This is a genomic window from Lactobacillus sp. MRS-253-APC-2B (genome assembly GCF_012843675.1).
Taxonomy (GTDB): domain Bacteria; phylum Bacillota; class Bacilli; order Lactobacillales; family Lactobacillaceae; genus Limosilactobacillus; species Limosilactobacillus pulli.
Genome location: NZ_JABAFO010000011.1, coordinates 1 through 52854, shown reverse-complemented (window position 1 = coordinate 52854; position 52854 = coordinate 1). Strand labels below are relative to the sequence as shown.

50 protein-coding genes, 5 tRNA genes and 1 CRISPR repeat array are annotated in these 52854 nt (G+C 44.3%); of the genes, 36 read left to right on the top strand and 19 right to left on the bottom strand.

All coding sequences use genetic code 11. The features are described 5' to 3' along the window. Positions 1–2 precede the first annotated feature (2 nt). The 9 genes from HF864_RS06760 to HF864_RS06720 all read left to right on the top strand — a co-directional run bounded on the left by HF864_RS06760 (position 3) and on the right by HF864_RS06720 (position 3969). Positions 3–76, top strand: a tRNA-Met gene (locus tag HF864_RS06760). A gap of 8 nt (positions 77–84) precedes the next feature. After that, positions 85–160, top strand: a tRNA-Asp gene (locus tag HF864_RS06755). Between the two features lie 5 nt (positions 161–165). Continuing rightward, positions 166–238 (top strand) — tRNA-Phe (locus HF864_RS06750). Between the two features lie 7 nt (positions 239–245). Further along, positions 246–326, top strand: a tRNA-Tyr gene (locus HF864_RS06745). 7 nt (positions 327–333) lie between these two features. Continuing rightward, positions 334–408: transfer RNA gene (locus HF864_RS06740), tRNA-His, on the top strand. A gap of 393 nt (positions 409–801) precedes the next feature. Beyond that, positions 802–1803: a PTS sugar transporter subunit IIB gene (locus HF864_RS06735; protein WP_169462227.1), complete on the top strand. Its 1002-nt coding sequence runs from the start codon at positions 802–804 to the stop codon at positions 1801–1803. A 12-nt stretch (positions 1804–1815) separates the two neighbouring features. Further along, the gene (locus HF864_RS06730; RefSeq protein ID WP_169462226.1) at positions 1816–2622 is read left to right on the top strand and encodes a PTS mannose/fructose/sorbose transporter subunit IIC; all 807 of its coding nucleotides are present in this window, start codon (positions 1816–1818) and stop codon (positions 2620–2622) included. A gap of 20 nt (positions 2623–2642) precedes the next feature. After that, positions 2643–3572, top strand: a complete 930-nt coding sequence (locus HF864_RS06725; RefSeq protein WP_169462225.1) for a PTS system mannose/fructose/sorbose family transporter subunit IID — start codon at positions 2643–2645, stop codon at positions 3570–3572. Between the two features lie 10 nt (positions 3573–3582). Further along, positions 3583–3969, top strand: a complete 387-nt coding sequence (locus tag HF864_RS06720) for a DUF956 family protein (RefSeq protein ID WP_169462224.1) — start codon at positions 3583–3585, stop codon at positions 3967–3969. Between the two features lie 176 nt (positions 3970–4145). Here HF864_RS06720 and HF864_RS06715 read toward each other — a convergent pair whose 3' ends face one another. Next, positions 4146–4892, bottom strand: a complete 747-nt coding sequence (locus tag HF864_RS06715; protein WP_169462223.1) for a potassium channel family protein — start codon at positions 4890–4892, stop codon at positions 4146–4148. Positions 4893–5303: 411 nt separating this feature from the next. On the opposite strand from HF864_RS06715, the gene cas3 reads away from it, so the two are divergent. The 8 genes from cas3 to cas2e are packed head-to-tail and all read left to right on the top strand — an operon-like array spanning position 5304 to position 14628. Continuing rightward, positions 5304–8027 carry a CRISPR-associated helicase Cas3' gene (gene cas3, locus HF864_RS06710; protein ID WP_169462222.1) on the top strand — a complete coding sequence of 908 codons (2724 nt, stop codon included), beginning with the start codon at positions 5304–5306 and terminating at the stop codon, positions 8025–8027. Further along, positions 8020–9717 carry a type I-E CRISPR-associated protein Cse1/CasA gene (locus tag HF864_RS06705; RefSeq protein WP_240936891.1) on the top strand — a complete coding sequence of 566 codons (1698 nt, stop codon included), beginning with the start codon at positions 8020–8022 and terminating at the stop codon, positions 9715–9717. Before cas3 ends, HF864_RS06705 begins: the two co-directional genes overlap by 8 nt. Before the next feature lie 7 nt (positions 9718–9724). Beyond that, positions 9725–10318: a type I-E CRISPR-associated protein Cse2/CasB gene (gene casB / locus HF864_RS06700; protein ID WP_169462220.1), complete on the top strand. Its 594-nt coding sequence runs from the start codon at positions 9725–9727 to the stop codon at positions 10316–10318. A 26-nt stretch (positions 10319–10344) separates the two neighbouring features. After that, the gene (gene cas7e, locus HF864_RS06695; RefSeq protein WP_169462219.1) at positions 10345–11427 is read left to right on the top strand and encodes a type I-E CRISPR-associated protein Cas7/Cse4/CasC; all 1083 of its coding nucleotides are present in this window, start codon (positions 10345–10347) and stop codon (positions 11425–11427) included. After that, positions 11408–12115 (top strand): type I-E CRISPR-associated protein Cas5/CasD, encoded by a 708-nt coding sequence (gene cas5e, locus HF864_RS06690; RefSeq protein ID WP_169462218.1) that lies wholly within the window; start codon positions 11408–11410, stop codon positions 12113–12115. Before cas7e ends, cas5e begins: the two co-directional genes overlap by 20 nt. Before the next feature lie 17 nt (positions 12116–12132). Then, the gene (gene cas6e, locus HF864_RS06685) at positions 12133–12774 is read left to right on the top strand and encodes a type I-E CRISPR-associated protein Cas6/Cse3/CasE (protein WP_169462217.1); all 642 of its coding nucleotides are present in this window, start codon (positions 12133–12135) and stop codon (positions 12772–12774) included. Between the two features lie 13 nt (positions 12775–12787). Further along, positions 12788–13729 (top strand): type I-E CRISPR-associated endonuclease Cas1e, encoded by a 942-nt coding sequence (gene cas1e, locus HF864_RS06680; protein WP_169462216.1) that lies wholly within the window; start codon positions 12788–12790, stop codon positions 13727–13729. Continuing rightward, positions 13726–14628 carry a type I-E CRISPR-associated endoribonuclease Cas2e gene (gene cas2e / locus HF864_RS06675; protein WP_169462215.1) on the top strand — a complete coding sequence of 301 codons (903 nt, stop codon included), beginning with the start codon at positions 13726–13728 and terminating at the stop codon, positions 14626–14628. The genes cas1e and cas2e overlap by 4 nt, the downstream gene beginning before the upstream one ends. A gap of 29 nt (positions 14629–14657) precedes the next feature. Next, positions 14658–17117: direct repeats of the CRISPR family, unit length 29 nt; unit sequence GTATTCCCCATGTATGTGGGGGTGATCCT. Between the two features lie 96 nt (positions 17118–17213). Here cas2e and HF864_RS06670 read toward each other — a convergent pair. The 3 genes from HF864_RS06670 to phoU form a co-directional block, all read right to left on the bottom strand. Beyond that, positions 17214–20129, bottom strand: a complete 2916-nt coding sequence (locus HF864_RS06670; RefSeq protein WP_169462214.1) for a YfhO family protein — start codon at positions 20127–20129, stop codon at positions 17214–17216. 289 nt (positions 20130–20418) lie between these two features. Beyond that, a complete protein-coding gene (locus HF864_RS06665; RefSeq protein ID WP_169462213.1) occupies positions 20419–21276 on the bottom strand; it encodes a patatin family protein in 858 nt (285 codons plus the stop codon). Positions 21277–21527: 251 nt separating this feature from the next. Then, positions 21528–22265: a phosphate signaling complex protein PhoU gene (gene phoU / locus HF864_RS06660; RefSeq protein ID WP_169462212.1), complete on the bottom strand. Its 738-nt coding sequence runs from the start codon at positions 22263–22265 to the stop codon at positions 21528–21530. 156 nt (positions 22266–22421) lie between these two features. Between phoU and HF864_RS06655 the strand changes: the two genes are divergently transcribed. The 3 genes from HF864_RS06655 to HF864_RS06645 all read left to right on the top strand — a co-directional run bounded on the left by HF864_RS06655 (position 22422) and on the right by HF864_RS06645 (position 25408). Beyond that, the gene (locus HF864_RS06655; protein WP_169462211.1) at positions 22422–23159 is read left to right on the top strand and encodes a response regulator transcription factor; all 738 of its coding nucleotides are present in this window, start codon (positions 22422–22424) and stop codon (positions 23157–23159) included. Between the two features lie 48 nt (positions 23160–23207). Further along, positions 23208–24011 (top strand): Cof-type HAD-IIB family hydrolase, encoded by an 804-nt coding sequence (locus tag HF864_RS06650; protein WP_169462210.1) that lies wholly within the window; start codon positions 23208–23210, stop codon positions 24009–24011. Positions 24012–24076: 65 nt separating this feature from the next. Continuing rightward, positions 24077–25408, top strand: a complete 1332-nt coding sequence (locus HF864_RS06645; RefSeq protein WP_169462209.1) for a replication-associated recombination protein A — start codon at positions 24077–24079, stop codon at positions 25406–25408. Between the two features lie 79 nt (positions 25409–25487). Here the strand turns inward: HF864_RS06645 and HF864_RS06640 are convergent, their stop codons facing one another. Continuing rightward, the gene (locus HF864_RS06640) at positions 25488–26243 is read right to left on the bottom strand and encodes an SDR family NAD(P)-dependent oxidoreductase (RefSeq protein ID WP_169462208.1); all 756 of its coding nucleotides are present in this window, start codon (positions 26241–26243) and stop codon (positions 25488–25490) included. A gap of 337 nt (positions 26244–26580) precedes the next feature. On the opposite strand from HF864_RS06640, the gene HF864_RS06635 reads away from it, so the two are divergent. Then, entirely contained in the window at positions 26581–26799 is a 219-nt protein-coding gene (locus HF864_RS06635; RefSeq protein WP_006501002.1) for a hypothetical protein, read from the top strand. Positions 26800–27506: 707 nt separating this feature from the next. Here the strand turns inward: HF864_RS06635 and HF864_RS06630 are convergent. Together HF864_RS06630 and HF864_RS06625 are read right to left on the bottom strand one after the other, a co-directional pair. Then, positions 27507–28985, bottom strand: a complete 1479-nt coding sequence (locus HF864_RS06630) for an amidase (protein ID WP_169462207.1) — start codon at positions 28983–28985, stop codon at positions 27507–27509. Between the two features lie 22 nt (positions 28986–29007). Beyond that, the gene (locus tag HF864_RS06625) at positions 29008–29907 is read right to left on the bottom strand and encodes a LysR family transcriptional regulator (RefSeq protein WP_169462206.1); all 900 of its coding nucleotides are present in this window, start codon (positions 29905–29907) and stop codon (positions 29008–29010) included. Between the two features lie 150 nt (positions 29908–30057). Here HF864_RS06625 and HF864_RS06620 point away from each other — a divergent pair, with 150 nt between their 5' ends. Further along, positions 30058–31713 (top strand): malolactic enzyme, encoded by a 1656-nt coding sequence (locus HF864_RS06620; RefSeq protein ID WP_169462205.1) that lies wholly within the window; start codon positions 30058–30060, stop codon positions 31711–31713. 77 nt (positions 31714–31790) lie between these two features. Here HF864_RS06620 and HF864_RS06615 read toward each other — a convergent pair whose 3' ends face one another. Beyond that, complete coding sequence (locus HF864_RS06615) at positions 31791–32264, bottom strand: nucleoside 2-deoxyribosyltransferase (protein ID WP_169462204.1); 474 nt, start codon at positions 32262–32264, stop codon at positions 31791–31793. 172 nt (positions 32265–32436) lie between these two features. On the opposite strand from HF864_RS06615, the gene HF864_RS06610 reads away from it, so the two are divergent. Continuing rightward, the gene (locus tag HF864_RS06610) at positions 32437–33183 is read left to right on the top strand and encodes an SDR family oxidoreductase (protein WP_169462203.1); all 747 of its coding nucleotides are present in this window, start codon (positions 32437–32439) and stop codon (positions 33181–33183) included. 95 nt (positions 33184–33278) lie between these two features. On the opposite strand, the gene HF864_RS06605 is transcribed toward HF864_RS06610, so the two are convergent. Together HF864_RS06605 and HF864_RS06600 are read right to left on the bottom strand one after the other, a co-directional pair. Continuing rightward, on the bottom strand, positions 33279–33902 hold the full coding sequence (locus HF864_RS06605) for a DUF4811 domain-containing protein (RefSeq protein WP_169462202.1): 624 nt from the start codon (positions 33900–33902) through the stop codon (positions 33279–33281). A 15-nt stretch (positions 33903–33917) separates the two neighbouring features. After that, positions 33918–35420, bottom strand: a complete 1503-nt coding sequence (locus HF864_RS06600) for a DHA2 family efflux MFS transporter permease subunit (protein ID WP_169462201.1) — start codon at positions 35418–35420, stop codon at positions 33918–33920. Between the two features lie 160 nt (positions 35421–35580). Here HF864_RS06600 and HF864_RS06595 point away from each other — a divergent pair, with 160 nt between their 5' ends. Together HF864_RS06595 and HF864_RS06590 are read left to right on the top strand one after the other, a co-directional pair. Continuing rightward, positions 35581–36150 carry a TetR/AcrR family transcriptional regulator gene (locus HF864_RS06595; RefSeq protein ID WP_169462200.1) on the top strand — a complete coding sequence of 190 codons (570 nt, stop codon included), beginning with the start codon at positions 35581–35583 and terminating at the stop codon, positions 36148–36150. 27 nt (positions 36151–36177) lie between these two features. Beyond that, positions 36178–36864: a YjjG family noncanonical pyrimidine nucleotidase gene (locus HF864_RS06590; protein WP_169462199.1), complete on the top strand. Its 687-nt coding sequence runs from the start codon at positions 36178–36180 to the stop codon at positions 36862–36864. A 62-nt stretch (positions 36865–36926) separates the two neighbouring features. Here the strand turns inward: HF864_RS06590 and HF864_RS06585 are convergent, their stop codons facing one another. Then, on the bottom strand, positions 36927–37448 hold the full coding sequence (locus HF864_RS06585) for a YbaK/EbsC family protein (protein ID WP_169462198.1): 522 nt from the start codon (positions 37446–37448) through the stop codon (positions 36927–36929). Between the two features lie 10 nt (positions 37449–37458). Next, on the bottom strand, positions 37459–38505 hold the full coding sequence (locus tag HF864_RS06580) for a beta-eliminating lyase-related protein (protein WP_169462197.1): 1047 nt from the start codon (positions 38503–38505) through the stop codon (positions 37459–37461). 135 nt (positions 38506–38640) lie between these two features. Between HF864_RS06580 and HF864_RS06575 the strand changes: the two genes are divergently transcribed. The 3 genes from HF864_RS06575 (at position 38641) to HF864_RS06565 (ending at position 40865) form a co-directional block, all read left to right on the top strand. Next, positions 38641–39546 (top strand): LysR family transcriptional regulator, encoded by a 906-nt coding sequence (locus HF864_RS06575; RefSeq protein WP_169462196.1) that lies wholly within the window; start codon positions 38641–38643, stop codon positions 39544–39546. Positions 39547–39640: 94 nt separating this feature from the next. Continuing rightward, positions 39641–40354 (top strand): DUF554 domain-containing protein, encoded by a 714-nt coding sequence (locus tag HF864_RS06570; RefSeq protein WP_169462195.1) that lies wholly within the window; start codon positions 39641–39643, stop codon positions 40352–40354. 100 nt (positions 40355–40454) lie between these two features. Next, positions 40455–40865, top strand: coding sequence for a hypothetical protein (locus HF864_RS06565; protein ID WP_169462194.1), 411 nt, complete (start codon positions 40455–40457; stop codon positions 40863–40865). A gap of 98 nt (positions 40866–40963) precedes the next feature. On the opposite strand, the gene nadC is transcribed toward HF864_RS06565, so the two are convergent. Further along, positions 40964–41803, bottom strand: a complete 840-nt coding sequence (gene nadC / locus HF864_RS06560) for a carboxylating nicotinate-nucleotide diphosphorylase (protein WP_205882314.1) — start codon at positions 41801–41803, stop codon at positions 40964–40966. Further along, positions 41793–42986 carry an MFS transporter gene (locus tag HF864_RS06555; RefSeq protein WP_205882313.1) on the bottom strand — a complete coding sequence of 398 codons (1194 nt, stop codon included), beginning with the start codon at positions 42984–42986 and terminating at the stop codon, positions 41793–41795. The genes nadC and HF864_RS06555 overlap by 11 nt, the downstream gene beginning before the upstream one ends. Positions 42987–43420: 434 nt before the next feature. Here HF864_RS06555 and HF864_RS06550 point away from each other — a divergent pair, with 434 nt between their 5' ends. The 3 genes from HF864_RS06550 to HF864_RS06540 all read left to right on the top strand — a co-directional run bounded on the left by HF864_RS06550 (position 43421) and on the right by HF864_RS06540 (position 46171). Further along, positions 43421–44029, top strand: coding sequence for an IS607 family transposase (locus HF864_RS06550; RefSeq protein WP_278781445.1), 609 nt, complete (start codon positions 43421–43423; stop codon positions 44027–44029). Beyond that, positions 44022–45305, top strand: a complete 1284-nt coding sequence (locus HF864_RS06545; RefSeq protein ID WP_169462192.1) for an RNA-guided endonuclease TnpB family protein — start codon at positions 44022–44024, stop codon at positions 45303–45305. Before HF864_RS06550 ends, HF864_RS06545 begins: the two co-directional genes overlap by 8 nt. Positions 45306–45568: 263 nt before the next feature. Continuing rightward, entirely contained in the window at positions 45569–46171 is a 603-nt protein-coding gene (locus HF864_RS06540; protein ID WP_205882312.1) for a DNA-3-methyladenine glycosylase I, read from the top strand. Positions 46172–46292: 121 nt separating this feature from the next. Here the strand turns inward: HF864_RS06540 and HF864_RS06535 are convergent, their stop codons facing one another. Further along, the gene (locus HF864_RS06535; protein ID WP_169462190.1) at positions 46293–46535 is read right to left on the bottom strand and encodes a hypothetical protein; all 243 of its coding nucleotides are present in this window, start codon (positions 46533–46535) and stop codon (positions 46293–46295) included. 40 nt (positions 46536–46575) lie between these two features. Between HF864_RS06535 and HF864_RS06530 the strand changes: the two genes are divergently transcribed. From HF864_RS06530 to HF864_RS06525, 3 genes are read left to right on the top strand one after another with little or no spacing between them, the layout of a single operon-like run. Further along, positions 46576–46794, top strand: a complete 219-nt coding sequence (locus HF864_RS06530) for a hypothetical protein (protein WP_169462189.1) — start codon at positions 46576–46578, stop codon at positions 46792–46794. 22 nt (positions 46795–46816) lie between these two features. Continuing rightward, positions 46817–46945, top strand: coding sequence for a hypothetical protein (locus HF864_RS09545; RefSeq protein WP_277346629.1), 129 nt, complete (start codon positions 46817–46819; stop codon positions 46943–46945). Between the two features lie 57 nt (positions 46946–47002). Further along, positions 47003–47350, top strand: coding sequence for a carboxymuconolactone decarboxylase family protein (locus HF864_RS06525; RefSeq protein ID WP_169462188.1), 348 nt, complete (start codon positions 47003–47005; stop codon positions 47348–47350). A gap of 64 nt (positions 47351–47414) precedes the next feature. On the opposite strand, the gene HF864_RS06520 is transcribed toward HF864_RS06525, so the two are convergent. From HF864_RS06520 to HF864_RS06505, 4 genes are all read right to left on the bottom strand, one after another. Beyond that, on the bottom strand, positions 47415–48149 hold the full coding sequence (locus HF864_RS06520; RefSeq protein ID WP_169462187.1) for a carboxymuconolactone decarboxylase family protein: 735 nt from the start codon (positions 48147–48149) through the stop codon (positions 47415–47417). After that, on the bottom strand, positions 48146–49015 hold the full coding sequence (locus tag HF864_RS06515; protein WP_169462186.1) for an aldo/keto reductase: 870 nt from the start codon (positions 49013–49015) through the stop codon (positions 48146–48148). Before HF864_RS06515 ends, HF864_RS06520 begins: the two co-directional genes overlap by 4 nt. Then, positions 48999–49478 carry a MerR family transcriptional regulator gene (locus HF864_RS06510; RefSeq protein ID WP_169462185.1) on the bottom strand — a complete coding sequence of 160 codons (480 nt, stop codon included), beginning with the start codon at positions 49476–49478 and terminating at the stop codon, positions 48999–49001. The genes HF864_RS06515 and HF864_RS06510 overlap by 17 nt, the downstream gene beginning before the upstream one ends. A 483-nt stretch (positions 49479–49961) precedes the next feature. Further along, positions 49962–51359, bottom strand: a complete 1398-nt coding sequence (locus HF864_RS06505; RefSeq protein WP_169462184.1) for an amino acid permease — start codon at positions 51357–51359, stop codon at positions 49962–49964. A gap of 318 nt (positions 51360–51677) precedes the next feature. On the opposite strand from HF864_RS06505, the gene HF864_RS06500 reads away from it, so the two are divergent. Together HF864_RS06500 and HF864_RS06495 are read left to right on the top strand one after the other, a co-directional pair. Continuing rightward, positions 51678–52001, top strand: a complete 324-nt coding sequence (locus tag HF864_RS06500; protein ID WP_169462183.1) for an ATP-binding cassette domain-containing protein — start codon at positions 51678–51680, stop codon at positions 51999–52001. A gap of 64 nt (positions 52002–52065) precedes the next feature. After that, on the top strand, positions 52066–52479 hold the full coding sequence (locus HF864_RS06495) for a hypothetical protein (protein ID WP_169462182.1): 414 nt from the start codon (positions 52066–52068) through the stop codon (positions 52477–52479). Positions 52480–52854 lie beyond the last annotated feature (375 nt).

Below are 52854 nucleotides of genomic sequence, written 5' to 3'. Positions count from 1 at the left end.
ATCGCGGTGTAGCTCAGCTGGCTAGAGCGTCCGGTTCATACCCGGGAGGTCGAGGGTTCGATCCCCCCTGCCGCGATTATTCTTGGTCCGTTGGTCTAGTTTTGGTTAGGACGCATCCCTGTCACGGATGAGATCACGAGTTCGAGTCTCGTACGGACCGTAAATGGCTCGGTAGCTCAGTTGGTAGAGCAACGGATTGAAGCTCCGTGTGTCGGCGGTTCGATTCCGTCCCGCGCCATTTTTATGGAGGAGTAGCGAAGTGGTTAAACGCGACGGTCTGTAAAACCGTTCCTTCGGGTTCGGCGGTTCGAATCCACCCTCCTCCACTTTATGGCGGTATTGGTGAAGTTTGGTTAACACATCGGTTTGTGGGTCCGACATGCGTGGGTTCGAATCCCACATACCGCCTCTGTTAAAGACCATGTTCAATTAATTTTGAACATGGTCTTTTTGCATACTGTAATGAATAAAACGTTAAAAGATACAATCCTAAAGACTGCAATCGATGGCTTTTTTGAATACAACCGATTGCAGAAAATATTTTTTAAAGATTAATGAGAAACCGTCATCCCTTATTTACTGGGTCTTTAGAGAATCTTAAACTTAATTGGACGTTTGATGAAAGATTGTCAAATTAAGACAGAGATGATAAATTGTATAAGAACGCGCTTACATAGTATAAGCAAGTGGGATTTTGCGATGGGAAGTGATGAATATTTACTTCAGACCAGAGGCTTTTAATAAGCTGTGGTCAAACTGTAGATCAATTGGAATTATTTGATAGTGATACGAGGGATTCATATGGTAGGAATTGTATTAACGAGTCATGGTGGCTTTGCAGACGGGATCAATCAATCGGCTGAGATGATCTTTGGTCAGCAGCAAGACGTGGCACATGTGATTTTAAAACCGGATGAGGGGCCGGATGATATCCATGCCAAGCTTGAAGAAGCTATTAAAGACTTTTCAGATCAAGAACAGGTTTTGTTTTTAGTTGACTTATGGGGTGGTACGCCATTCAATCAAGCCTCCAGCCTGTTTGAACAGCATAAAGATACATGGGCCATCGTAACGGGCATGAACTTGCCAATGGTTATTGAAGCCTTGGCATCGCGGATGACTATGAATTCGGCCAGAGAGATTGCCACCCACATCGTTGAAACGGCCAAAGATGGCATCAAGACCTTGCCAGAAGAGCTGATGCCAAAAACTAAGGCACCAGCTGCGCCAAGCAATGCCAAGCCGGTTGCCAAGGGTGCGATTCCAGAAGGCACCGTCATCGGCGATGGTAAGATTAAATACGTTTTGGCACGGGTTGATTCACGATTGCTGCATGGTCAGGTTGCAACTGGCTGGACCAAGGCAACCAACCCGAACCGCATTATCGTTGTTTCGGATAATGTTGCCAAAGACAAGCTGCGCAAGAACATGATTAAGCAAGCGGCACCAACCGGCGTTCATGCCAATACGGTGCCAATCGCCAAGATGATCAAGGTCGACAAAGATCCGCGCTTCGGCAATACACGAGCCATGCTGCTGTTTGAAACGCCTGAGGATGCTTTACGAGCCATTGAAGGCGGTGTCGGCATTAAAGAGCTCAATATTGGCTCAATGGCTTATTCAGAGGGCAAGGTCAACGTCAACCAGGTTCTGGCCATGAATCAAGAAGATGTTGACACCTTTAAGAAGCTTAAGCAGCTGGGAATCAAGTTCGTGGTCAAGAAGGTACCTTCCAGCAATGCCGAGGATATGGATGCTTTGCTGGAAAAGGCCCAAAAGCTGATCGATGAACAAAAGAATTAAGGGGTTTTGATTATGTCTGCGATTTCAATGATTTTAGTTGTGATTGTGGCATTTTTGGCTGGTATGGAAGGTGTCTTGGATGAATTCCAGTTCCACCAGCCACTGATTGCCTGCACATTGATTGGTTTAGTAACTGGCCATCTGGTTCCATGCGTGATGCTGGGCGGTTCGCTGCAGATGATCGCATTGGGCTGGGCCAACATCGGTGCTGCCGTTGCTCCAGATGCAGCCTTGGCAGCCGTTGCTTCAACGATTATTTTTATTCAAAGTGGTGGTCAGATCAAGCAGATCGGGACTGCAATCGCGGTTGCCATTCCTTTGGCGGTTGCCGGCCTATTCTTAACAATGATCGTACGGACGATTTCCGTTGCAATTATTCACATCATGGACAAAGAAGCCGCCAAAGCAAACTTCCGTGGCGTTGACATGTGGCAGATGCTGGCCGTTAGTCTGCAAGGGCTGCGGATCGCTATTCCAGCTGCTGCCATGCTGTTTGTGCCAGCCAGTGCCGTTCGCGCCTTTTTGGGATCGATGCCTGCTTGGTTGACTGATGGGATGACGATCGGTGGTGGCATGGTGGTTGCCGTTGGTTACGCCATGGTTATCAACATGATTGCCAGTCGTGAGGTTTGGCCATTCTTTATGATTGGTTTTGCTCTGGCGGCAGTTTCTGAGCTTACCTTGATCGCAATTGGTGCCATTGGTCTGGCCTTGACGCTGATGTACCTGTCTTTGGAATCCAAGGGCGGTTCTGGCAACAATGGTGGATCAGGCAGTGATACCGGCGATCCATTGGGTGATATTTTGGATGACTATTAAGATCAAGGGAGCGACTGATTATGGCAGATAAGAAGGAAAACAAGATTAAATTATCCAAGCGTGATCGCTGGGACGTCTGCTGGCGCTCAACGTTCATCCAAGGATCATGGAACTATGAACGTATGCAAAATGGTGGGTATGCTTATGCAATGATTCCTGCCATCAAGAAGCTTTACAAGAACAAAGATGATCAGGCAGCGGCACTGAAACGGCACTTGGAATTCTTCAACACCCACCCATATCTGGCCTCGCCAATTATCGGGGTTACCCTGGCTCTTGAAGAAGACAAGGCCAATGGGGCAGCCGTTGATGACGTTGCCATTTCCGGTGTTAAGGTCGGGATGATGGGACCACTGGCCGGTGTCGGTGACCCAGTGTTCTGGTACACGGCGCGGCCAATTATTGCCGGTCTGGGGGCCTCAATGGCGATCTCAGGCAATGTCGTTGGTCCAATCCTGTTCTTCTTGATCTGGAACGCATTGCGGATTGCCTTTATGTGGTACACGCAGGAATTTGGCTATCATGCCGGTTCTAAGATCACCGATGACGTTTCAGGTGGCTTGCTGCAAAAAGTAACGCGTGGCGCGGCTATGATGGGGATGTTTATCTTAGGGACCCTGATTGAGCGTTGGGTTACGATCAAGTTTACGCCAGTGGTTTCTAAAACCCCATTGCAAAAAGGTGCCTACATTGACTGGAGCAGCCTGCCAAACAACATGCACTCAGTTCAAAAAGTATTGACTGAGTGGAATATGGGTAAAGGACTGTCGCTGACCAGCTACAAGGTTACGACGCTGCAGGATAACCTGGACCAATTGATTCCTGGTCTGGCGGGGCTGCTGTTGACGTTCCTTTGTATGTGGCTACTTAAAAAGCGGGTTTCACCAATCGTCATCATCATTGGCTTGTTTGTCTTAGGTATTTTGGGTCACGTCTGCGGCCTGCTGTAAGGTGAGAAAAATGGTTGAATCAATCAATGCCAAAGTTGAATACGTTACGGACGGGACTTCATTTATGGGACCAGTATCATATGGCAAGATCATGATTGGCGATCGGGGCTTTGAGTTTTACGATGATCGCGACGTGCGCAAGTTTATTCAGATTCCTTGGGATGAGATTGACTTGGTAATTGCCTCGTTGGTATTCGGCGGGCATTGGATTCCACGCTTTACGATTCGAACCCGACATAACGGCGAGTTTATCTTTGCCGCTAAGGATGCCAAAGCAACGCTGCGTGCCGTTCGCAATCACGTCGATCCCAAGCATATGGTCCGCGCCTTGACGTTTACGCAAAAACTCAAGCGTGGCTGGCAAGGAATTCGTGCAAGCCATAAGCAAAAGGGCTGATATGATTGGCAAAAGAGAAAAAGCGTCTCAGGACCGGTTTAATGGTCTTGAGGCGCTTTATGTATATTGGGTCAGGTCCGCGGGGAATTGAAGAGAACTTGCCCTCATTTTATGAAAAAATCAGGCATTGATGATTACCAATACCTGATAGTGTGGACCCTTAATTAATTGCATTGCTATTTGGTGTCGTGATGCTGCTGATCTTTTAACAGCTGTTTGATTTCCATCAGTTCTTGATGCAGCTGCTTATTTTCGGCATGCAGCTTGGCGATTTCTTTTTTTGTGACCTCATGCGGATTGGTTGGTTCAAAATAAGTCGTGATTGTGCTGGTCAAAAGCCCGATAATGCTGACGCCTACGACCATCAGCAAAACCGCGGCAATCCGTCCCCAGAGCGTAGTCGGCGAGACGTCGCCATAGCCCACGGTTGAAACGGTCGTTAAAGCCCACCAGAATGCCGTTGAAAATGACACGCCTTCTGAGATGCTGTACATGCCTGAAGCAATAAACAGAATGCCACAGCTAAGATAAAGGTAATAGATCAGACCATCCGTGTGAAAGAAGCGCTTTAAGCGGACAGTCAAACCGACCAGCCGAAAGAGTCGTAATACGCGCAGTATGTGAAAGACTCGCGCCACTCGAGCAAATCGAAATAAGGTAAAGATCGAATTGGTCGGGATAATAGAAAGCAGATCCCAGATATTATCTTTGAAAAAGCGGAGTTTATCTTTTGAAAGGGCGAGTCGAGTGAAATAATCGATTACCAGAATGGCCCAGATGCCCCGATCAATCCAGACATAAGGCGACTGGCTGAGGTTGATGGCGTGTGCACAGTCAAACAGCAACAGTAAAATCGAAATTAAAGCAATCAGGGCGATAAACAGCTGATAGAGCAGCAGAATTTTGTGTTTGCGAGGATTCATAGTTAATTTTCCCAATAGTATAGTAATTAGTTTTAATAATAATTCGTTTGCAGCAAGGTGACAATAGTTTAGCGCGGATCAATGCTTTAATCTGAGTTGAATTTTATTGATTTGTGATTATAATGAATGATATAAATGTAATATTTACCCATAGTTTATGAGAATGTGGGGGTGATCCCGATATTAATGTTAGGGATACTGCTTTATAGCTAGTTTTCCCCATGTATGTGGGGGTGAGTGAATGCTCTTTATGAAAATTTTTGTTATGGTCAAACGTTATAGCAATGATGGGGGCGATTAAATTTAGAATTGAACAACTAGTAGATTCTGTATTTGAATGATTTTAATTTGATGCTTAAGCAGATATTATTCAAAGCATTTAGTATTTAACTTGAAATTAAAGGTGAAAAAATGGGAGAGCTAACGACAGAAGAACTTTCTTTATGGGGAAAGAAAGCAATTCGCGATGATCAAGAACTTTGGTTGCCATTGGTTATACATTTAATTGATACAAAAAATGTTATTAATTGGCTGTACAATCATTGGCTGACTGATAATCAAAGATCATTGCTAATGATTGAAAATTCAGAAACGATAACACAAAATGTAGTTAAATTTCTGGGATATATCCATGATATCGGAAAGGCAACGACGGCATTTCAAACTAAGCAGTCATATGTTCATAATGACTCGCTTGATGAAGACATTATGGAAAAAATGATTCGAGGTGGGTTCAAAGGCATCGATAAATTATCATTTTCGAAACGCAGTGCATCACCCCATGCCTTGGCCGGTGAAGCATTGTTGGAAACATATGGGGTGAATAAATCTATTGCGGCCATAATAGGTGGTCATCATGGTAAGCCTTTAAGCAATCCAGTGGCAAAAGATACACAGCATAATTCAGAAAACTATTGGCCAGAGACACCAGGAGAAGAACAGAATCGATGGAGAAAGGTTCAAGAGGATCTATTCCAATATGGTCTACATTTATGCGGGTTTCATACATCATCAGAAATTCCTCGGGTCAATAAAATTCAAGCAGTACTTTTAGAGGGCCTATTGATAATGGCTGACTGGTTGGCATCCAGTGAGTATTTGAATGATGATCCATCAAAACCGCTTTTTCCACTTATCGACATTAATGAATCTGCTACTGATGTTAATACTGAACAGCGTTATCAAAATGCCATCAATACATGGCAGATAACTGACGAGTGGAGTGCCGAGTGTGTCTCTGATATTGACGAATATTACGTTCAGCATTGGGGATTTCATCCACGTGAAGTTCAGCTGGCAATGTGTCAGGAAATTAGTAAGGCTCTTGATCCTGGCATGATGATTATTGAAGCGCCTATGGGAATTGGTAAAACTGAAATTGCTTTAACAGTGGCTGAACAGCTGGCTAGTCGATGTGGCTGTAATGGCCTGTTTATGGGGCTGCCAACTCAAGCGACGTCTAATGCAATGTTTGATCGAGTTGAAGATTGGTTGGCGAAGGAAGCTAAGGAACAAGATGCCAATCTTTCAATAAAGTTGATGCATGGGAAAGCCAAGTTTAATCAAAGAAACCAAGCAATACCAAAGGCAGAAAATGTACAAGGTTCGGGAGCAGTGGTTGTCAATGAGTGGTTTAGTGGCAAAAAATCAATTCTTGAGGAGTTTACTGTTGGAACAATTGACAATTTGCTGCAGATGGGATTGAAACAACGACATCTTTTTTTAAAGCACCTTGGATTGAGCGGAAAAGTAGTCGTTATCGATGAAGTTCATGGCTACGATGTTTACATGTCTTCGTATCTAGCAAAAGTTCTGCAATGGTTAGGTGCATACAATGTTCCGGTAATTGCCCTTTCTGCTACTTTACCAAAGGAAAAAAGAAATGAGCTTTTGAAAAGTTATGCGAAAGGTAAATTTGGTAGTGACCAATTTGAAGCAGAGCCTGGTTGGGAAAACAATGAGGCATACCCATTACTAAGTATGTTAGATGGCAAACGCCTAAAACAAGTAACGAATTTTGTATCACAAAAATCTAAATGCGTACAAGTTGAAAGAATCAATGTTGAAAATGATAAGCTGGTTGATATCGTAAATGCCAAGATAAAAGATGGTGGCGTAGCCGGAATTATTGTTAATACGGTTAAAAGAGCACAGGAAATTGCTGACTTAATGCCAAAAGACGTTTTAACGATTGTCTTGCATTCTGCGTTTTTGGCACCATATCGTCAAAAAATTGAAGAAAAGCTTCAAAGCATGATTGGGAAAAATGCTGCTCGGCCATCAAGACTGGTTGTGATTGGTACGCAGGTTTTAGAACAATCGCTAGACATCGATTTCGACGTTTTATTTACTGATATCGCACCAATGGATTTGATTTTGCAAAGGGTTGGTCGATTGCATCGTCATAATATTAAGCGCCCTAAAGGTTTACAAACCCCTCAATTATATATTTTAGGGATTAATGACTATGGCGACTATGGAAAAAGTAATGAGTACATCTACGAAAAGTATTTGTTAATGAAAACAGATCATTTTTTAAAAGAAAAAATAGCATTACCGGGTGATATTTCCAAATTAGTTCAGCAAGTCTATGACACAGCGACTGACAGCGAAGTTTCTGGCCTAATAGAAGCTAAGGCAAAATTTGATAAAGATCAAAAAATTTCTGAGAATAAAGCAAAAGTATTTCAAATTGCTAAGCCCAAGCTTAAAGGGACAATTCATAAATGGCTTGATTGGGATCTCCCAGATGATAGGCAAGGCGAGATTAAAGCCCAGGCAGCGGTTCGTGATATTCAAGAGACTTTAGAAGTTATTTTACTTAAAGAAACTGATCATCAATTTTACCTATTAGATGGAAGAAAATTGACCGAAGTTGATGATAAGACTATCTCTGATCAAGTTATCCGCTTGCCGGGTGTTATTACTCCAGAGTGGAAACTAGATGAGATCATTAAAAAGCTTGAAGATACTACATCTGAAAACTTGCCGCAATGGCAGCAGAGTATTTGGCTGCACGATTCTTTGGCCTTGATTTTAGGATCAAAACAAACGACTGATTTTTTTGACTTTAGGTTAAGCTATTCATCTGATAAGGGTTTATGCTATGAAAGATTGGAGGAGAAGCATGGCTGAAGAAAGTTTTAATCTGCTGACCAGTCCTTGGATAAAGGTAATTGGACTTGATTCTGATGAAGAAAAACAGATTTCTTTAGAGGATCTCTTTCAAAATGCACAAAATTATCGTCGGTTAGCAGGCGAGATGCGGTCGCAGGATTTGGCAATTTTACGTTTTCTATTAGCAATCTTAACAACGGTTTATACAAGGTTTGATGCGAATGATAATCCGTATGAATGGCTAGAACTCGATTCGCAAAGCTGGCGCCCAATTGATAATTCATTAGAAGATGATAATGATGATATCCAAGAAGATTTATTAGCAACGTGGGAAGACCTTTTTCAACAAGGACGTTTTTCAGATATCGTTGTAAAGTATTTGGAAAAGTATGCAGCACGTTTTGATGTGTTTGGTGAGCAGCCGTTTTATCAAGTAACGGCTGAGGTTTATGATGATCTCACCAGTAAAAAAATTGCATCGGGGAAAGGTACTGTTGCAATTAAACAGATGAATCGATTAATTTCGGAAAGTAATAATTCACCGGATATTTTTTCGCCAAAATCTAGTTCGCAAAAAAACAAAATTGGAACTGCAGAGTTTGTCAGGTGGCTGATTAGCTATCAGAATTTCACGGGAACTACTGACAAGACGAAAATTAAAGATGTTGAGAAGTATTCAGCATCAGCTGGTTGGCTATATGGTTTAGATACCGTTTATGCTCAAGGAAAAACACTTTTTGAAACCTTAATGCTTAATCTTGTCTTGATGTCTGATTTTTCTGGAGAATATGGAAGTATTATTCAAAAACCTAATTGGGAATTTGCAAGTCAAGCAGACTATGTTAAATATTTACTAGAAAAAAAGGCCCCTGACAATATTGCAGGCTTGTATACCAACTGGTCGCGTATGATTTATGTACAATGGGATGAGGAGCCGACTGTCTTTTCAACTTGTCTGCCAAAATTTGATGATGACACAATCAATAATGAAATTGAACCTATGACTACTTGGCGTGTGAAGGATCGTCATCATAATACTAAGCATTTAAGTGATCTGGGTAAGAAAATGTGGCGAAATTTTGGGTTATATGTTCCTACTGAAGCTGATACTCAAAATGCCGATATGAAGCCGGGAATAGTCAACTGGTTGAGTTTATTAAAAGATGAACAGCTGATTCCGGATACCCATTATGTGAATTTGGCAACGGCAAACCTAATCAGTGATGGAAATGCTACTTCTCAAATGCCGGCAGCAGAAATTAGCGATGATCTTTATATCAATGCCGATATTTTATTTGATTTGCATTGGACAACTAAGATTGAAGATGCTATTGAATATACTCAACAAATTATTAAGTACTATTGGGGATTTGCCAATGGGTTGGCTGAATTACGAGGCATTGGCAATAAAAAAGATTTTGCAAACAGATTAAGTGAAGACTTTTATAATCACCTAAATGAACCATTTGCTGATTGGCTGATAGATTTGGATCCGATGCAACCGACGACTCCCCAAATTTTGCGATGGGAAGATAAGATTTTACTTAAACAGGTTGACGAACAAGTCAAGTCAGTTATGGCAACAGCATCGCCCAAAGAAATCATTGGTGATCACAAGGGCAAGGATGACGAATCGATTAAAAATATTTTTATCCTTGTTAATATCCTCCGCGCAAGCATCAATAAGTATCGAAAGAAATTGAGGTAGTGAGTATATGGCAAATGAAATCGCAAAGGTAACTGCGCAGATAATATATAGTCTTTATAATAACGGCGATTTGGATAAGGCGGTTTTGGCAAGTTTGCGGCATGCCGTAACAATTAAAGATCGTCGTGCAGAAAATGTTTGGCCGATTATGTTTTCAAAAATGGCAGCAAGTGATATCAGCAGCGATCCACAAGGCAGAGAAACACGACAAGAAACAGCTATCTACACTGCGCTTAGGTGCTTTGCTATTTATCAGCAAGGCCTTACCCAACTGAGTTACGCAAGTTCTAATCAAGTAAATGCTGAGGATAAAGGGCAGCAACTGTTTGTCGCTTTGGCTGATCTAAGGAAAAATCAAGACAAGCAGGCAGCTCTTGATCGGCGGATACAAAATCTTTTATCTTCAACTAATATTGATAGTGTTGCCAAGAGTGTTACTCAGCTGGTTAGAATTTTAAAATCTGCCGATAGAAATTTATTATTAGATTTTTCGCAGCTGGCGCAAGATCTATTTTTCTTTCAAATGGGTTATGAGTACTCAAGACAGGTTTTCTTAAAATGGGGACGCCAGTATTATTGGCAATCAGTTTCAACTAATTAATACAAAAGATAAGGAAGGAAAAAAACATGACTAAAAATTTATACTTAGATATTCATGTATTACAAACGGTTCCAGCTTCAAATATCAATCGCGATGATTCAGGTGCTCCTAAGACGGCTCTTTATGGCGGAGTTACGCGAGCAAGAGTATCGTCGCAGAGTTGGAAACATGCAATGCGAGAAGCTTTCAAGAAAGATAGCGATGGTGCGGAATGGCTGTTGAGTCATCGGACGAAAAAAGGTGTTCAGCTTTTGGCTGAAAAGCTTGCCGAAAAGGATAATACCCTAGATTTAGATGCCGCAACTAAAAAAGCAATTGAGGTTTTCAAAGCAGCCGGCATCAAAATAAAAAAAGATGAGAATACTACTGGTGCACTGTTTTTGCTTAGTGATGGTCAGATTGATAAATTAGCGGACTATGCTTTACAAAATGATGCTTATGATAAAAAAGAGCTTAAAGAAGTGTTTAGTGACAAAAATTCACTTGATTTAGCACTTTTTGGTCGGATGGTTGCTGATAATCCTGAATTAAACGTAGATGCAGCTTCGCAAGTTGCTCATGCGATTTCAACTCACGAGATCGTGCCCGAATTTGACTATTTTACTGCCTTGGATGACGAACAAGATAGTGCAGGAGCTGCTATGATTGATACATTGGAATTTAATTCCTCAACGCTGTATCGATACGCTAACGTTAATGTTAAAGAACTCTTTCACAATCTAGGTTCTGCGGAATTAACGCTGAAAGGAATTGAGCTATTTATCAAGGAATTTGTTTTGTCAATGCCAACTGGTAAACAAAATAGCTTTGCAAATAAAACAATTCCTCCATATGTAATGGTAACAATTCGAAACGATACGCCGGTTAACTTAGTTTCAGCCTTTGAAGAACCAGTTCGTTCAAATAGTGGTTACATTAAAAAGTCAATTGAAAAACTTGAAAATGAGTATGATGTAACTCAGAGCTTTGTTGAAGAACCAGAGACAACGATTGTTTTGTCCACTAAAGAATCTAGAATTGATAATCAAGTTAAAGACATCTCATCACTACTTACCAACGTTGCAGAATGTTTAGAACGGATGATGAACGATGAAAACATTAGTAATTAGACTAGCTGCGCCTTTGCAGTCGTATGGAGATCCGGCATCTTTTGAAAAAAGAACTACTTTTCGAGCTCCAAGTAAAAGCGCAATTATAGGGATGATTGGTGCCGCCCTCGGTTTTCGCAGGGAAAGTGATGATTACAAATGTTTAAACGATTTAGATTTTGCCGTTCGTGTTGATCAACCTGGCGAAGTGTTAAGTGATTTTCAAATTACCCACTATAGTTTAAAGAAACCAGGAAAACTTTCTCATCGAATATATTTGCAGGATGCGGTTTTTATGGTTGCACTTAGTAGCAAGCAAGACGCTTTGATGGAAGAAATTGAGTATGCATTACGGCATCCAAAATTTCAACTCTATTTTGGGAGGCGATCCAACCCGCCTGCTGGTATTTTAAAAATAAAAATGTGTCCAGATAAAACTGCTATAAACGTCTTAAAAGAGTTGCCATGGCAAGCATCGGTATGGTTTCAAAGAAAGTACAAAAAAGATGCTTTTAATGCACGTATCTATGCTGATGCAAAATTAGTTCCAGACAAACCTAATCACTTAATTAAAGATGGTGTTGGCTCATTTAATCAAAAAAGTCGATATTATGAGTATCGGTCAGTTGCCGAAGATAATGTTTTTTTAGAAAACAGTAATTACGTCCAACGAAAAAATACCGATCATGATATATGGGCATCGATTTAGATTGGAGAAAGATTGCGATGGTATATTTATCAAGAGTAGAAATCGATACCAAAAATCGTCGAAAAATTAAAGACTTAACTAATCTAGGCGCATACCATAATTGGATAGAGCAAAGTTTTCCAGACGAAATTCAAAAAGGTGTCAGAAAAAGACATTTATGGCGTATCGATACGTTAGCCAATCGAAAATACCTACTCGTTGTGAGCGAGGATAAACCAGATTTAACAATATTATCACGGTATGGTGTTGCTAACACGGCAGCTACTAAAGAGTACTTACCATTTATTAACAGTATAAGAAATGGACAACGGTTACGTTTTCGATTAGTAGCTAATCCAGTATTACGGATGGGAGCTGGGAAGAATGGTGAACGTGAACGGACGTTTCCACATATTACAATTGACCAGCAGAAAGAGTGGTTAATTAAAAGATCGGAGCGTGCTGGATTTAGGCTCTCTGAAAATAGTTTTGAGATTAAGGAACGTGATTTTGTACCACTTTATCATAAGGGAAATCGTCCAATAAGGCTTAGCAGGGTTGCTTTTGAAGGAATATTGGAAGTCACTGATCCTATTGCACTTCAAAACACGCTAATTTATGGTCTGGGGCGTGAAAAAGCTTATGGTATGGGAATGCTAACCGTCATTCCTATCAACTAGCTGAGGTAATGGTATGAAAAAAACAGGTGCTGACAAGCCGAAACTGCAAGAGCTAGGCAGAATTGGCGATCGAATAAGTTTTTTATATTTAGAACATGCAGTTGTCAATCGCCAAGATAGTGCGATCAAAGTTGAAGACAGTACTGGCATCATATATATACCAGTTGCAATTATCGGTGTCTTGTTGTTAGGACCGGGTGTCGATGTGACTCATCGTGCCATGGAATTAATTGGTGATTCGGGAGCTGCCGTTTTATGGGTTGGAGAGCATGGGGTTCGTCAATACGCTCATGGACGGGCATTGGGACATTCATCAAAGTTATTAGAACTACAGGCAAAGTTAGTTTCAAACACCAGAACCAGGATTGCAGTTGCTCGCAAGATGTATCAGAAACGGTTTCCAACTGAAGACGTTTCACAGCTTACTATGCAGGAACTTAGGGGTAAAGAGGGTTCCAGAATCAGACGAGTCTACCGAGAATGGTCCAAGAAAACAGGTGTTGAATGGACTAGAAGAGAGTACAATCACGATAATTTTGAATCAAGCACACCGATCAACAAGGCTTTGACTGAAGCTCATCAGGCATTGTATGGGTTGTGCTATAGCGTGGTCGCTGCATTGGGTGCTTCACCTGGGCTTGGCTTTATTCATACAGGTCATGACCTAGCTTTTATCTATGATTTTGCTGATCTGTATAAAGCTGAGTTTTCAATCCCGACTGCTTTTGAAGTAGTTGCCGCATATGGGGACGATAACATAGCCGATCGAACGAGATGGGCAATGAGAGATAGGATTCGTGAAAGTAAACTAATCTTAAAAATGGTTGCCGACTTAAAGGACTTGCTTGGTGATGATGATACTCGCAATGCAGATATTATTAATCTTTGGGATGATAAAGAAGGATTGCAAAAATTTGGTGTTCAATATCATGAATTTGGGGATGATGATTCATGATTGTGATAACCCTTTCAAAAGTTCCAATGTCATTGCGGGGTGATTTGACTAAATGGTGTCAAGAAGTACAAACAGGAGTCTATGTAGGTAATTTTAGTGCTCGTATCAGAGACCTGCTCTGGGAACGTATTACTAAGTCAATTGGAAACGGTGAGGCAACGCTTATCTATAGTACTAATAACGAACTTGGCTATACGTTCAGGACTACACGAAAAGACAAACAAGTTATTAATTTTGATGGGTTACCATTCATCAAGCATTTAAAAAACAGTCCAGGATCAGTCAAACATGGATTTAGTAAAGCTGCAAAGCTTCACAGAGCTAAAAAAGCACAGAAGTCAAGGTTTTCTCAGGCCAACTCAGTTTCGTCTAAACAACGGATAACTAATTTAGTTGCAATCGATTTAGAGACAACGGGTTTAAAACCTGTAAACAGTGAAATCATTTCAATCAGTGCAGTAAAAATGATCAGTGAACAACAGGTAGAAAAATTCAATCGATATATTAAAATAAAATCCGAAGTTCCGCCTAACATTCAAAAATTAACGGGTCTATCCAACCAGTTGCTAGATTCAGAGGGTGAGTCCCTAGAAAAAGCGTTAGATGAATTTCAGAACTTTATTGGTGATTATGCTATAGTTGGCTATAACTTGCTTTTTGATCAAACTTTTCTTAATGCTGCATTTATAAAAGCTAATAAGCAGATCATTTCAAATCGTATGATTGATTTAATGCCAATAGTAAAGAAAGATCAAAAGTTTTTAGATAATTACCGGTTGGCAACGGTTCTTAAAAATTATGAAATTGAGAACGGCCATCCGCATAGATCTGTATCAGATGCAACGGCTACTTTGGACTTAGCACTTAAACTGATCAAAAATGGCAAACTGAGGATTTAGAAAAGGCGTCATATAGGGATCTGTTTACTGTATTCCCCATGTATGTGGGGGTGATCCTAAAAAATGATTATCAGGACGATAAACAATTTCGTATTCCCCATGTATGTGGGGGTGATCCTGGTAGGGCAATCATGAACAGTCTGCTTGGCGGGTATTCCCCATGTATGTGGGGGTGATCCACCACGAAGCTGTTCCAAAGGCGCTACAATGAAGTATTCCCCATGTATGTGGGGGTGATCCTGGTAGTCGATTGATTTATTAATGCTAATCATGGTATTCCCCATGTATGTGGGGGTGATCCTTACAGCGGATGCTTTTTGAAGATCATTCATTTGTATTCCCCATGTATGTGGGGGTGATCCCGATAGTAACTACAAACAAACGCAAGTGGTGCTGTATTCCCCATGTATGTGGGGGTGATCCTGTTTAGTTGCTTGACGATGTTGCGAACGTCCAGTATTCCCCATGTATGTGGGGGTGATCCTGTCATGGTTTTCATAATCGCTTTGAATGTTGAAGTATTCCCCATGTATGTGGGGGTGATCCTAAGCATTGGCAATACGGTAACAATGGCGTTAGGTATTCCCCATGTATGTGGGGGTGATCCTTAGAAATGGTTACACGGCTGACGCCCGTGCCAGTATTCCCCATGTATGTGGGGGTGATCCCCTTCACACCTAAGTTAGTTAAGCGATACTTCTGTATTCCCCATGTATGTGGGGGTGATCCTTGCGGAAGGCAAACCATATCGGGTTTATCTAGGTATTCCCCATGTATGTGGGGGTGATCCCCAATCGTTTTGAAAGGATTTCATTACCCAACAGTATTCCCCATGTATGTGGGGGTGATCCTCGGAAAACCTACACTAGAGATAAAGTCCGACAGTATTCCCCATGTATGTGGGGGTGATCCTGTGCAAAAATTAAGCTCGGCGCTGTGCCGGGCGTATTCCCCATGTATGTGGGGGTGATCCTTACGAATGGTGTTAATTTCGTCTTCATGACCGGTATTCCCCATGTATGTGGGGGTGATCCTCATTTGCCTGGTTGCGATAGATGGTTCCTAGCGTATTCCCCATGTATGTGGGGGTGATCCTTCTTTCCGGTATGGTTCGGGCAAAACTGATAAGTATTCCCCATGTATGTGGGGGTGATCCTGATTTCCGTTCCTTTTCCAAACTCGATTGTCGGTATTCCCCATGTATGTGGGGGTGATCCTGACAAGCAATTGGAAACATTATTAGCCATTTTGTATTCCCCATGTATGTGGGGGTGATCCTATTTAACCTTGATGCCATCGCTAGACCATATCAGTATTCCCCATGTATGTGGGGGTGATCCTTAAGCTCATTTGTGCCAGCTTGTTCTCGATCAGTATTCCCCATGTATGTGGGGGTGATCCTTCCGCGCGCGCGTTGTAGCTTGATGTTACGCGGTATTCCCCATGTATGTGGGCTTGCATTAGCTCAGCTTTGGCTGGGCTTGTATTCCCCATGTATGTGGGGGTGATCCTGACAATGGTTCGTTATCATATCAGCGGAGCAAGTATTCCCCATGTATGTGGGGGTGATCCTTTATCGGGAGTATGAAAATGTGTGAGTTTTGTGTATTCCCCATGTATGTGGGGGTGATCCTATCCAGCTCCCAAGCGCCACCGGTGATCATCTGTATTCCCCATGTATGTGGGGGTGATCCTTAGAGTTGATTTATAAACATAAAAATGAACCTGTATTCCCCATGTATGTGGGGGTGATCCCCAGTGCAAACTTCAATGCAATTGCGTAGTTGCGTATTCCCCATGTATGTGGGGGTGATCCTATAATCGCTTGTCGCGTGCTTTAGCCGTTTTCGTATTCCCCATGTATGTGGGGGTGATCCTGGCAAGCAGATTGTGCAACGAAAAATCTACCCGTATTCCCCATGTATGTGGGGGTGATCCTATCACCTGGTTGGCAAGTCTGATTAATAACTTGTATTCCCCATGTATGTGGGGGTGATCCTGTCCATGTAACTGTCCTCTTCGGCTTGACGCCGTATTCCCCATGTATGTGGGGGTGATCCTTGACAGAATGTTGGTTGGCACCAGTGCATGTTGTATTCCCCATGTATGTGGGGGTGATCCTCCCTTATCATCAGCTCGCAACTGCAGATTTTCGTATTCCCCATGTATGTGGGGGTGATCCTGATAAATTTAAAATTCGGGGAGCTGGAGGAGAGTATTCCCCATGTATGTGGGGGTGATCCTGACCTTGCTAACGAGATTGATAACCGACTTAGGTATTCCCCATGTATGTGGGGGTGATCCCCGTCACCATCTGGATCAGCGCCAGGCTGTTTAGTATTCCCCATGTATGTGGGGGTGATCCTGGCATAAACCGTCCCGTTTGGCGATCGCAGACGTATTCCCCATGTATGTGGGGGTGATCCTTAGCGTAAGTCTGCATGCTTGTAAGCCCAATTTGTATTCCCCATGTATGTAGAGGCAGTCTGCTCAACTGAAACTGATTGATAACTAAAATAGCGCTATATCAAGCTTTGAAGCCTGGTATAGCGCTATTGGTAGTTTTAGACCTGTTGATCAAACCGTTATGCTGAAGCTTTGTTGGCACCGTGACGTTTGATCAGCCAACTGGCAACTGCAGCCAAAAGCATCCAGATCAAACCAACCAGACTAATCTTGCAGCCCAGTGCCAAACCTGGTACGTGGTAGTGCAGGACAACGCGATGAGTTCCCGCAGACAGGCGCAGACCGACAAAAGCTTGGTTGGTCCGCAGCAAGGCAGTCTTTTTACCATCAACGGTCGCCGTCCAACCGGTTGAATAGGGAATCGAAGAAGTCAGAATACCGACCCGCGAAGTCGTAATCGTTCCTGAAAGCTGATTGCGTTTGAATTTGACGTTTTTAAGCGCGTGTTTTTGAATCTGACGCACTTCTTGATTGTATTTGGTTCCCAGCTTTTCGGCAACTACTTGATACTGCCACTGATAGATCCCCAGCTTAGAAGGCTTGAGGGTTAAAGAAGATGGCATTCCCTTAGCAAAGTAGCCAATGTTCATCGTGCCGTTTTTAACCAGCTTGAAAAACGACAGCTTGCTTTGCTTAGGCTGTTCTAAGGCCTCCGTACCCAGACTACTGGAAATCTTAATCGCATAGCTCATATCTGGTGAACCGTTCAGAATATGGTAGCGCCAGAATTTGTACTGGTTAAAGCGATAGTTGACGATATCTCCAGGGTTTGTCGACTGCTGTTCTTCGTGCTTTTGCTCATAGGCGATCTGTTGTTTCATTGAAAATGGCTGATACTTAATGGAAGCAAATTCAACATGCAGTTCACTGCCTTTGAGCTGTTTTTTGAATGCCTTGCTGGTCAACTGCGGCAGCTGCAGTTGGTAGGTTTCCAGACTGTCAGTATATTTAAGACCAGTTGCTTTGATTTTGTTTAAGCGGTTTGAAACCAGTTGCGACTTAAGTTTGATGACATTGCCTTTCAAATTGGCAGTCTTCATTCCATTGGTGGCGCCGTTGTTTTTTGAGCTAATCGTTACCCCGCTGGCCAAGGCACGTTCCTTAGCAGTAGGCGAAAGCTTTTGGTAGGCTTTTTTGCTGATGTAGGAATCTTGCCAATAGAGCAGTGGGAACGCGTTATTGGTCTGGTAACGGTTGGTCGTCGTTGGGATCAGCTGCGTTTTATCGGTTGGATTGCTTGGCTGACCCACGTCATAGTTGATCTTGGGTTCGGTAGTGGCACTTAAGAAGTAGCCGCCAGGAATCTTGTTGGCATTGCTGCTGTTGCTCTGCACGAACAGATACTTGACGCCCAAGAAGTTGTTTAAAACGGTTCGATCATCAACCTGGCGCAATGGTACGTTGGCTTCATATTGGGTATTTTGCAACGAGGTGCTGAACTGACCCAGGTATTTATTTTGCAGTGAATAGTACGAATCGATGTTATGCATACCAGAAGTCAGATCATTATCCAAAAGCCCGCCAGAAGTAATCTGATTGTTGGAGATCGTGGACACCCGGAAAAACGAGCCATCGTTTAAGCCTTGTTCCAATCCGCCATAGCGATTCTTGGCAATTGACTGATATTGGCCGCGAACCAGCGTACTGTTGGCAAAATTACCGTTATAAGGCGTGCCGACGTACAAAGCGTTGCATGCGGCATTGGCGAGAATGATCGCAACCAGCCAGCGATCGGGATGCGGCGTGCCATGCAGATTCATGATCCAGATCATCAAAAGTGACATGATCAAAAAGATGATTGGCATGAACATGGTCGTGTCGTTTTGGAAAATATAGGTTACTACCAAGACCAAAAGATAGATGCCTGTCGCGCAGGTTAAGATCCAAAGCGTGTGCCGATCAAGCTGCGTAGCATTTTGTAAAAGCAGGCAGACCGACATTGCAATTGGTAAATAGATCAAAAGCGTCCAACGGTTTGATGCGGCCATCATACCATTGAAAAATGCCCCAACTGCCGGAATCAGCAGCATAACCAATGCCATTGCCAGACTGATCGACAACAGTGGAAACTGGCGCGCCCGCGTGTAAAGATAAACGATGGCGATAAAAGCGATGCTGACCAGTCCCAGTGCCGACCAGAACATAAACGTCCACTGGTCACCATTGATCAATTGCTTGGGCAAAAACAAATAGTAGTAGAGTGGATAATGCTTCAGCCCATTGGCAAATTCAGCCCCAGCTCGCGTAGAGTTCATGACGGCCATAATCTCAGGTACCAACAAACAAGCTGCACACAAAATACTGGTGATTGTGGCAAAAGCCAGCTTAGCCAGCGTTTTACCATAGTTTAGCGTCCGCCGGTAATTTGTAGCCACACGCAGCACCAGATAGATAAAGGTCCCAATCCCCAACACATAAGCTAGGTAATAGTTGTTGACCAGCATCCACCAAAAGGCAAGCGCTAATGGCCAAGCCGAGCCGCCTTGTAAAACACGTTCAAGCTCAACGACTAAAATCGGGAACAGAATAAACGTTGTCATAAAAAACGGCTGCGCGATGCTGGCATAGAGTAAGTATGAATTGACCATGTAGACCACGGTGCCGCCTAAGATGACGTGATCCCGAAAAGAAAAGTGGCCAGCAAACCAGCAAAACGTTAGTCCAACAAAATATGTTCTGACAACGGTGATAACTTGATAGGCCAGCGTCAGTTTAGCAGCCGGAAACAATAAGGCTAGATAGGCAAACACGTCGCCAATCGTATAATACGAAAAAACCTGGAAGGTATCGGTACCCAGCCCCATGTTCCACGACCACCAATTTAGCGAGCGCGTTGGATGATGGAGCCAGCCCAGCACGATTTTTCGGTATTCACCGAGCAACGGAACGTGTTGGTTGAGGGCATCCTTATTCCAGATTAATGTATGTCCGGTAATCGCATAGCTACCGAACATGCACAGCGCGATCAGAACAAACATCAGCGTGTATTTGAGATACAGCATGCGATGATCACGCTTTTCAAATGAAAAGTTCATCTTGTTAACCCCTTAGTTAGATAATACCAATCTATTTTACTATAGTTGCCAAAAGTGAGACTCAACAAAATTCTTAAGATTATGGTACGAAAAATCAGGTTGATGATGAAGATCACTATCAAATGCGAATCTCAGTCCGTTTGTTGGATACTCGGATCATAGATATTTGTTAAAATTTACTTTAAAAACAACGCCACCAATCAATTATGAAGACATAAAAAAGCCGCCTGATCAGCGACTTTCATAATTTAGAAATTCATTTTGTCTATGCAAAGCTGATTAAGATATATCAGTCGGCCAAATAGTTCAGCAAATCAGGCAATTGCTGTTCCATTTCGATCATGCCCTCGTCATGGAAGCCAGCCAGCTTTTTGACATTATTTTCAAAGCGACTGACCTTGACCGACTTTTGTGGTGTAATGCAGTAAAGCTCGTGATTTTCAAATGCGGCATCGATCTCATCGCAACGATGATTGTATACTTCAGGCCGATTGATGCCTTCTTCGGCAAAAATAGGGTAATCTTTGTACTGCCGATGATAAAGTGCCTTGACCAGGGAACTGGAAAGCTTTTTACGATAGGATGCCTCACGGGTTCTGACAACGACAATCTTGTCAAAGCCTTGCTCTTTGGCTAGATCGGTTGGAATCGAATCAGCAATCCCACCATCAAGACATGGGCCTTGATCAGTCTGCTGGGGCTCAACCAAAAACGGCATGGAACAAGATGCCTTCAGGGCAGTTACCAATCCATCGCCGCGATAGTTGACAAAATCAACGCGCTTACCATTTTCGATTGAAGTAGCAACCGCCGTAAAACTAGATGCTGAGCGCTCATAGGCAGCATGATCAAATTGATGCCAGTCCCAGCCGTGATCGTCAAACAAAAAGTCCAGGTTCAAAATATCCTCATGACGCAGACCACGCTTAAGTGAAACGTAGTCGGAATCGTGGCGGTAGCTGGTGTTGACATGGTTGACATAGTTATATTGTTTGGCAACGTAGCAGGCGCCGCATAAAGCACCTGCCGAAACGCCAATCACGCTTTTAAACTCAATGTGGTGCTTGAGCAGACAGTCCAAAACGCCGGCCGTATATTGACCGCGAAAAGCCCCACCTTCTAAAACCAGCGCAGCATTATAAAGCATAGCAATCCCTCTCTCTTCATACGATTAATCGAATAATCGAATTAGGTATGATTATAATAACATATTGTCGTAATCTCAAAAATTAATGAACAGTAAAGAGGTAAAAAGAGCGTAAGAAAAAACGCCGAAAATCAACTTGCTGCCGATTTCCAGCGGTTGAACTGCCAGTCAGCGATTGCACTGAGGCATTACTATTATTACAAAGTAGCTAAGCGATTGAGCTGATTTTAAGTTTCTTTGCGGTCAGCGGCTTAATTTTGTGGTTGCTTTTTTTCTTGTTCTTCGGCTTGTTTTTGCAGCTCGCGATTGACCAGTTCCGGATCAGCTTTGCCGGGGTTGAGTTCCGTGATTTTGCCGGTTGCCGCGTAGATCACCCATTCAACAAGGTTGACGATGTGATCGCCAATCCGTTCCAGTAAATGAATAACGGTGATGTAGTGGCTGCCGTCTTTGATCAGTTCAGGACGATTATGCATCTGATTGATGATTTTTTCATGTACCTGAACGTACTGCTTGTCGACTTCCAGATCCATATTGGCAACGGAATAGGCGGTCTGTTCGTCAGTGTAGACATAGGCATCGAGAGCCTTTTCCAACATATGACGCACGGTTTCGGCCATTTCGGCGATGTTGTTTTCGATGTCGGGCCAGTGTTGGTCCATATCTTTAATACGGATGGCGTCTCTGGCGATATGAGAGGCGTGATCGGCCATTCGTTCCAGATCTGAGCTGGCTTTTAGGATGCTCATGATTGAACGAAACTCGTTTTCTTTTGGCTTTTGAATGTTCATCAGCTTAAAGGCGTGCTTTTCCAGGTAGGTTTCGCCATCATTGATCAATCGGTCGTTTTCGCCGACTTCTTTGGCTAGTGCCACATCGCGATCAATGAACGCCTTGGTTGCCTTATAAATCTGTTCGGAGGTGTTGATCCCCATTTCCATAAACCGGCCACGTAGTTTTTTTAGCTCATCGTTAAAAATCTCGTTCATATGATCTCTCTCCTTTATGGGGCTTTTTTTCTTTGACTACTATACTTGTCTAATGTAAAAAATGTGTAAATATAGCGTAAAATCATCGGAATTTATCGAAATTTTGTAAACATTGCGTTTTAATTAGACTTGGAAGAGAAAAGGGGATGGAAAATCATGGAGCAGCGACACTTTCTGCTCATTAGCAAAGATATGGCTTTATACGGAGCAATTGCCGCCGCGTTTGCGGATGAGGGTTGGCTGCTGCACCAGACGACCACCGCGGTAGAAGGGGTTGCTAAAATAAAAAAACACCCATACGGTGGTATTCTATGGGATTTTGACGCTACACCATTGGATACGATTTTAGCAACGCTGGACGTCATGCGTCAGATGATGAATGGTCCGATTATTATTATGGGTGAAGCATTTAAGCCTAAGGTTCGTCGCAAGCTGTTTCGTTTTCATGCTGATGACTGCCTGCCAAGATCGCTTAACGATGCTGAGCTGTTGGTGCCGCTGATCAGACAGCGCTTATGGGTTTACGATCAGTTAAACGTGGAACAGTCGACAGCCGATAAGCCGCGGCGACCGCAACGTGATGACGTAACGATTGGCAATTTAAGGCTTGATTTTAATCATCGCTGTGCCTATGTGAATGATCAAAAGGTGATTTTAACGCCCAAAGAGTTTAAGCTGCTAAAATACCTATATGACAATCGCAATCAGGTTATCAGCCGTGAACAATTGTTGAATGGCGTTTGGAACTATGATATTTTAGGTACTTCCCGCATGGTTGACATCCATATTAGCCATCTGCGCGATAAAATAGAAAAAGATCCGCACAATCCAGAATGGATCAAGACTGCGCGCGGCTTTGGCTATCTTTTTGATACGGCTCATTTGGATAAGTAGCTTTTCTGTGTCATAATTGTCATAAACGATAATTTAAAGGAGAAGAAAATGGCATTTCCTTTTAAAGTGGTCGCTTTTGACATGGATGGCACGTTTCTGCGCGATGATAAGACGTTTGATCGCAAATTGTTCAGCCAGCTGTTGGATCGATTGTTGGCGCAAGATGTGCATGTCGTCGTGGCCAGCGGTGATCAGTATGAGTGTCTATTGAAATACTTTCCAACTCGTCATGAACAGCTGACTTTTATCAGTGAAAACGGCGCGCATATTATTGACCATGACGAGGAGCTGGTGGTGCAGACCATGGATCCCACGGTAGTTAGCGAACTGATTCCGTTTATGGTCGACAAAATGGACCTGGTACCGTCACTTTCTGGTCATCAGCACGGCTATATCTCGCCAAACGTTTCAGCATCGCAGTTAAAGCGACTACAGTTCTATTTTCCCAATCATGTTTTGATAGATGATTTCAAGCAGCTGCCCGCCGATCGTTTCTATCAAATATCGTTTGTCGTTGAGCCAGACAAACTGAAAGAACAGCTGCAGGCCTTGCGCAGCCGGTTTGGCAAGCGGTTAAAGATTACGCCAAGTGGCAATGGCTCAGTTGATTTAACGATTCCTGGCGTTGATAAGGCCCAGGCGCTGCAAAGGATGCTTGCTCAATGGCAGCTGACGGCTGATGATCTGGTGGCGTTTGGTGATGGCGGCAATGACGTCACCATGCTTAAAATGGCCAGAGTCGGTTGGGCAATGCAGAATGCCAGCAAAACCGTCAAACTGGCGGCTGATTTTACGGCTGATGAAGACAATAATCATGATGCCGTTTTGCATGTTCTGCAATCCTATCTGTAATCAATTCAATTATAAGCGGCCTTTTGTATGTTTGTCATGCGGAAGGCTTTTTTAGAGGTGATCTAATGCATCAAGAATCGCTTTTTGAACAACCAAAACAAGAACCATTGGCTAGTCGCATGCGGCCCCAGACTCTGGATCAGATCGTTGGCCAACAGCATCTTTTGGGAGCCAATCAGATGCTGCGTCGCTTGATTGATGCTGATCGCGTGCCTTCCATGATTCTTTGGGGACCGCCTGGCGTGGGCAAGACGACCTTGGCACGGGTCATTGCTCGGCATACCAAGTCAGAATTCATCTCATTCAGCGCCGTTACCAGCGGCATCAAAGAAATTAAAGAGATTATGGCCCAAGCACAGCAAAATGCTGATTATGGACAGCGGACGCTCGTATTTGTCGATGAGATTCATCGTTTCAACAAAGCACAGCAGGATGCGTTTTTGCCTTACGTTGAGAATGGCAGCATCGTATTGATTGGCGCGACGACTGAGAATCCATCATTTGAGATTAATTCAGCTCTGCTTTCGCGCTGCCGGGTCTTTGTGCTGCAGCCGCTGTCGACTGATGATCTGCAAAAGATGCTGCAGCGCGCGACTCAGACTGGGTTTTCGCGTCCCATTCAAATTGATGACCGCTTATTGAAACAGGTGGCGATTTTTGCGGATGGTGATGCGCGCACGGCCCTCAACACACTGGAAATGCTGGTTGACAACGGCACGCTTGATGAAAATGGTCGGTTTACGGCAGCAGACAATCTGTTGGAGCAGCTGCTTGGGCATAAAACGCTTAAATACGACAAAAAGGGCGAAGAACACTATAACCTGATTTCGGCGCTGCATAAATCCATGCGCAATTCCGATGTTGACGCGGCAATCTATTGGATGACGCGGATGTTGGATGGCGGTGAGGATCCATTATACATTGCCCGACGTTTGGTACGCTTTGCCAGCGAAGATGTTGGCTTGGCTGATACTAATGCGTTAAATGTCGCGGTTAATGTCTACCAGGCCTGTCAGTTCTTGGGGATGCCAGAATGCAACGTCCACTTGACGGAATGCGTAATCTATCTGGCAACTACCCCTAAGTCCAATGCCGTTTATGAAGCTACGCAAAAAGTTGCCGATGACGTCAAAAATACAGCCAATGAGCCGGTACCGCTCCAGATACGCAATGGCACCACCAAGCTCATGAAGGAACTTGGCTATGGCAAAGATTACCAGTATGCCCATGACACGGCGGCCAAAATGACTACGATGGAGACGATGCCGGCCAATCTCATAGGACATCAGTATTATTACCCAACCGAGCAGGGCAACGAGATTCGCTTTAAGCGACGCTTGGCCCAGATCAAAAACTGGAAGCGGCAGCACCAGAATCATGATGGGCAGTCCGATTAAAAGACCGGCGCATACCAAAAAAGGGCATTCTGCTGAGCAGGGTGTCCTTTTTGGTATCCATTCATATAATATTTAGCGACTAGCCATCCATGACGATGCCACCGTCACAGTCGCCAATCTCGCCAGTAATAAAGCTGGCCGCGTCACAGCCGAAAAACAGAATCATCTGCGCAATCTCAGCAGGTGCCGCACCACGGCCAAGTGGAATCATGTTTAAAACTCGCTGTCTTTTTTCGGGATCGGCTTCCAATGCGGACGTCATGCCAGTGTGGGTAAAGGAAGGGCAGACCGCGTTGGCATAGATGCCATACTTAGCTCCTTCTTTAGCAATTGCCTTGGTAAAGCCGTTCAAACCAGCCTTCGATGATGCATAGGCCGTTGTTCCCAACAAACCGCCACCGATTTTGCCGGCTACGGAAGAAACATTGACGATTCGGCCGCCGCTATTTTGCTTAAAGTGTTCCCAAATGGCATGCACGGTATTGAATGGGCCAGTCAGATTAACAGCCAAGGTGCGATCCCATTCAGCCGGCGTCAGCTCATCAAACGACTTGGTACTGATGATCCCAGCCACGTTGATTAAAGTATCGATGTGGCCAAAGTCATTAAGGATGCGTTTGAAAACAGTCGCAACCTCATCACGATTGCTCTGGTCCATGGCGTAGGGGCGGGCATGTTCACCCAGCTCAGCTGCAACTTTCACCGCATCGTCAAACTCCAGACCAATTACTGCTACCGAGCCGCCGCCAGCAATGACACCCTTGGCGACTTCTTTGCCAATACCACCAGTTGCCCCGGTGACGATTACGTTTTTACCATCATAGTCGTAGCGCATCACGATTCCCCCTTAAAGTCAAAGTCTAGTATTGAGTCAATTATAGTCCCAAATTAAGACAATGATGACTTGATTTTTAATCGACAAGTGATAATTTACCTTAACTAAAGTCTAAAAAATAACAGACAAATCATCCAGCGGCTTTATCAAAACGCAACCATAATTAAGATCTATATGTATCTTCCGTATTAGTTTGACTTTCAATCTTAAAAGTGGAATAATTTGTTCTCGATATCCATAAATGCAATTGAATCAAAGATTTGTTTTGATTTAGGAGCGGCAGCTTGATGATCGTTGCCGGATATCGTTGATCATCAGAGAGAGAGGAATTGATATCATGACAAAGAAGGAAGTCGTAATGGCCATGAACGATGCGGTACTGGTTCGCATCAACGATTGGCGCTGTGCACAAGCCTATCTGATTCAAAAGGTTTTGAATGATGGCAAAGTACTGCTGCGGCGAGCAAACGTTTCAGTTGACGGTCAAGCCGTACCAACTGAAGAAACTAAAAATGTCGCTTGGAGCAAGTTGGAAAAGCTGCAGTTTGACTTTTAGTTTTCTGATAATGCAATTTAAAGGATCATCTGTCATTGTGACAGGTGATTTTTTATTGACATTAACTAAAAGGTGAATAAGACTTTGACAGAGTCGCCCAGCTGACTGACTTATCCATGAACTAGGACGTTAGGCAACGATAGCTGTCTGATTTCCAGCATTAAGGCTTGTGGTGAGTCTTGATCGCGGTGAGAAAAAGCCGTGTTCCTGGTCAGTCAAGTGCGGTTTTGATAAGTTAAGGCACGACCCGATGCGCGTTTGCAATATCCCATCCACAGTCAATCAGGCTCGACAACCTGAGAACCAAAGTGGAACGTCACCAAAAACGTTCGCCGTGATGCCGCAGTGATGTGGCTATAAGCATTGAGGCCGGTTCGAGTAGGTCAAGGCGACTTTTACTATTACACAATCAATAGAAAAATGCTTATGCTGACCAAAAGATGGTGGGTACTGATCCCAGCCCGTGCCATGTTAAAGCGACAAGAGGTTATGATCGACGGGTCATGGCTAAGCCTTGTCGAGCACGTTGCCTAATCAACTATCAAAGCTAAGCTACGCAAACCAATGCACAGGCTGTTATGCCAGGGCGACTCATCAATTGAATGAATCAATTAGTTTGAGTGGTGTCAATATGGGTTCGAGTCCCACTACTGGCATAGTCAAAAAGAGCCCATGGGATGCTTGATGCGTTTCATGGGCTCTTTATTTTATTCAATTGTCGGATGCAGCATCTTAAATTGATTATGTTCTTCAAACAATGCAGCCAACTGCAATAAATCCAGTTCACGCCCTTTATTGGCAATCAATTGAATACCTTGGGGCAAGCCATCTTTTCTAATGTGGGTTGGCAAAGAAATCGCTGGTTCGCCAGTCAGATTGGCTGCTTGGGTAAATGGCGTTTTACTCAGCGAATCAAGCCATTGATCATAAATCAGCTGCTGCTGTTCTTTTGGTGCCAGCTGATCGATATGTCTAAGCTGCTCGTCAAAGTCGGCAGTATGCTGCGGCTCATTGATACGATATGGACGGGTAGCGGTTGTGGGTGTCAATAGCACGTCAAACTTTTGATGAAGCTGATCATGCAACGCTGCAGCTTTATCCCAAACATTTAAGGCTGCGATATATTCAGCGGCTGAGATGTTTTTGCCGGTTTGCCACAGTGCCCAGGTAACCAGTTCAATCTCATCCGGACCAATCGGACGTTTTAATGAGTGTTCGATCTGAGCAAACATGGCGGCCGTTTCGCCTTCATTCATTAGATAATAGCTGTCGATCAAACTGCGGCCATCAATTGGATCTTCATATGGCTGACAATCAAAGCCCATTTGCTGCAAGAAGTCAACGGCATCCAAAACCGCCCGAGTTGCATCTTCGTCGACTGTCGTATCAACAGGGGAGACTGTGGTCCAGCCGATTCTCAGCCGTGGGGTTGGCAACAATTCCATCGTGCCAGGTTTAAACAGCTTGCTTAAGGGTGTTTGAAAGACGGCACTGCTTTGTACAGTCTGCAAAGTATCCAATAATAGCGCGGTATCTTTAACCGAACGCGTCAACGCAAAATTGATTGATGCTCCTTGCCAGGAACGCCAACTGCCTGGTCCAACCGGCATGCGGCCGCGCGTTGGTTTTAAACCAATAACGCCACACCAGCTAGCCGGAATTCTGATTGAGCCGCCACCATCATTGCCCGCGGCGACTGGTACCCAGCCAGCTGCCACGGCCGCGCCGGCACCGCCTGATGAGCCACCGGTCGTGAACTGCGGATTCCAAGGATTGCGAGCTGGACCAAAAAGTTTGGCATCAGTAATGTTCTTATAGCCAAATTCAGGAAAGTTTGTCTGACCAATAATGATGAAGCCGGCATTTTGGAGCGCTTTGACAAAATTGTCGGTTTCATTAGCCAGCTGATGGCGAAATAGCCGGCTGCCATTAGTGTCGGGTTCGCCCTTCATTCGTTGGCCAAGTCCTTTTAGCAGCAGGGGAACGCCTAAAAACGGCTGGCCATGATCTGCCAGCTGGTCGGCTTTTTTTAAGGCTGCCTCTGTTCTTAAGTGAATAACGGCATTAAGGGTGGGATTTTCTGCTTGAATCTTAGCTAGTGCCATTTCAACCAGTTCACGACTGGTAAGCTGGTGTTGGCGAATCATTTCTGCTAAGCGGTAGGCCGGCAACGTCAGTAGATTCATTAAAACCACTCCTTTCAGTTTGTTAATATATTGGCCCTTTACTAAGCGGCGTCTCCAGAATTGACCATAGCCTTTGCGCGTTGGGCGTCAGCAGGCGATTGGCACGAGCCGCCAGTGAAATGATGAACTCGGGCTGACTACCATCCGTCAAGGGCAAGGCCACCAAGCCATCATTGGTATCCAGTGCCAGATCCGTCAGAAAAGAGATCCCAGAATTGTTCGCGACCAACGCTTTTAAAATCTGCACGTCGCTGGTTTTAAAAACGATTTTGGGACGTACGCGAGCCAAACGCGCAGCCTGACGGAAAGCCTGGGCATGGACATATTCATCATCAAGCGTGATAAACGGATATTGCGCGGCTTGAACAAATGATACGCCCTCTTTAAAAGCTGCCAAAGGATGATTTTTTGCCACGATAATTTTAATCGGTGCCTTATCAATCACACGGGCTCGCAGACTCGGCTGTTGAAATGGCTGCAGCGATCCTAGCAATGCCAGATCAAGCTCGCCGTTTGCCAGCAGTCGCAGCAGTGAGGCCGAACCGTGATCAACGACTTCCAGCTGATTAAGCAGGCCCGCCTGCAGCAGCGCTGGAGTGAAGCGGGGAAAGTACCAGCTGCCGATGATTGGCGGCAGACCAAAGCTGATGCGTTCATGTTTGGCACGGGTCAGCTCCTTTTGGGCAATCTCAAGCTCTTCAATCACGCGCTGCACGTGTTGGTCAAACTGAAGGCCAGTACTGGTAACCTTCAATTGATGATGCGAGCGATCACGCATGAAAAAAGTCGTTCCAAAGCTTTCTTCAAGTCGTTTGATGGCCATGGTGACGGTTGGCTGACTGATATTGAAATCTGCTGCGACCTGGGAAAAATTTTTGGTTCTAACCAAATCATGATAATAATATAATTCTTTAATATTCAACCTGAATCACCGCCATAATTGGATTTTAATTTATCATATCAAAAAAATTTATAGATTTGGGTATATTTGACTATGTGATTGGTCGGTTTTTATAATCGGTTGCGAGATGAGAGATAAAAGATGAATTTTGTTGAAAGAAGATGAAGTCTAATGCGCGGATTTCAAATCCTAAATGATCCGTTTTTAAATCGCGGTACGGCTTTTACTGAAGCTGAGCGGCGTAAGTATGGCTTGATTGGCCTTTTGCCGCCCCGTGTCAAAACGATTGATGAGCAGGCTGCCGAAATGTATGCACTGTACCAAAGTAAGGGATCACTGATTGAAAAGCGTCATTTCTTAATGGAGATCTTTAATCATAACCGGACGCTGTTTTTCAATCTGATGGTTCGGCACATTGATGAATTTATGCCGATCGTCTATGATCCAGTAATTGCCGAAGCGATCGAACGCTACAATGAACGGTTCATGCAGCCGCAAGATGCCGCTTACCTGACGATTGACGATCCCGATACGATTGAACAACGCCTGCAGAACGCGGCTGATCAGCGCGATATTCGGCTGATTGTCGTTACCGACGCTGAAGGTATTTTAGGAATCGGCGACTGGGGCGTTAACGGTGTGGACATCGCGGTTGGCAAGCTCATGGTCTATACGGCAGCAGCCGGCATTGATCCACAGCAGGTACTGCCGGTCGTAATTGACGCGGGAACAGATAATCAGCAGCTGCTGGCCGATGATGAGTACTTGGGAACGCGTCATAAGCGGTTGACGGGTGATCAGTACTTTGCATACATCGATCGTTTTGTAAAGGCGGTTGAAAAGCTATTTCCTCACAGTCTGCTGCATTTTGAGGACTTTGGTCGCGGCACGGCTGCTCGGATTCTGGACAAGTATCAGGATCGAATTCTGACGTTTAACGATGACATTCAAGGCACTGGCATCATTGCGCTGGCAGGTGTTTTAGGGGCGCTTAAGATCTCTGGTCAAAAAATCACTGAGCAGCGTTTCTTGACGTTTGGTGCTGGCACAGCCGGAATGGGAATCGTTAAGATGCTGTACAACGAGCTCATCAAGCAGGGACTGAGCCCGAAGGAGGCTAAGCGGCATTTCTATCTGGTGGATCGGCAAGGACTGCTTTTTGATGATACGCCAGGACTTACACCTAAGCAGCAAGCATTTGTTCGTTCACGGGATGAGTTTGCCGATGCAGGCAGGCTTACGGATTTGACTGCGATCATCAAAGCGGTTCAGCCAACGGTAATGATTGGCACGTCAACGGTTCATAATGCCTTTACCGAAGCTGCCGTTAAAGAGATGGCCAAGCATGCTGCCCGCCCAATCATTTTCCCAATCTCCAATCCAACCGAAAAGATCGAAGCTATGCCAGAGGAACTGATCAAATGGACCAATGGCAAGGCTCTGGTAGCAACGGGAATTCCCAGTGCTACGGTCGCATACCAAGGCATCGACTACCAGATCGGCCAGGCCAATAATGCTTTGATCTATCCTGGCGTAGGATTTGGTGCTTTGGCCGTTAATGCACGAGTTATCAATGATGAGATGCTGGCCGCAGCTGCTCATGCGCTTGGCGGTTTGGTTGACGTCAAGGTTCCCGGGGCACCAGTTTTGCCGCCAGTTAGTCAGCTGACTGAATTTTCCAAGAAAGTTGCGCTTGCCGTGGCCCAGTCGGCAATTGACCAGGGCTTGGCACAAACTGATCTCAGCGCGGAACAGGCAGTTGCGGCAATGCACTGGCAGCCAGAGTACCAGCCGTTTGACCAGCTGTTGGCAAACTATCGTAAATAAGAAGACTCAAAATAAAAACAGCGTCAGATTCGAGCTTACTAAGCCGAGTCTGACGCTGTTGCCGTTTCTGATTAATTTTAGTAGACGGCTCCTTCATAAAAGTTAAACGAAGGCTGATTAAAATTAAAGCTGGCCAGCTTACTCATCTTGATGGCGTTGTCAGCAAAGCCCCATGACATCAGGTTGATCGGCTTGCCCCATTCTTCATCAGGAATTACCAGCAGCACATACTTGCCGTGCGCCTTTGCCCAAGCAATTTCGGTTCCCATGCCAACGTCTTCTTCATCTGGGATGTAAACAGCCAGCGTGGCGTCGGTGGTAGTGACGCCTAAGCAGTCGCCCTTAAAGGTAGCCGTAGCCCATTCCTTATCATGCAGGTATTCTGGGTGCTCATCGACGCGAATGTTCTTGTACTGATGCTGCAGAGGAACATAGCTGTTTTCGACGTCAATGGTTGGGTTTTGCTTGATTGCTGTCATGGCTGTTTGATAGGCTTTGTTTTGCTTATCAGTAAACCAGCCAGCGCAAAAATAAATGGTTTTGCTCATCATTATCTCTCCTTTGATCAGAATCGACTCGTTTTTGCTTAAGTCAAGAAATCTATTTTACCATAAATTTGCAGAATAAGGATCGGCATCAGTTTTCAACTTGTTCCACAAAACGCGTTATAATCTTTATAGGAAATCGATGCACCAAAAATATGCACAAACAGGAGGCTGAATGATGAAAACTGTATTAATAACTGGCGGTACGGCTGGCATTGGCCTGGCTGCCACCAAGCTTTTTTTGCAGAATGGCTGGCAGGTTATGATGGCCGCGCGCAATGCCGATAAGGGGACAGCGGTAAAAACGGAGCTGGCAGCTGAATTTGGAGCCGCAATTGATTTTTGCCAAGTCGATGTCAGCGATGAAAGAAGCGTTGCCGCACTGCATGACTTCACTGTTGAACGCTTTGGCACGATCGATGCATTGGTTAACGATGCCGGAATCGTGGTTAAGGGTCGGTTGCATGAAACAAGTCTGGATGATTGGGAACGGGTCTTCGCGGTCAACGTGCGTGGTACCTTTTTGATCAGTAAGGCGTTCTTGCCTGATATGATTGCCAGCCATGCTGGGACGATCGTTAACATTGCCTCAGTTTCAGGGATGGCCGGTGATTACGCTATGACGGCCTATAATGCTACCAAAGGGGCGATTATCAACATGACGCGGGCCATGGCGATGGATTATGGACCACTTGGAATTCGCGTTAACAGCGTTTCACCTGGTCCAACCAACACGGCTATGTTTCCTCAAACAATGAAGGAGCGCTTTAGCCAAAACAGTCCGTTACAGCGTATCGTGGAACCAAGCGAGGTTGCGGCGGCAGTCTACTTTATGTCGACGGAAGCATCCAGTGCGATTACCGGTGAGAACATCCCCGTGACAGCTGGTTTTGAGATTGGTACCGGCCAGCCAAAACAGGCTTGATCAAGGCTGAGCCTAGGCGGTTGATTATCATTATTCGCCTGAAGTATTTAGACGTAAAAAGATCATGAACCAGTTCGGCCCATGATCTTTTAATTTTATTGATTTGACGAAGCTTGTGCCGTCAGAGCCTGCTTTTGCGAAGACTGTTGAGCAGCCATCTTCTTTTTGAGCTGCTTTAACTGAGATGGTGACAGCACCTGCCAGTTTTCAGGAACGGTTACAACGCTCTTTTGACTAACCAGCTCACCGGCTTGATCGCCAATATTGAGCCAGAACTTAGCCGTATCGTTTTTCCATTCCCAACGTACGGTAGTTGTTTTGACGGTTGCATGGTCGACATTGGCTTTTTTCAAGGTCGACTGCTTTTTAACCGTTTCGACAATGTGCTTTTTTTGCGGAACAAAATGAGTTGAGGCTTTAACAGCTTGAGAGTCGCGATAAACCATTACCCAGTGCTTGGATTTGGTGCCCAATTGTTTGGCGACCATGATCTGCATTGGTGACTGGCCACCAGTTGCTGAATAGATTTGGTGCGTTTCAACGATGGTTTCTTTTTTCGTCCCATAATGGTCAGAGAAGTTCAAGGACATGATGCTTACGGCAGCAACCAAGGCAATTGAGCTGGTCAAACCGATCAGCCAGCGCCAGGTGCGATTATTGATCAGCGTCCATGACAAAATCACGACAATGACTAACAGAAAAATCAGATAGATGATCATATGCTGCGGTCCTTTCTATTTATTGGTTTGCCGATTGGCTTCTTTTAAAAACATAACAACGATCATGCCAATTACGGCAAAGGCCAGGCCAACCTGGAAAGCCAATCGGAACCCATCCATTGAAGCATCTAGCGTCTTGGCAGCATATTTTAATGGGTCAGCCAGTTTGAGTGCCATTCCAGGCTTATGATTATTGATGGTGTTTTGCGTTACTGAGGTTAAAAGCGCTACCCCAACGGATGAGGCAATTTGACGTGCAGTATTATTAACCGCCGTTCCATCGGCAGCCTTAGCTTTAGGCAAGACATCCATAGAAAGTGAGGTCAATGGCATTAAGACCATCGCCACCCCGATCATCCGAATTGTGTACATTAAGGTGATGGCTAAAGAAGGCGTTGAGGCCGTAATAAAGGCAAATGGAATCGTACCAACGGAAAGTACCAACAGACCAGCCACACCGACGCGCTTGATGCCTGCCTTGCTGTATAAAATACCGGCAATTGGCGATAGGAACCCAATGAATAAGGCCCCCGGCAGCAGTGTCAGACCAGAGTCAAGGGCCGACATGCCATGAATGTTTTGCAAGTAGGTTGGCAGCATCATTTCGACCCCCATCATGGCCATCATGACTGCTGAAACAGCAATGGTTGCCACCGAGAAGTCCCATGATTTAAAGACGCGCACATCCAAGAAAGGTTTTTCCATCTTAAGCTGGCGCCAGATAAAGACAATAATTAAGAGCAGTCCAATTACAATTGGCGCATCAACCGCTAATAGAGCTGACCAGCCATCATTAGAAACATTGGTAAAGCCAAGCAGAAACAGACCGAAACCAAAACTGGACAGCAACAGTGACCAGAAGTCGAGTTTGACGTCTTCGTTAGGAATAATATCGCGCATAAAAAATGGCAACAGAACCAAGACCACAACCAAAATTGTAATTGGCAGATAAAAAATTGCCTGCCAATTATCGGGCAGCGTAAATCCCAAGAAGTGATGTGAACGGTTCAAAATCCATCCCGTTAACGTTGGTCCGCTTGCTGGTGACATCCCGACGACCAGTCCCATCAGACCCATGGCAAAGCTGCGTTCTTCTTTGGAGTAGATGTTGACAATGGCAATCTGTAAAAGTGGCATACTGATCCCAACCGCTGCCGCGGCGATTACTCGACCAACAACGAACATCCACCACATGTCATGTTTTTCAGGCGTCAGGTAGGTTACTAGAACCCCAATCAGCAAAAATGCATAGGTGATGATCGTCAGTGGCTTGGTTGGTACCTTTTTAACCAAGTAGGAAGATACCGGCACCATCACACCCAGCGCCAACAGAAACCAGGTCGTGGCTTGCTGAGCGGTATTAAGGTCGATGGAGAACTTATCCATTAAGGTAGGCAATGCCGTACCTAATGTTGACTGCATCAAAGATCCAGCCAAAGTGGCAATCAGCATCAGCACAAACATAATCGTGCGGTGATATGACCGTCCGTGAATATCGACGGCTTGTGTTTTTGTCATATTGATTCCTCCTCGTATTGAACAGCAATTAATATAACGAATTTCAAATGCGACTCACAGCCTAATTTAAATCATTTTGTGGCAAATAAGACATGTTGTTTTAAATTGGCGTTTTTTCAATAATGAAATATTATAAAATCAATGCAAAAGGAGGAAAATCATGCCCTACGAAAATAAAACCAACTATACGAGACGGCAATTACAAAATGCCATGATTGAGCTATTGGAAGAAAAACCTTTTGAAAAAATCACGATCAACGATATTGCAAGTCATGTTCATGTCAACCGCAGCACGGTTTACCGCTACTACGATGATAAGTATGATCTGCTAGAAACGATTGAAGACCAGTTGCTGGCTGAAATGAATGACTTACGCGACAGCTTCAACCCACTGGCTGATAGGCTCCCATTAGCCGATGGACTTGAGATTTTAAAAGTTCATTTCAAGGAATTTCACGCACTGTTGGGGCCAAATGGCGACCGTAATTTCGAAGCCAAGATGCTGGAAGGCTTCAGCAAGCGTTTTAATGCCCTGATTCCTAATGACTCGCCAGAAAACGAACTGGCTAAATCGGTAATTGGAGCGACTGGTTTTGCATCCCTTAAATACTGGCTGTTTAATTCTGATAAAATAGATGGCAATCAAACGATCGAAGTTGCTGAAAAAATCCTAACCAAGGGTGCCCTAACCTATATCCGTAGGCTTGCTCAGCATAATCAGCAGTTTTAATCGTTAATCTGATTGGGGGATGAATAAATGTATCAAAATGTGCTTTTTGATCTAGACGACACTCTGCTTGATTTTCAAGCTGGTCAGCAGGCCGGTATTACCAAGATTCTGCAGTCACAAGGCGTACAAGACATCGAACGAGGACTGGCAGCTTTCAAGCAGATCAATCAGCATGTTTGGCAGCAGATTGAACAGGGCGCTGATCGTCAGCCATTGTTTGATCAACGATTTAATGATTTATTTGCTCAGTTTGACAAGCAGGTTGACGGCCTGGCGCTGCAGCAATGGTATGCCAAAATGGAGGCTGCCAACTATCATACGATGCCAGACGCTCATGCTATCTTGCAGCAGCTATCTAATAACGGTGTTCATATCTATGCCGCCAGCAACGGTGAGACTGGTATGCAACAACAACGTTTAAGAGGAGCCGGTCTCTTGAATTATTTTGATGCAGTGTTCATCTCAGAGGAGCTAGGGGTCGCTAAACCAGATCCACGATTTTTTGAGCAGATTATAACCACTTGCCCAGTGTTGACTTGCAAAAATACCGTCATGGTTGGCGATAGCTGGCAATCTGACGTTAGAGGAGCGCAAAATGCTGGCCTGGATTGTATCTGGATAACCCCAAACGATCAGGTCCCTTCAGCTAAATTCGATCATCAAATCAAGATCGCACACGACTTAAAGCAAGCTGTTCAGCTGATTCTTAAATAATCTCAATCAAAAAAGGCTCGCCGTTTCAGACGCGCCTTTTTTAGGTACTTTAGGTTGAAGAGTTATTTTGCCAACTGATCGACAAACTTGGCATGCGGCAGTTGTGTCAAAATCTGAGGCTTGGTCTTGAACTTGGCATCAACGTGGCCGCCACCAATGATGACCTCATCCAGTTCCTTAACGCTGCTGTCAATTAAGACCTGCCAATCATCGGGCAATCCAACAGGAGTAATGCTGCCAAGTTCCATACAGGTTATGGCAATAACATCATCCAAATTGGCCAATGACGGCTTGGTGGCATTCATGGCGTGCTTGAGAACTGCTCCAGAATTAACCCGCTTGCCATAAGGAACCACGACGGCTGCATATCTAATCTGACCATCACGCTTGCCAGCAAAGGCCAGACAGTTTAACTCCTGATTAATGTCGACGCCGTAAGCCTCACTGAGTTTTTCACCATCAGCATACTGGGGATCGATTTGGGCAACCTGAATTTTATCGGTCAGCTCATGGGACTTTAAAAATGAAAGCATTTTTGGTGCCACATATTCGGGATGACTTGCAACAGAAACAAATTCAAGCATAAAAATTCTCTTAAGCTAACTTGGCAATCAATTCACACAACTGATCGACATCGGCTTTTTTTGAGGCCCAGCTGGTAGCAAAACGGATAATGGTATGATTTTCATCATATTTTTCCCAGAAGCTGAACTCGGCATGCTGGGCCAGCTCCTGCATCTTTTGATTTTCAATGACAAAAAACGTCTGATTGGTTGGTGATGAGTAGTAAAGCTGATAGCCATTTTCTTTCAGACATTGACGAATCTGATTGGCATAGTCGATAGCTTCTTTGGCAATCTTGACGTACAGATCGTCTTTAAACAGCTCATCGAATTGAATTCCCAAGAGTCGTCCCTTGGCCAGTAATGCCCCATGCTGCTTGATAATGGTAAACAGATGCGGAATCAGCTTGGCATCCGGTATCACAACGGCTTCGCCAATCAAAGCTCCGCATTTGGTACCGCCAATGTAGAAGGCATCGCATAGCTTAGCCAGATCAGCCATGGTTACGTCGTTTTCTGGACAAGCCAGGGCGTAGGAAAGGCGCGCGCCATCGACATAAAGTTTCATGTCATATTGACGACAGACATCATGAATGGCTTGCAGTTCAGCTTTGGAATACAGCGTCCCGAATTCGGTTGGCTGCGACAGGTAAACCATCCCTGGCATAACCATGTGATCGTGGTTGGCATCGTTATGATAGTCAGCTGCATAGGCCACAATTTGATCAGCAGCAATCTTGCCTTCTTTGGCAGGAACCGTCAATACCTTGTGGCCACCAAATTCAATGGCACCAGCCTCATGCACGCTGATATGTCCCGTATCGGCGGCAATCACGCCTTGATAAGAAGCCAGCAATGCATCGATCATCACGGCATTGGTCTGCGTGCAGCCGATCAAGAACTCGACTTCAGCATTGGGTGCCTCACAAGCTTTGCGAATCCGTTCTTTAGCTGATAAGGAGATTTCATCGAAACCATAGCCGGGCATCTTTTGCCAATTGGTATCAGCCAGTCGTTTTAAAATGTTGGGATGGGCACCTTCCATATAATCAGAAGCAAATGAAATTTTTTCAGTCATTGAAGATTACCTCGCTTGGAATTTGATTTATGGATATCTTACGCTAGAATTAGATATGACACAAATGGCTAATTATCATGGTAAACATGATATATAGTCATATCAATGTTGTAAAAGGCAAAAGGGAAGTAAATAATGGACACAATCAAATGCAAGGCCGCGATTGTAGCCGCAGAAAGAGGCAGTCTGACCGCGGCAGCCAGCGCGCTCGGATACACTCAATCGGGGATTACGCGCATGATCAACAGTTTGGAAAATGAATTGGGTTTTGCACTGTTCATACGTCAAAAAAGAGGCGTTAAACTCACTGAAAATGGCAAGATCATGCTGCCAAAACTGCGTAGTATCGTGCAGGCACAAAAACAGGCCAATGAATTGAGTGCCTCGATCCGTGGCGTTGTGCAGGGGACATTGACGATTGGCAGCTACTTCAGTGTTTCGGCAATCTGGATGCCAGCCATCTTAAAACAGTTTGAAGAACGTTTTCCAAAAATCAAAGTCAAGATGCTGGAGGGCGGTAATCAAGAAATTGCCCGCTGGCTAAATGAAAAGGCGGTCGATCTTTGCTTTTGTGCGGCCCCAGATCCGAAGACTTCCTGTGACTGGCTGCCACTTTATCAAGATGAGATGGTAGTCTGGCTGTCCAAGGATCATTCAATGGCAAATCAGACAAGCTATCCGGTTGCAATGCTTAGTAAGGAAAAATTCATTCATACATTGCCCAATGAGGATACCGATCAGGATCGCTTGATTGTGGCTGAAAAGCTCCAACTCAATGAGCGCTACACGACGCGTGATGGCTTTACCACTTATAATATGGTTGAAGCGGGACTAGGCGTGAGCGTCAATCAACGGCTGATTTCGCAAAAGTGGCAAGGTGCAGTTGCAGAAGTGCCATTGCGACCGGCTCATTATGTGTCACTTGGTCTGGCTGCGCCAAGCTTTAAGGAATGCTCACCGTCTGCCCAGCGCTTTATTGATTGCGTGCAGGAGATGATGCCAGAACTGACAGTGGCTGATTCAAAAACGACTGGCAATTGATTGTCTGGCTTGTTAAAATATAAATAGTTTATTAAAGAAAAATTAAAAACCGCCATTAAATGCTGAATGGCGGTTTTATATGTGGAGGAATAGGATGCCAGGATTAGGAACCATCGTCAACGTAATTGCCATTGCACTTGCGGGAATCATTGGCTGTGTAGCAGGAGAAAGAATCTCGCCACGCTTTCAGGATATGCTGATGAAATCGGCCGCAATTGCCGTTTTGTTTTTAGGGCTGGGCGGCACCATGGCACAGATGCTGCAGTTTAAGAATGGCTCTTTTTCAACGCAAGGGACCATGATGATGATCGGCAGCCTGGCAATCGGTGGTCTGATCGGTGAGTGGCTGCGTATTGAGGATCGGTTTACCGAATTTGGCAACTGGCTCAAGCAAAAGACCGGCAACGCTAACGATCAAGAATTCATCGAAGCCTTCGTAACAGCTTCTTTAACCGTCTGCATTGGCGCGATGGCAATCGTAGGCGCGATTGAAGACGGCATTTTTGGCGACCACTCAATCCTGTTCGCTAAGGCAATTCTTGATTTTGTCATCGTCTTGATCATGGCCACCTCGCTGGGCAAGGGTTGCGGATTTGCAGCGATTCCAGTCGGGATTTTGCAAGGGACCGTCACGTTGTTTAGCGAATTGCTCAAGCCCGTGATGACGACTGCAGTTATGAATAACATCTCATATGTTGGCTCGATTCTGATTTTCTGTGTCGGGGTCAACCTTTTTTGGGGCAACAAGATCCGAGTAGCCAATCTCTTGCCAGCGCTGATCGTTGGTGCCGTTTGGGTGATATTTTAACTTTAAACCGGCTTGATGAACTGCTCATCAGTCGGTTTTTTTGATTGTTGAGCATGTCTGATTAATTGTTTTATTGAACATCCCCGTGGTTTGATTTTAATTGATACTGGTTGGAATAAAGCGAACCGCGATCATCAATTATGAATGGAAAAACGTTCCTTTAAAGACGTTTGAGCTGGCTGACAGTAATGATGGCGCTTGGAATCGTTCATTTGATCTTTTTAGCGATGGGACGATTAAAATGATTTGGAAACCAGGACACAGTTCCGGGCTATGTGCTGCCAAGCTTCAAGCTCCTGGACGCAAGGAATATGTAATGCTTGCTTCCGATGGCGGATATGCTGCCAAATCATGGATTGAGAATCTGACGCCAGGGGTAGTGATTGATCGAAAGGCGGCTCAGCGATCATTGAACTACCTGGCTGAAGTCGCTAAAGATCAATACTGTGTTGAATGTATTGCCAATCACGATCCGGCTGTGCAGCCTCACGAAATAGTTTTGCCGTATTGAGAAAATCCGGATAGCCAATAAATTGTTCAATAATAAAAACAGTGCTGAAATTACCTGTTTACCAGTTAATCAGCACTGTTTTTTATTTAATCGTTATTTCAGCTTTTAATGGCGCCATTGACCAAAAAACTGATATCCAGTGGTTCAACGGCATTGGTCAACGTCCCCAGCGAGATAAAGTCAACGCCGCAGCCCTGGTACTGGGCAATATTTGCTAGATCAATGCCGCCTGAAGCTTCAGTAAGAATTCCAGCCGGCACCAGTTTTTGCCATTGCTTGATGGTTGCTGGCTTTTGATTATCAAACATAATCACATCGGCATGGTGTTTGATAGCTTCCTGTAATTCACTGAGTGTTTCAACTTCAACCTCCACGCGCGTCATAGGTCCCACGTTCTGCTTGGCTAGATCGATTGCCTTGCCAACGCTGCCCGCCAATGCCAGATGATTGTCTTTTAACATAATCCCGTGCGTCAGTCCCATGCGATGATTAAAACCGCCACCAGCACGAACAGCTGCTTTTTCAAACATTCTTAGCCCAGGCATCGTCTTGCGCGTATCCACGATTTTGATGGTTGGATCAGCCAGCAGCTCGACGGCTTGAGCAGTTTTAGTGGCAATCCCGCTCATGTGCTGCAGCAGATTCAAAATAACCCGTTCACCGCTTAGTAAAACGGCAGCTGATCCTTTAACTCGTGCTAACTCGGTCTTTTTAGCGACTTTTTCACCATCGCTGACCAACAACTCAACTTCAGCACCACCTAAAAGGTCATAGACGGCACTGATAACCTGTAGGCCACAGACAATACCATCAGCTTTGGCAATGAACATTCCTTCAATGACATGATCTGGTAGGGGAGCAAGACTGGCATCCCCAAATTCCAGATCTTCTTTTAAAAAAGCGGTCAGTTTTTGTTTTAGAAGAAAATCATTCAGCATGAGCGTCCTCGTTCTTTCCTGGTTCTGGCAATGCCAAGACAGCCACCGAACCAATAATCAAAGAAATCATGAAAATCAAGAAGATCATATTGATGCTGACATGCTGATCGATCCAAATCCCAACCAGCAGTGGACCAACGACGGCACCAATCCGGCCCATTCCTTGCGCCATCCCCGTCATCGTCCCGCGAACGTCAGTCTCATACAGCGTTGGTGTCAAAGCGATGATGGCACCGTAAGCGCCGAGGTTGAAGAACGATAGGATGCAGCCAGCAATAACCGTCAAAGCGCTGCTCGAAACGTTGCCAAACATGATCGCGCCTAGTGCCGTCCCCAACATGTAGATTGCGAAGACGTACTTAGTTTTGATTTTACCAGCCAGCCAAGCTGCCAGATAGTATCCTGGTAACTGGGCCACCACAATGATCGTTGTATAGCCGAAACTTTCAATCACGCTGTTGCCCCGTGCCAGCATAATGCTTGGCAGCCACATAAACATTCCATAATAGCTAAACATGACCATTAACCAGGCAATCCAGAGCATAATAGTCTTGCCATGAAAAGATTTCTTTAAGGCCTGGCCCAAACCAACCCGTTTTGTTTGAACATGACTGATTTCTTGAATATTACGACGCATCATAATAGCAAAGAATCCAGTCAGCGCTGTAACTAAAAGCAGACCCCGCCAGCCAATTTGCGTGCTGAACAAAAATGACAGAAATGAGGCAATCAACCAGCCAATTGCCCAAAAGCTGTCAGCCATAATCAGCATTTGTGAGCGCTTGTTGCCCTGGTATAAGTCAGAAATGTAAGTAGCAGCTACTGGCAGTTCGCCACCGAGTCCCATGCCAACAAAGAAACGAATTACCAAAAAGCTTTTAAAGCCAACCGCGGCCGCTAAGACCACATTCCCCAGTGAAAACATCAGTAGGGTAATGATCAGCGTATTCTTACGGCCAATTCGATCAGCCAGGTGACCAAAATAAAAGCCACCACAGATCATCCCAATAGTGCTGACCGAACTGATCAATCCGGTCTGTGAATTGGCCAGCCCCCACGCTTTACGCACGATCGGCATGATAAATGACAGCAGACCTACGTCCAACGCGTCAAACATCCATGCCGTTGCAATGATTAAAAACGAAGCCAAGGCCGTTTTCTTGGCTGTTAAACTTTGATCCATTTTTCTGCTCCCTTAACCAAATTTTGTAAAAGTAAGAGTTACCTTTATTTCGGTCAAGTTTAGTCCTTTATCGGTCAAATGCAAGCCAGAATTAATTATTTACTAACTAGGTAAACGTAACAGTGAGCGTTTACAAAACTGGTTTAATAATACTTTATAAAAGTAAAAACTACCTAAAATAATTTTGGTAATGGATACTCAGAAAACGATTTCGATGCCAAAAAATGACCATCAAACCAGAATTAAGATCAAAAAATGAGCATTTCAAAATTGGAAATGCTCGTTGGCGAATGATTATCAATTTAGTAAGATTAGATTAGTTAAGAAAGGGCTAATTGTTAATTAGCAAAAATATAACTAACATAATCAAAAGTGTTTAAATGTGTTATAATAGATTCAACCTACTAAAGTGAGGTGAATCTATTTTGAACAAAATCTATAAGGTTAGCCAAGCTGCTGAACTGCTTGGTGTTTCAGTTTCAACAATGCAGCGTTGGGATCGAGAGGGGCGCATCAAGGCTTATCGAAATGCTGCCAATCGGCGTTACTACACTCAAGAACAATTGAATAAGTATCTAGGGATCAGTGAAAAAGACCGTAAAAACATTGCTTATGCTCGAGTATCATCAGCTGGACAAAAACGTGATCTAGAGGATCAGATGGATTTCTTGATTCAATATTGTAATGCTAAGGGCATTATTATTGATGAGCATATTACAGATATTGGCAGTGGACTCAATTACAAACGACCTAAGTGGAATAAGCTGTTACAAGAAGTTGAAGATCGCAAAATTGGCAAAATTTATGTGACTTATAAGGATCGCTTTATCCGCTTTGGCTTTGATTGGTTCGCTGACTTTTGTAAGCGTCATGGTGCAGAAATCATCGTGGTTAATAATCCTAAAACTAGCCCCGATAAGGAATTGGTTGACGATCTGACCAGTATTATCCATGTGTTTTCCAGTCGCTTATACGGCCTACGCCGTTATAAAAAACAGATTGAGACGGATCCCAGCTTGAAAGGCGGTGGTAAGAATGACTGATACAATCCAAACGGTGGTTTACGAACTGCATCCGAATAAGACTATGAAGCTGGTTTTGGATGAGGCTATTGATTATCGTCGTTATTGTTGGAACCAAGCCTTAGAAACATGGAATGAGTTGTATCTTGCTCATAAGATTTACGACAAAATTTTATGGACTAAATTTATTCCCAAACAAAATAAAAAAACGGGAAAAATCACGGTAAAACCTATCGACATTCATCTAAATCCTTCTCCAAATTGGAAGATGGTTCGTGACATTATGGTACACGACAAAGCAGATTGGCAATATCAGCGCTCTGCCCACCTGCTTGGCCTTGCCGTTAAGGACTTGGGCAATGCTTGGCAGAATTTTTTTGACAAGGCACAGCCCGATTGGGGAAAGCCGCATTTTCATTCCCGTCGAGAACCACGCCAGGGCTTTAAAAGCGATCAAAGCAAGATTGTAGACGGTTTACTGCGTCTGGAACGTCCTCAGAAAAGCCTCGTTCCAAGTGAAGAATGGCGGGACTTTAAATTAAGTGAGAAACCTTTGTCCGACAAAATCGGTGTAGTCAGCTATTTCCGTGAAAACGGCCGTTACTATGCAGCTGTACCGTTTAAAGTCGCCAATAAAAAAGCATTACCCAAAACTGGTAAGAATACGGCAGTTGATGTTAATGTCGGTCATTTCAACTATACGGATGGTCAACAAAACGTTCTTCCAAAGAAGTTGGAACGCATTTACGAAAAAATTAAACATTATCAACGTAAATTAGCACATAAACGGGTTGTTACTGGCAGTACGCAAAGCAATAACTATTTGAAGACGAGAACCAAGCTTCAAGCATGCTATCGCAAAGCATCTAATATCCAGAATGACCTCATGCACAAATTTACGACTAAGTTGGTTAATAATTATGATCAAATCGTAATTGAAAACCTGTCTGTCAAAGGCATGCTAATGAGCCATGTAGCTTCTAAGGGCGTGCATCGTTCCATGTTTGGCAGGTTTAAGCAAATGCTGACTTACAAGTGTAAATGGTATGGTCGCAAATTGATTTTAGCCGACAAACTATATCCATCTACTCAGCGTTGTGCAGTCTGCGGCACCATTAAGCATGGTGATGAACGCATTACGCTGTATGGCAACAAGAAGCATGGCACCAAACATAATGAGTTTGTTTGCTATAACAAAAAATGTCCCAACTACAACTTAGTTGTAGATCGGGACACCAATGCGATGTTTAATCTTTTAGCACTGATTGAGCATCCAAAATTGAATAAGGCACTATAAACTTAAAAGAAAGGATTGTTAATGGCCTTGAGCAATCGAGGCCACACGGGTTAGCTGTACCCGAGGATTGGCGAGAGCCTTCCTTAGATGTTGCAAGAGTGATGTTTCGGCATCTGCGTTGGTCAATGTGATTACTCCCTCGTTGGAATATCGGAATACCGGCGATAACGGCAATAAGAAAAACGTTTGTATTTAAGTCTTCGGATATGTAGTTAAAATCGTAAAATAACTACATTGCACACTTTTTTGCAGCGGTGATGAAAATGAATCAATGGCAAGATGGCAAAATACGCTGTCCATGGGCCAATCCCCAAAATCCACGTTATGTTCAGTACCATGATCAAAAGTGGGGCCGCCCAGTCAAAGATGACCATGAACTGTTTAAAATGCTGATTTTGGAGACCTTTCAAGCGGGACTTTCCTGGGAGATTGTTTTAAACAAAGAAGAAGGTTTTGCACATGCTTTTGCTGATTTTGACGTTAAAAAAATAGCGCAATTTACGCAAGCTGATCAGCAGCGGCTGCAAAACGATCCCAGCATCATTCGCCACCGCTTGAAGATCAATGCTGCCGTCAATAATGCGCAGGTTTTTATGCAGATTCAAAAAGAATGGGGCTCATTTGCTAAGTACTTATGGCACTGGACAGTTGGCAAGACGATTTATGAAACCGGCCAGACCCATTCACCACTGTCCGACGTCGTGTCTAAAGATCTCAAAAAACGCGGCATGAAGTTTGTTGGCACCAAGACGGTTTATGCCTACCTGCAGGCAGTGGGCGTAGTTAACAGTCATGAACCGGGGTGCTTCTTATACCATGCGACTGAGCCAAGTAGCAATGTTGCACATTCAGTGCTGATGCTTTAGGTGATTATTGCAATTCAGCTGAACAATCATCTAGGATCAGGTTCGTGGAATCAAGCCTGGGTCAGTTTTTTAACCAGGTCTTCCCAGATCAGATCGCGACCAATTTGGTAAACATAGCGCATCAAAGGCGTGACTGACTGAACGCATATTGATAGTGACCATCATAAAAAATATCATAACGCGGATTGCTTTCGATATAAGGGGTTGGTACCAAATGGCTGTGGGTAAATGATTCATCAATCAGCCAAGCAACTACCGTGACGTCCCAGATGATTTGTGACCAAGCGTGTGTCTGATGATTGGCATTCTGGTCGGCAACCATGAGCTTGACCAGATAGTCACAGAGCTTGTTTTGTCCATTCAAGTCAAGCGATCCTCAAGTTCTGCACGGCTGATGGCAAAAGATGCTGCCAATAATTAATCTTGCCGATTGTTCAATGGTCAAAACCAACTTGATTCAGTCACAACGAATGCGCAAGATGTTGCAGCTGATTGCCGATCATTATGATGAGCCATTAATGCTGGATCAGATTGCTCAATCAGTTGGTGTTAGCCCCCAAGAATGCATGTGCTGTTTTAAAAAGCTGATCAAGCAGTCGCCAATCCAGTACCTGATCGCTTAGCCCCAATTCGGAGTTGAGCATTTTGCAGATCAGTCTGTGCTGTAGCTTTAACTTTAGCAGCTATTTTGCCAAGGCCTTTCGCGCCAGCATGCACTGTTCACCGCGTGAGTATCACAAGCGCCTGCAGGTTTCTGGCAGTCAGGCAGATTGATTGAACTTTGTTTTGGACGTGTTATGCTAAAGGCAACAATCCAAATGAGGTGATACTATGACAGATTATCAAGCAGAATTGGATGAAACGCGGGCCAACAATCGGAAGCTGTTCGGTGCACTGGGTGATACCGGCAAAGGCTTTAATGCCATGCATAGTGGAGCCATTAAGGATGGTGCTCTGGATATTAAGACTAAAGAGCTGGAATCATTAGCCATTGCGATTGCCGTACGCTGTGAAGGCTGTATCGTTCAGCATACCAAGGCCTGTTTGAAGGCTGGCGCTACGCGTGATGAAATCGTTGAGACGATTGGTGTAGCTGTCATGATGGGTGGTGGCCCATCCACGGTATATGGTGGCAAGGCATTGGAATGCTACGACCAGTTTGCCAAGGCCGCTGAATAAAATATAATTAAAAAGCACTTCTGCCAGCGACAGAAGTGCTTTTTTGAGTGATCAGGTCAAATAATTAGAGTTGATTGTATTCTTTGTCAGTTACTGGTTCAAGCCATTCGTTGCTAGTATCAACGCCAGGAATCTCAAATGCCAGGTGGCTGAACCATTGATCCTTCTTAGCCCCATGCCAGTGCTTGACACCGGCTGGAATTTCAACAATATCGCCAGGGTGCAGACTTTGAGCAGGTTTGCCGGCTTCTTGATACCAGCCTTCACCATCAACACAGATCAGTACCTGACCGCCACCGCTCTTGGCATGGTGAACGTGCCAATTGTTGCGACAGCCCGGTTCAAACGTCACATTGCTGATGGTCAGTGGATCGTCTGGCTTAGTCAGGACCTTGAGGTAAGACTGGCCACTAAAGTACTTGGCATAAGCATCGTTAGGCTCACCCAAGCCAAAGAAGCCACCATGTGAAGCCGCTTCATCACCATCTGCGTAGACTTCTTTAGCCATGTTGAAGGCTGCCCATGCATTTGGCCAACCAGCATAAAAGGCCAGGTGAGTCAGCAATTCAGCCATTTCGGTCTTACTAACGCCATTTTTCTTAGCGGTTGCCAGATGATATTTCAGTGAGTTGTCAGTAATACCTTTGCCGATCAAGGCACTGACCGTTGCAATACTGCGCAGCTTGAGTGAAAGCAAGGATTCACGGTCCCAAACCTCACCAAAAAGAATGTCATCATTTAAGTGGGCAAATTCAGGAGCAAATTCGCCTAAAGCATCATGTCCTGCAGTTTGTTTCATAGTTTGCCTCCAAAAACAGGGAAAAACCTGTCATTGCCATAGTCTTTAATGTGTTCAACCTGTTTTAATGTATCCATATCTGCTGCATCGATTTCAAAATCAACTGCGGCATTTTGTGCCATATGTTCTGGGTTGGCCGTCTTAGGCAATGGCAGCATGCCCAGCTGCAGATCATAGCGAATGCAGAGTTGGGCGACAGAAACGCCGTACTTTTGGGCCATCGCTACCAGTACCGAATTCTTTAAAACGGCACCATGCGCAACTGGTGAGTAGGCCTCAACTAGGATGTCATTTTGCTGACAAAAGTCGATCAAATCAAACGGTGTGTTGGCAATATGGGCCAAAATCTGGTCAACAGCAGGTTTAACATCGGCATGATCCAAAATATTTTGCAGGTCATGCTGATTGAAGTTGGAAACCCCAATTGCTCGCAATTTACCAGCCTTATAGGCATCTTCCAGTGCCCGATAAGCTTCAAGATTGCCTTTTTCATAGCGGTTATCGGACTGGTTGACCGCTTTCCATGGCTGTGGACTGTGAATGATCATCAAATCAATGTAATCCAGGCCTAATTTGGTCAGTGACTCATCAATTGCCTTGGCAGCTGAGTCATAGTCTTTTAACTCGGCCGCTAGTTTGGTCGTGACAAAGATAGCTTGACGATCCTTGCCCGATTCGCGCAGGCCCAGCCCAACCTCGGTTTCGTTGCCATAGGCTTGAGCCGTATCAATGTGTCGATAGCCCAGCTTAATGGCTTCTTTAACGGCTTCGGTAGCGGCCTGACCTTCAGTCAGCCAAGTGCCTAGTGCTAATTTGGGGATCTTGACCCCGTTGTTTAGTACATAATCTTCATTCAGAATGCTCATTTTTCTCCTCCTGTTCATCAGTTGATGGTGCAGTCCCCATACCAGGGATCTCATCCAATGCCAAACCGGATACCGGATCGGGATGATAGACTGCTTTTTCAGTACCAGCAGCAATTGCCGTCCGATAATACCAGTCTTTGTAATCGAGCTCTTTTAGATAAAAGTTTAGCTGCTCGATCTGATCTAAGACATGCTGGCGCTGATCTTTGATGATTGAATAGCGCTGCTCCAGCGTTGCATCACCATCTGCGCACAGATCAACATATTCTTTGATCTTGCGAATTGGCATACCAGTTCCTTTAAGGCAGTTTAAAATCCGTAGCCAGGGGAAATCGGCATCCTCAAAAACGCGAATGCCGTTGACCCGCTTGACGTTCGGCAAGAGCCCCTCTTTATCGTAATAGCGAAGCGTGGAAGGTGCCACGCCCATCATCTGGGCAACTTGAGAAATTGTATAAGACATTTCATCCCTCCAATCCAGCAGTTGATGCTTTAATTCTAGTCCTTAAAGTTAACTTTAAGTCAATGGTTGATTGCTAAATTTTATATTGATCGATCATCTTTTTTAGCTCGCTGACATACAAACGTTTTAACGTGACCGGTTCTTCTACGATTAGATAATGGACGAGGTAGCCTAGCTCCTGTGGATTGTAAAAGCCTTTTCGTTTTCAATCAATTCCATGGTTTCATAATGACTTTTCAAGGGACTGATCTTAGCCGGCTTGACATCAACGAACGGTTTGAGATTGCCAAAAACGAGGCAGATGCAATTTTACCAGCATTTTATTCGTCAGATTCCAATGACTAGAATTAAACAATTTTAGACTGAAAATAATTAAAAATATAATATTTATATCATTATCTTTTAATTCTAAATATTAAAAAGGATTTGAGTGTGTTTGCTCAAATCCTTTTTTATAATCTAATAAAGTTCGTTTTTAGCCAATTAGCCTTGCGTTGGCGTCATATCGTTGATGTTGCTGTGGCGATAGCCGTAACCAAAGTAGAGTACCATCCCAATAGCAAACCAGATACCAGCCCCGATCCAGGTTTCCTTAGACAAAAACGACATCATAAACAGGCAGGCAAACCCGGAAAGCAGCGGTAATACTGGATACAGTGGTACCTTAAAGCCGCCGTCATTTAAGATATCTTCACGCTTGCGCAGCGGAATGATCCCAAACGAAACCATGGTAAACGCCAGCAACGTCCCAATGTTAACCAGGTTGGTCAGGCTATCCAGTGATACGAAGCCGCCCATTACCGCAATCAAAACCGCAACGGCCCACAAAGCAATTTTTGGCGTATGCGACTTTTTATCCAGCTGGCGCAAGGAAGTTGGCAAAAGGCCATCACGACTCAGTGAGTAAATCAGGCGTGACGAGGCGTAGATTGCCGTAAACATGCAGGTGGCCATCCCAATCAAAGCACCGATTGAAAGCAATGAGGCCAGCCAGCCTTGATGAACGGACTGTAGCGCAAAGGCGACTGGGTTGGCAACATCCAAGTGCTTGTAGTTGACCATTCCCGTCAAAACGATTGAGACACCCATGTAGAGAACCGTTGCTATCAGCAGTGTACCAATGATTCCAATCGGCATTGTCTTTTGCGGGTTCTTGACCTCAGCCGCGGAACTTGAGATGCAGTCAAAACCCAAAAAGGCAAAGAAGACGGTCGTGGCACCTTTGAATGCACCATGAGCACCATATGGCAAGAATGGGTGATAGTTAGCCCTTTTAACAAAGAATACGCCAATGATGATAAAGGCCACAATAATCAAAAGCTTGATAATGATGGCAATATTGTTAACCCGTACCGATTCGTGCATCCCGTATGACAGCAGCCAGGTAATTAAAAGAACGCTTAAAATCGCGGTCAAGTTGATATAGGTGCCCTTGGCCGGATCAAATGGACCAGCGAGAGCTCTGGGGATGTTGATGCCACAACTGGCCAGCAGCGAGTTGAAGTAGGCTGCCCAACCTGTCGAGACGCAGGCTACTGCCAATAAATATTCCAAGACCAGGGCCCAACCCATGATCCAACCGATAAATTCACCATAGATAATGTTGCCGTATGAATAGGCACTACCGGCAACCGGAATTGCTGATGAAAACTCAGCATAGCACATTCCGGCCAGCCCACACACAATAGCAGCGGCCAAAAAAGAAAGCGAGACACCGGGCCCGGCATCATTGGCTGCTACAGTACCAGGCAGGATGAAAATCCCACTGCCAATAACGGCACCGATTCCCATTGCCATCAGATCTTTAGCGTTCATGGTCTTGGGCATCTGGCCGTCTGTTTTCATATACCGTGACAGACTTTCTTTGCGAAACAGATTCATAATATCAACCACCTTTGGATTAAGGAAAAACGATTCTTTTCAATAATATTTTGATTTTTGTTTGTGATATTGAAATACATAATAGTCGCATAAATATTAAAAATCAATTAGAAAAGTAAAGGGATTATTCATCTAAATTATTAAAGAAATGAAGGTTGAAATCGATTGCGACTTTAGATAAGAAACAAGGTGATTAGTTTTCGAACTGTATTGCGTTTATCTAGTTTTATAGCTTTTTTCATTAAAAACGTAATCAAACGTTTTGGTGAGGTCACGGCTGTAAATAATCTTAACTTTTACGTTAAGCGTGGTGAGGTTTTGGGCATTGTTGGACAAAATGGGGCCGGCAAGTCAACTACTTTTAAGATGATCATGAATTTTTTAAAGCCGGATCAGGGTACCATTACCATTGCTGGCCAGCCGCTGGATGAAAAATCTTTAGATCAGATTGGTTTTTTGCCCGAGGAACGGGGCCTTTATCTGGATATGACGATCAAGGAACAAGTACTTTACTTTGCGAGTCTGCATGGGTTTGATCTAAAAATTGCGGCTGCCGATCTATCGTTATGGATGAATCGATTATCAGTAAAGGGAAATGAGAAATCACGAATTAAAAATCTGTCGAAGGGTAATCACAGTTAATCACGGCCATCGTCCGCGTCTGGTGATTTTGGATGAGCCTTTTTCAGGAGTGGACCCGGTTAACGTGGAACTGCTGATTGAAACGGTCAAAAAACTAAAGGCAACTGGTACGGCAATCATTTTTTCCTCACATAACATGAAAAACGTTGCTGAAGTCTCGGATCAGTTGTTGATGCTTGTTAATGGGAATCAGCGACTGTATGGACCGATTGATGAAATCAGATCACGTTTTGGTAAAACCAAGATCTACCTGGAAGGCGTCTTTGATAATCTTTTAATTGAGGAATTGCCAGGGATGATGGCCATTGATGATGATTATCCCGGCAAAGTAATTACGTTTGATTCTGAACTGCATGTCAAGCAGGCAATGGATCAAGCCAGGCATCTTCCATCATTACGTGGATATCGTCTTTTACCAGCAACATTGGATGATATTTTTCGCTTAACGATTAAAGGGGAGGTAGACAGCCATGAGTAGAGTGCTTTCCGTTGCCAGAATGGTATTTAAAAAGAAGCCGCTGTCGCCTGCTTATTATTGGATGATTATTGCCCAATCGTGGTCGCAATCGTTGGATTTGGTTTCGTCAAATACATGCAACAGCAAAGCAAGGCTGAACGCCCGGTAATAGCAGTTGTTGCCGACAACAATGTCAAAAAAGTCCTAACATCTAAAAAATCAACCGCATGGGGCTGTATTTGAATTGCAGCTCCAGGCAGCCGATGATAAAGATAATGGGGATGCATCCAATTAAAAAACCTCAAGTGAGTTTCGGCTCACTGGTGTGTACCCAAAAAGCTGGAATTGAATATTAATTACTTGTAAACTGAATAAAAATTTTTATTAGGCAGCCAG

Bases quoted from the DNA above. Each gene is read 5' to 3' on its own strand.
- HF864_RS06555 (WP_205882313.1), bottom strand. From the start codon at position 42,986: ATGGATCAAAGTTTAACAGCCAAGAAAACGGCCTTGGCTTCGTTTTTA.
- HF864_RS06585 (WP_169462198.1), bottom strand. From the start codon at position 37,448: ATGCTTGAATTTGTTTCTGTTGCAAGTCATCCCGAATATGTGGCACCA.
- nadC (WP_205882314.1), bottom strand. From the start codon at position 41,803: ATGCTGAATGATTTTCTTCTAAAACAAAAACTGACCGCTTTTTTAAAA.
- HF864_RS06635 (WP_006501002.1), top strand. From the start codon at position 26,581: ATGACAAAGAAGGAAGTCGTAATGGCCATGAACGATGCGGTACTGGTT.
- HF864_RS06735 (WP_169462227.1), top strand. From the start codon at position 802: ATGGTAGGAATTGTATTAACGAGTCATGGTGGCTTTGCAGACGGGATC.
- HF864_RS06715 (WP_169462223.1), bottom strand. From the start codon at position 4,892: ATGAATCCTCGCAAACACAAAATTCTGCTGCTCTATCAGCTGTTTATC.
- HF864_RS06615 (WP_169462204.1), bottom strand. From the start codon at position 32,264: ATGATGAGCAAAACCATTTATTTTTGCGCTGGCTGGTTTACTGATAAG.
- HF864_RS06590 (WP_169462199.1), top strand. From the start codon at position 36,178: ATGTATCAAAATGTGCTTTTTGATCTAGACGACACTCTGCTTGATTTT.
- HF864_RS06545 (WP_169462192.1), top strand. From the start codon at position 44,022: ATGACTGATACAATCCAAACGGTGGTTTACGAACTGCATCCGAATAAG.
- HF864_RS06655 (WP_169462211.1), top strand. From the start codon at position 22,422: ATGGAGCAGCGACACTTTCTGCTCATTAGCAAAGATATGGCTTTATAC.
- HF864_RS06630 (WP_169462207.1), bottom strand. From the start codon at position 28,985: ATGAATCTACTGACGTTGCCGGCCTACCGCTTAGCAGAAATGATTCGC.
- HF864_RS06640 (WP_169462208.1), bottom strand. From the start codon at position 26,243: ATGCGCTACGACTATGATGGTAAAAACGTAATCGTCACCGGGGCAACT.
- HF864_RS06665 (WP_169462213.1), bottom strand. From the start codon at position 21,276: ATGCTTTATAATGCTGCGCTGGTTTTAGAAGGTGGGGCTTTTCGCGGT.
- HF864_RS06575 (WP_169462196.1), top strand. From the start codon at position 38,641: ATGGACACAATCAAATGCAAGGCCGCGATTGTAGCCGCAGAAAGAGGC.
- HF864_RS06725 (WP_169462225.1), top strand. From the start codon at position 2,643: ATGGCAGATAAGAAGGAAAACAAGATTAAATTATCCAAGCGTGATCGC.
- HF864_RS06515 (WP_169462186.1), bottom strand. From the start codon at position 49,015: ATGAGCATTCTGAATGAAGATTATGTACTAAACAACGGGGTCAAGATC.
- HF864_RS06645 (WP_169462209.1), top strand. From the start codon at position 24,077: ATGCATCAAGAATCGCTTTTTGAACAACCAAAACAAGAACCATTGGCT.
- HF864_RS06730 (WP_169462226.1), top strand. From the start codon at position 1,816: ATGTCTGCGATTTCAATGATTTTAGTTGTGATTGTGGCATTTTTGGCT.
- HF864_RS06650 (WP_169462210.1), top strand. From the start codon at position 23,208: ATGGCATTTCCTTTTAAAGTGGTCGCTTTTGACATGGATGGCACGTTT.
- cas6e (WP_169462217.1), top strand. From the start codon at position 12,133: ATGGTATATTTATCAAGAGTAGAAATCGATACCAAAAATCGTCGAAAA.
- casB (WP_169462220.1), top strand. From the start codon at position 9,725: ATGGCAAATGAAATCGCAAAGGTAACTGCGCAGATAATATATAGTCTT.
- HF864_RS06720 (WP_169462224.1), top strand. From the start codon at position 3,583: ATGGTTGAATCAATCAATGCCAAAGTTGAATACGTTACGGACGGGACT.
- HF864_RS06505 (WP_169462184.1), bottom strand. From the start codon at position 51,359: ATGAATCTGTTTCGCAAAGAAAGTCTGTCACGGTATATGAAAACAGAC.
- cas1e (WP_169462216.1), top strand. From the start codon at position 12,788: ATGAAAAAAACAGGTGCTGACAAGCCGAAACTGCAAGAGCTAGGCAGA.
- HF864_RS06570 (WP_169462195.1), top strand. From the start codon at position 39,641: ATGCCAGGATTAGGAACCATCGTCAACGTAATTGCCATTGCACTTGCG.
- HF864_RS06610 (WP_169462203.1), top strand. From the start codon at position 32,437: ATGAAAACTGTATTAATAACTGGCGGTACGGCTGGCATTGGCCTGGCT.
- cas2e (WP_169462215.1), top strand. From the start codon at position 13,726: ATGATTGTGATAACCCTTTCAAAAGTTCCAATGTCATTGCGGGGTGAT.
- HF864_RS06600 (WP_169462201.1), bottom strand. From the start codon at position 35,420: ATGACAAAAACACAAGCCGTCGATATTCACGGACGGTCATATCACCGC.
- HF864_RS06620 (WP_169462205.1), top strand. From the start codon at position 30,058: ATGCGCGGATTTCAAATCCTAAATGATCCGTTTTTAAATCGCGGTACG.
- HF864_RS06525 (WP_169462188.1), top strand. From the start codon at position 47,003: ATGACAGATTATCAAGCAGAATTGGATGAAACGCGGGCCAACAATCGG.
- HF864_RS06705 (WP_240936891.1), top strand. From the start codon at position 8,020: ATGGCTGAAGAAAGTTTTAATCTGCTGACCAGTCCTTGGATAAAGGTA.
- cas3 (WP_169462222.1), top strand. From the start codon at position 5,304: ATGGGAGAGCTAACGACAGAAGAACTTTCTTTATGGGGAAAGAAAGCA.
- HF864_RS06595 (WP_169462200.1), top strand. From the start codon at position 35,581: ATGCCCTACGAAAATAAAACCAACTATACGAGACGGCAATTACAAAAT.
- cas5e (WP_169462218.1), top strand. From the start codon at position 11,408: ATGAAAACATTAGTAATTAGACTAGCTGCGCCTTTGCAGTCGTATGGA.
- HF864_RS06540 (WP_205882312.1), top strand. From the start codon at position 45,569: ATGAATCAATGGCAAGATGGCAAAATACGCTGTCCATGGGCCAATCCC.
- HF864_RS06605 (WP_169462202.1), bottom strand. From the start codon at position 33,902: ATGATCATCTATCTGATTTTTCTGTTAGTCATTGTCGTGATTTTGTCA.
- HF864_RS06520 (WP_169462187.1), bottom strand. From the start codon at position 48,149: ATGAAACAAACTGCAGGACATGATGCTTTAGGCGAATTTGCTCCTGAA.
- cas7e (WP_169462219.1), top strand. From the start codon at position 10,345: ATGACTAAAAATTTATACTTAGATATTCATGTATTACAAACGGTTCCA.
- HF864_RS06670 (WP_169462214.1), bottom strand. From the start codon at position 20,129: ATGAACTTTTCATTTGAAAAGCGTGATCATCGCATGCTGTATCTCAAA.
- phoU (WP_169462212.1), bottom strand. From the start codon at position 22,265: ATGAACGAGATTTTTAACGATGAGCTAAAAAAACTACGTGGCCGGTTT.
- HF864_RS06510 (WP_169462185.1), bottom strand. From the start codon at position 49,478: ATGTCTTATACAATTTCTCAAGTTGCCCAGATGATGGGCGTGGCACCT.
- HF864_RS06580 (WP_169462197.1), bottom strand. From the start codon at position 38,505: ATGACTGAAAAAATTTCATTTGCTTCTGATTATATGGAAGGTGCCCAT.
- HF864_RS06530 (WP_169462189.1), top strand. From the start codon at position 46,576: ATGCTGCCAATAATTAATCTTGCCGATTGTTCAATGGTCAAAACCAAC.